The sequence below is a fragment of the Streptomyces sp. NRRL F-6676 genome, assembly GCF_000725625.1.
GTDB lineage: Bacteria > Actinomycetota > Actinomycetes > Streptomycetales > Streptomycetaceae > Streptomyces.
Map to the genome: position 1 here is coordinate 1 of NZ_JOHS01000011.1, position 57,671 is coordinate 57,671.

The window sequence follows — 57,671 nt, forward strand, 5'->3', positions numbered from 1 at the left end:
GGGGCGGGAGGTCGGGGGGAGGCCGGTCAGGGGGGCGGTGACGGGGGCGGGGCGCTGTTTGGTTCCGATGTCTTCCGGCACTAAGCAGCGTGTAAAGACTGCCGGAAGTCGGCAATGCGGCAGGCGTGCACGGTCGGCAGGATAAAGGCGGGGCAACCGCATCGGGCCAACTCGATGCCGGACACCGGCAGGTGACGGCACCGCGGTCCGCGCATGCCCTCTCCTCTCCCCCCACCCCGTCGAGGACGGACGCCGTGCACGCCGAGCAGTGAAGGACGTTACCGCTGATGAATGCCATGATCGTGGGCCTGGGAGCGCTCGTCGTGCTCTTCCTGCTCGCCGTACTCGTGCTCTCCCGGCTGTTCCGCAAGGTGGAGCAGGGCAAGGCGCTCATCGTCTCCAAGATGCGCAAGGTGGACGTGACCTTCACCGGGCAGGTCGTGCTGCCGGTGCTGCACCGGGCCGAGGTGATGGACATCTCGGTGAAGACCATCGAGATCACCCGGGCCGGCAAGGAGGGGCTGATCTGTCAGGACAACATCCGCGCGGACATCCGGATCTCGTTCTTCGTCAAGGTCAACAAGACCGTCGAGGACGTCGTGAAGGTCGCCCAGGCGGTCGGCACGGCGCGGGCCAGTGACCGTGACACGTTGCAGGAACTGTTCCACGCGAAGTTCTCCGAGGCGCTCAAGACCGTCGGCAAGCAGCTGGACTTCACCGACCTCTACACCAAGCGCGAGGAGCTGCGGTACCGGATCATCGAGGTCATCGGGGTGGACCTCAACGGCTACCACCTCGAGGACGCGGCGATCGACTACCTGGAGCAGACGCCGCTGACCCAGCTCGACCCGGCCAACGTCCTGGACGCACAGGGCATCCGGAAGATCACCGAGCTGACGGCCGTGGAGCACGTGCGCACCAACGAGGCGCAGCGCACGGAGGAGAAGGAGATCACCCGGCAGAACGTGGACGCCCGGGAGGCCGTCCTGGAGCTGGAGCGGCGCCAGGCCGACGCCGAGATCAAGCAGCGCCGGGAGATCGAGACCGTACGGGCGCGCGAGGAGGCCGAGACGGCGCGCGTGGTGGAGGAGGAGCGGCTGCGTGCGCAGGGGGCGTTCCTGCGCACGGAGGAGCAGCTCGGGGTGCAGCGGGAGAACCAGGCCCGCGAGGTGGCCGTCGCGGCGAAGAACCGGGAGCGGGTCCTCGCGATCGAGAGTGAGCGGATCGAGAAGGACCGGCTCCTCGAGGTCATCGCGCGGGAGCGGGAGACCGAGCTGACCCGGATCGCGGCCTCCAAGGAGGTCGAGGCGGAGAAGCGGGACATCGCCGAGGTGGTGCGCGAGCGGGTCGCCGTGGACCGTACGGTCGCCGAGCAGGAGGAGTCCATCAAGAAGCTCCGCGCGGTGGAGGAGGCGGAGCGGCAGCGGCAGGCCGTGATCATCGCCGCCGAGGCGGAGGCGCAGGAGAAGCTGGTCAAGGACATCAAGGCGGCGGAGGCGGCCGAGCAGGCCGCGACGCACCGCGCGGCCGAGGCACTGACCATGGCCGAGGCCCGGTTGCGGAGCGCCGACCTGGAGGCGCAGGCCAAGCTGAAGCTGGCCCAGGCGCTGCGGGCGGAGAGCGCGGCGGAGGGGCTGGCCGCGGTGGAGGTCCGCGACAAGGAGGCGGACGTCATCGGCAAGGCCGGCCGGGCGGAGGCCGAGGCGGCCGAGGCGCGGCTGCGGGCGGAGGCCGAGGGCACGCGGGCCAAGGCGCTCGCGGAGGCCGAGGGTGCCCGGGCCAAGGCGCTCGCCGAGGCGGACGGCGTCGGCGAGAAGCTGAAGGCCGAGGCGGCCGGGCTGACGGAGAAGGCGGCGGCGATGGCCGCGCTCGACGAGGCGTCCCGCGCGCACGAGGAGTACCGGCTGCGGCTGGCGGCCGAGAAGGACATCCGGCTGGCCGGGCTCGAGGTGCAGCGGCAGATCGCCGAGGCGCAGGCGACGGTGCTGGCCACGGGGCTGGAGAACGCGGACATCGACATCGTCGGGGGCGAGTCGGTCTTCTTCGACCGGCTGATGTCGTCCATCGCGCTCGGCAAGGGCGTGGACGGCTTCGTCGAGCACTCGCAGACGGCGCAGGCGCTGGCCAAGCCGTACCTGGACGGCACGTCGAGCCTCGCCGACGACCTCGGCCGGGTGCTCGGCTCGGTCTCCACGGCGGACGTGCAGAACCTGACCGTCTCCGCGCTGCTGATGAAGCTCATGCAGACCGGCGACGCGCAGGCCGGACAGGTCCGCAAGCTGCTCGACCGGGCGGGCGAACTGGGCCTCGCGGACACGCCGCTGACGTCCCTGAAGGCCGGGGCGCTGAACGGCGGCGCCGGCGCCTGACCGGGGGCCCCGCCCCCTCCCCTCTTCCGGAGCCGCCGCACAGGGGACGGCGGCTCCGGAACACACCTTCGCGCCCAGGCACGGACCTTCGCGCCCAGGCACGCACGGACCTTCGCGCCCACGCACGGACCTTCGCGCCCACGCAGGAAAGGACCCCCATGACGACCGGGGTGAACAGCACCACGCACGAACCGTCGGCCCCCGGCGTCCCGGGAGCCGACGCCGCCCCCGGCGCCTACGAACTCCTCCGCGACCGGCTCACCGGCCAGGCGGCCGAGCTGGCCCGCCGCGCCGAGGCGCTGAACGCGCGGCGCGTCGGGGAGTTCGGGGCCGCACGGCTCGAACTCACCGGTACCGAACGGCTGCGGAGCGCGGGCGCGTGCGTGGCGCAGGACGCCGTCGCCCTCGGGGAGGTGCTGCTGCTCGGGTACGAGACCGGCCCGGCCGGCAGCGCCGACGGGACGGCCGTCGGGGACGTGTTCGCACTGCACGGCCCCGACCTCGCCCGGCTGCCCGAGGACGCCGTACCGGGGCTGCTCGACGACCCCGCGTTCGTACGGGAGTTCGCGGCCCTGTACCGCTACTACCGCGAGGCGACCCTGCTGCGGCTGCGCCGGGTCGACGGCCGGCTGCTCGCCGTGTTCCGCACCGGCGAGAAGGCCGACGACATCCGCGTCCTGCGCTGGGCCATCGGCGACGACGGACGCGTCTCCTTCCTCGACGCGCGCGGCGACCGCGACCACGTCCTGCCGCCCGCCCACGACTTCACCTGGACGCCCACCACCCGCGAGGACCACGTCCTCGGCCGCCACCCGCACGTCTCCGTCGACGGCGAGGTGTACGTCGCCACCGTCGGCGGCACGCTCACCGTCAAGACGGAGAACGACACCGAGACCGCCGACGGCATCCACGGCGAACCGGTCGCCGAACCGCTCCAGGCGCTCGCCGACGCGGACATCGCGTACGCGCGCGTCGGCGCGCTGATCCTGCTGCGGGTGCGCCCCTACAAGGAGGACACCGACCGGTACCTGGTCTTCAACACCCTCACCAGGACCGTCGTCCGTCTCGACGGCATCGGGCGGGCCTGCCGCCGCCTCCCCGACGACCAGGGCATCGTCTTCCCCGGCGGCCACTGCCTGGCCACCGGCGTCCACCGCACGTACGAACTCGACACGGAGGGGCTGGAGTTCGAGCGCGAGGTGCGCGCACCCAACGGCGAGGACGTGCTGTACGCGTTCCGCGCGCCCGCCGGGGGCCGCACCCTGCTGCTGCCGTACAACACGATCCGCAAGGAGGTCGCGGCCCCGCTGTCCTGCCGCGGCTGGGCACTCGCCGACGACGGCACGCTCACCCTGCTGCGCGGCGGGGGCGACGAGCCCGCCCGCGTGCACCCCGTCCAGCGCTGGTCGTCCCCGTTCGTCTCCGACACCTACGAGGCCGCCCGCCCCGGCGGTACCGGATGGCTCGCCCGGATCGGCAACGCCGACCTCGTGCGCGGCATCGCCGCCTGCCTGTCCGTGGCCCGCGCCGCCACCGGGACCACGCCCACCGGCGAGGTCTACGCGGAACTGGCCGCCGCCTGCGTCCGCACCGCCGACGCCCACCACTGGCTGGCCGACCCGGAGGCCGGCGACCTCGCGGAGCCGCTGGCCGGGCTGCGCGCCACCGCCGAGCAGGTGCTCGCCGAGTTCGCCACCGTACGCACGCTCACCCGGCAGGCGGCCGACGCGCTCGACGAGGCCGACGCCCGCCTCGCCGCCGTCGTCCGCCGGCTGCGCGGCGAGGCACCGCGCGGCGCCGCCGACTGGGCGGCCGGACTGACCGAACTGCGCCGCGCGCAGGGACATCTGCTGACCCTGCGCGCGATGCGGTACGCGGACACCGCCCGCATCGACGACCTGGCCGTCGGCGCCGAGACCGACCTCGCCGCCTTCGCCCAGCGCGCCGTCACCCACCTCGCCCGCCCGGACGCCTTCGCCGGCACCCACGCGGACGTCGAACGGATCGCCGCCGACGCGGAGGAGATCGGCACCGCCGCCGAGGCCGCGCCGCTCGCCGCCCGCCTGGACGAACTGGCCGAGGGGCTGGGCGCGGTGACCGACGTCGTCGCCGGGCTCGACACCGGCGACGCCACCGTCCGCACCTCCGTCCTGGAGGCCGTCGCCGGGGCGCTCGGCGGCGTCAACCGGGCCCGCGCCGTCCTCGACGCCCAGCGCCGGGCCCTGCTGGAGCAGGAGGGCCGGGCCGGGTTCACCGCTGAGTTCGCGCTGCTCGGCCAGGCCGTCACCGGCGCGCTCGCGGTCGCCGACAGCCCCGAGGCGTGCGACGAACAGCTCGCCCGGCTGCTGGTCCAGGTGGAGAACCTGGAGTCACGGTTCGCCGAGTCCGACGACTTCCTCGACACGCTCGCCGGCAAGCGCGAGGAGATCCACGAGGCGCTCTCCGCCCGCAAGCAGTCCCTCGCCGACGCCCGCGCCCGCCGCGCCGAACGCCTCGCCGACTCCGCCACCCGCGTCCTTCGCACCGTCGCCCGCCGCGCCGCGAGCCTCGCCGACGCGGACGCCGTCACCACGTACTTCGCCTCCGACCCGATGCCCGCCAAGGTCCGCCGCACCGCCGCGGAGCTGCGCGAACTGGGCGACGCGGTCCGCGCGGAGGAGCTGGAGGGGCGCCTCGACGCCGCCCGCGAGGAGGCCGCCCGCGCCCTGCGCGACCGCACCGATCTGTACGCCGACGACGGCCGCACCCTGCGCCTGGGCGCCCACCGCTTCGCCGTCTCCACCCAGCCCCTCGACCTCACCCTCGTCCCGCACGGCGACGGCCTCGCCTTCGCCGTCACCGGCACCGACTACCGCGCCCCGGTCACCGACCCGGAGTTCGCGGCCACCCGTGCCCACTGGGACCGGCTCCTGCCGTCGGAGTCGCCCCAGGTCTACCGCGCCGAGCACCTCGCCGCCCGGCTCCTCGACGAACACGGCCCGTCCGCGCTGGCCGCCGCCGACGACCTCGCCGCGCTCGTACGGGAGGCGGCCGAGGCGGCGTACGACGAGGGGTACGAGCGGGGCGTCCACGACCACGACGCCACGGCGATCCTCGCCGCGCTGCTGCGGCTGCACGAGGGCGCGGGCCCGCTGCGCCACGAGCCCGCCGCCCGCGCCGCCGCCCAGCTGTTCTGGGCGCACGGCACGACGGAGGAGCAGCGGCAGGACTGGCGGCGCCGGGCGCAGTCCCTGGCCCGGGCACGCGAGACGTTCGGAATGGCGCCGGCGATCGCGGACGTGTGCGGGGAGCTGGCGCGGGCGATGGGGGGAAGCGTTGCGGGGGCGGCGTGGGCCGCTGGGGAGGGAACCGCCGTGGGGGCGGCGGACGCCGTTGAGGAGGGCGCCGCCGCCGCGTACCTCTTCGACGAACTGACCACCGGCCCCGACGGCTTCGTCCTCGGCGCCGGCACCCGCACCCTCCTCGACAAGTTCCACCGCACGGCCGGCGGCCCGGCGTACGCGGAGGACCTCGCCGCCGTCGAGGACCTGGCCGCCCGCCACCAGCTGGCCGAGGCATGGCTCACGGCGTACGCCACCGCCACCGGCACGGAACTGGCACCCGGCGACCTCGCCGAGGCGGTCGCCGCCGAGCTCTGCCCCGGCCTGCCCCGCTACCCGGGCGACGCCCCGCTGACGGAGACCGTGCACGGCCTGCTCGGCGCCCACCCGCGCATCACCGACCGCGCCCTCACCGTCCGCGTGGACGAACTCCTCGCCCGCACCCGCGCGTTCCGCGCCCACGACGTCCCCGCCCACCACGAGTACACCGCCCGCCGCGCCGCCCTGGTCGCCGCCGAGCGGACCCGGCTGCGCCTGGACGACCACCGTCCGCGCGTCCCGTCCGGCTTCGTCCGCAACCGGCTCATCGACGAGGTGTACCTCCCGCTGATCGGCGACAGCCTCGCCAAGCAGCTCGGCACCGCGGACGCGGCCCACCGCACCGGGTCCGGCGGACTGCTCCTGCTGGTCTCCCCGCCGGGCTACGGCAAGACGACGCTGATGGAGTACGTCGCCGACCGCCTCGGCCTGATGCTGGTGCGGATCAGCGGACCGGCCCTCGGGCACTCCGTGACCTCGCTCGACCCGGCCGAGGCCCCGAACGCCACCGCCCGCCAGGAGATCGAGAAGATCAACTTCGCGCTGGCGGCGGGCAACAACACGCTCCTGTACCTGGACGACATCCAGCACACCTCACCCGAGCTGTTGCAGAAGTTCATCCCGCTCTGCGACGCCACCCGCCGCGTGGACGGCGTACGGGACGGCGTCCCGCACACCTACGACCTGCGCGGGAAGCGGTTCGCGGTCTGCACGGCCGGCAACCCCTACACCGAGTCCGGCGGCCGCTTCCGGGTCCCCGACATGCTCGCCAACCGCGCCGACGTGTGGAACCTCGGCGACGTCCTCACCGGCAAGGAGCACGTCTTCGGCCTGAGCTTCGTGGAGAACGCGCTGACGGCCAACCCGTACCTCGCCCCGCTCGCCGGCCGCGACCGCGCCGACCTCGACCTGCTGCTCCGCCTCGCCGAGGGCGACCCGACCGCCCGCGTGGACCGGCTCGTCCACCCGTACGAACCGGCCGAGCTGGAACGGGTCCTCGCCACCCTGCGCCACCTGCTCACCGCCCGCGCGACGGTCCTCGCGGTGAACGCCGCGTACATCGCCTCCGCCGCCCAGACGGACGCCACCCGCACGGAACCACCGTTCCAGCTCCAGGGTTCCTACCGGAACATGCGCCGGATCGCCCAGCGGATCCAGCCCGTCATGAACGAGACGGAACTCTCGTCCCTCGTCGAGGACCACTACCGCGCCGAGGCCCAGACCCTCACCACGGGCACCGAGGCCAACCTGCTGAAACTCGCCGAACTGCGCGGCACGCTCACCCCCGACCGGGCCGCCCGCTGGACCGCCCTGAAGACGGCCCACGTCCGCGCCCTCGGCGACCTTGAGAACACCCCACTGACGCAGGCGGTGACCGCGCTGACGGTGCTCGCCGACCGGATCGCCGCCGTCGAGACGGCGATCACCAGGATCACGGCGTCCGACGACGCCCCGAAGCCGACCACCGCCCGACGGTGACCGTCGGGCGCAGGGTTTCCTCGGCGCGGTGGACCGCGGAACCGTGGGTACTCGCCGCGGCATGAGCAAGCGCGCGCTGTGGCAGGGGCTGGCGGCCGGCACGGCCGGGGTGCTGGTGATGACACTGGGCGAGAAGGCGGAGCAGCGGCTGACCGGCCGCCCCGACTCCTACGTGCCAGCCCGCACCCTGGAACGCCTGACCGGCATGCGGGAGAGCCCCGGCCGCCGGTCCCTGCCGGTGAACCTGGCCATGCACGTGGGGCAGGGCGCCCTCCTGGGTGTCCTCAGGTCGGTGATGTCGCACGCCGGACTGCGCGGCCCCCTGCCCTCGGCGCAGTTCGCCGTCGTCCGGCTCACCGCCGACCAGATCCTGGAGAACGCCACCGGTGTCGGCGCCCCGCCGGAGACCTGGCCGCGCCGCGAACTCGTCGTCGACCTGCTGCACAAGACGGTGTACGCCTTCGCCACCGGCGCCGTCGCCGACGCTGGCCGCCCGGTCGGGCCCCGGCCCGGGGCAACGTCACGCCGCCGCCCGCCCCGGCCGACACGCCGACGCGGGCCCCCTCCCCCGAAAACGATGACCACCGCCCGCCGCACCACCCGGCTCGGCTCGGGGAGGAGCGGGACCCGCAGGCCCCACCCCCGCCCGCACGAACCGTCGGCTCAGGGCCAAACCAAGCAGTAAGGCTGATGCCCCGCCTCATGCAACCGATGGCTGAAGTCCTGCCACTCGTGCAGCAGTTGGTAGACGTTGAACGCGTCGCGCGGGCCGCCGCGGTCGGGGACCGTGGACCAGATGAAGGCGGCGGCGCCGACCGCCTCCTCGCCTATGCCGCGCAGGGGGTCGACGACCGTCATGGGGAGCTTCACGACCGCGTAGTCGGGGTGCAGGACCACCAGTTCGAGCGGCGGGACCTTGTGCAGCGGGACGCCCTCGATGCCTGTGAGGACCATCGCCGCCATCGTCTCCGGTTTGATCTTGGTGAACATGCCGCCCATGCCCAGCTCGTCCCCGCCGAGCTCCTCGGGGCGCATCGAGATCGGGACGCGGGCCGCCGTGGCGCCGTCGGGTGCGCCGAAGTACTTGTACGTCACCCCCACCCGGCCACCATTCCCGCTTCCTGCGCCGAGTCGATCGCCCAGACGGTCGCCGAGTCGATCCGGCCTGTGGTCAGCCCTACGGTTCGCATGGTCCATGCCATCCATACGCGCCAGCCGCTCGATCCGCTCAGGTTCCGCCGGTGAAGCATCGAGATCCGGTGCCTGAGATGTCTGGGATGTCTGCGGTGGCTGCGGTGTCGCTCGTGCTTGTCGTGGTTCTGTCGTCTCCTCCGCGTCGCGCCGGTGCCTTCCCCGCCGGGCACGCCGAGGACCGAGGTCACCGGTCCCCTCGCCCAGTCCGCCACCGCGATGCATATCTCCACCCGACTGCTTTTCTAGGACTCGTGGTCCCCGCCGCGCAACCCGATCATCGTGTCAGTGACCTCCCCCGCGGCCGCTCGCCGAAACGTGCGGCGAAACACCAGTCCGCGGGATCCCCGACGCCTCTGACACCATGGCTCGTGTGAGCTATCCGTACGAAGCCCCAGTTTCGCAGACTCTTTTCGAGCGCGCCGAGGCCGTCACGCCGGGCGGCGTGAACTCTCCGGTCCGCGCCTTCGGTGCCGTGGGCGGTACGCCCCGGTTCATGGTGTCCGGCACCGGTCCGTACCTGACCGACGCCGACGGCAGGGAATACGTGGACCTCGTGTGCTCCTGGGGACCCATGATCCTCGGCCACGCCCGTCCCGAGGTGACCGCCGCCGTCCAGGAGGCCGTCGCCCGCGGCACCTCCTTCGGCACGCCCGGCGAGGGCGAGGTCGCGCTCGCCGAGGAGATGGTCGCCCGGGTCGCGCCCCTGGAGCAGGTCCGGCTGGTCTCCAGCGGTACCGAGGCCACCATGTCCGCCATCCGCCTCGCGCGCGGGTTCACCCGGCGCGCGAAGGTGGTGAAGTTCGCCGGGTGCTACCACGGGCACGTCGACGCGCTCCTCGCCGCGGCCGGCTCCGGCGTCGCCACCTTCGCCCTGCCCGACACCCCCGGCGTCACCGGCGCCCAGGCGGGCGACACGATCGTGCTGCCGTACAACGACCTCGACGCCGTCCGCGCCGCCTTCGCCGCGCACCCCGGCGAGATCGCCTGCGTGATCACCGAGGCCTCGCCCGGCAACATGGGCGTCGTCCCGCCGCTGCCCGGCTTCAACCAGGGGCTGCGGGACCTGTGCCGCGACAACGGCGCGCTGTACATCTCCGACGAGGTCATGACCGGCTTCCGCACCAGCCGCGCCGGCTGGTACGGCGTCGACGGCGTCGCCCCCGACCTGATGACCTTCGGCAAGGTGATGGGCGGCGGCTTCCCCGCCGCCGCGTTCGGCGGACGCGCCGACGTCATGGCGCACCTCGCCCCGGCCGGCCCCGTCTACCAGGCCGGCACCCTCTCCGGGAACCCGGTCGCCACCGCCGCCGGCCTCGCCCAGCTGCGGCTCCTCGACGACGCCGCGTACGCCACGGTCGACGCGGTCTCCGCGCGGCTGCGGGCGCTGGTGACGGAGGCGCTCACCAAGGAGGGCGTCGCGCACACCGTGCAGAACGCCTCCAACATGTTCTCCGTGTTCTTCACCGACCGTCCGGTGCGGAACTACGGGGACGCCCGCGCGCAGGAGTCGTACCGCTTCACCGCGTTCTTCCACTCGATGCTCGCCCAGGGCGTCCACCTTCCCCCTTCCTCCTTCGAGTCCTGGTTCGTGTCCACCGCGCACGACGACCGGGCCCTGGAGCGGATCGCCGACGCCCTTCCGGCGGCGGCCCGAGCAGCAGCGGAGGCCACGGCCGCATGAGCACCGCCAGGAACGACAGCAGGAACGACAGCAGGAACGACAGCAGGAACGACGACATCACCGTCGTGCACGTGATGCGGCACGGTGAGGTCGAGAACCCGGAGGGCGTCCTGTACGGGCGGCTCGCCGGGTACCACCTCTCCGAGCTGGGCCGGAAGATGGCCGAGCGGGTCGCCGAGCACCTCGCCACCCGCGACATCACCCATGTCGTCGCCTCCCCGCTGGAGCGGGCCCAGGAGACGGCGACCCCCATCGCCAAGGCGCACGGTCTCGACCTCGCCACGGACGAACGGCTGATCGAGGCGGAGAACGTCTTCCAGGGGAAGACCTTCGGCGTCGGCGACGGCGCGCTGCGGCGGCCGGCCAACTGGAAGCACGTCGTCAACCCGTTCAAGCCGTCCTGGGGCGAGCCGTACGTGGACCAGGTCGTGCGGATGATGGGGGCGCTGCACGCCGCGCGGGACGCGGCGCGGGGGCACGAGGCGGTGTGCGTCAGCCATCAGCTGCCGATCTGGATCCTGCGGTCGTACGTGGAGAAGCGGCGGTTGTGGCACGACCCGCGCAAGCGGCAGTGCACGCTCGCGTCGTTGACGACGTTCACGTTCCAGGGGGACGGGATCGTCTCGGTGGGGTACACCGAGCCGGCCCGGGATCTGGTGCCGGCGCATCTCTTGGCGGGAGCCAAGGGGAAGGGCGACACCAAGGCCTTCGGGGCGTGAGAGGGGGCGCCCCCTCGTCCCTGACCCCCCGTTGGGCTGAATGATCGTATTTTCGTAACAACCGGGGCATAACCCTCGCCCGAACGGAACCCCCGGCTCGCCCCCGCCCTCTACCTCTGTGTCAGCTGGGAGTCAGCTGAGCGGAAGCTGAGTGCAGCGAGAACAAGGGGCCGCCCCATGCGGAACATCAGCCGGCGAGGAATGATCGGGCTCGGTGCGGGCGCCGCCGCGGCGATGGGACTCGCCGCGTGCGGTGGCAGCAAGGACGACGACGCCGCCACCCACGCCGGCGGTTCCGGCAAGAAGGAGTCCAGCAGCCCCAAGCCCACCGCGCGCCCCATAGGCGACGGCTCCACGTCCGACACCGGGGCCCAGCCGCACCAGCCCGACAAGCCCGTGCCGCTGGAGCCCGGCCAGACCCCGCCGCAGTTCGTGATCTTCTCCTGGGACGGCGCCGGCGAGGTCGGCAACGGCCTCTTCCCGCGCTTCCTGAAGCTCGCCAAGGAGCACGACGCGCACATGACGTTCTTCCTCTCCGGGCTCTATCTGCTCCCGGAGTCGAAGAAGCGCATGTACCACGGGCCCAACAACGCCCCCGGCGCCTCCGACATCGGCTACCTCACCGACGAGCACATCAAGCTCACGCTGAAGTACATACGCCAGGCCTGGCTGGACGGCCACGAGATAGGCACCCACTTCAACGGCCACTTCTGCTCCGGCCACGGCACGGTCGCCAACTGGACGCCCAAGCAGTGGCGCAGCGAGATCGACCAGGCCAGGTCGTTCGTCAAGGAGTGGCGGACCAACACCGGCTGGACCGACCTGCCCTCGCTCCCGTTCGACTACGACAAGGAGCTCGTCGGCGGCCGCACCCCCTGTCTGCTCGGCCAGGACAACCTGCTGCCCACCGCGCGCGAGCTCGGCTGGCGCTACGACGCCTCCTCGCCCGGCGGCCGCCAGCGCTGGCCCGAGCAGAAGAACCGGGTGTGGGACCTGCCGTTGCAGGGCGTGCCGTTCCCGGGCCACAGCTTCGAGGTCCTCTCGATGGACTACAACATGCTGGCCAACCAGTCGGTCAACTCCACCAAGGCCCCGCCGTCGAACTACCCGGGCTGGCGCACCCAGGCCGCGAACGCCTACATCAACGGCTTCAAGCGGGCCTACGAGTCCAACCGGGCGCCCTTCTTCATCGGCAACCACTTCGAGGAGTGGAACGGCGGCATCTACATGGACGCCGTCGAGCAGGCGTTCAAGCACATCGCGCGGGAGAAGGAGAAGGGCGCCGACGTGCGCATGGTCTCCTTCCGCCAGTTCGTGGACTGGCTGGACGTGCAGCGCCCCGAGATCGTCGAGAAGCTCCAGTCGCTCGACGTCGGCCAGAAGCCGGCCGGCGGCTGGAAGGAGTTCCTCAAGGACGACACCGGGACGGGCAAGGGCACCGGCGCCGGCACGGGGACCGGGACCGGCACGGGGACCGGGACCGGCAAGGGATCCGAGGACGCCGCCTGACCCGCGCACCCTGCCTGAAATGCGGGTTTCCGTCCGCGAGGGGGGTGCGCAAGATCCCCGGAACGGACATGCGAAACTTTTCACATGAGTGCCGCCCGCCGCACCCCCCAGCGCCCGAACCGCACCGTGAGCCGCCGTCGCCGTACCGCCTTCCTCGGCGCCGGGGCGGCCGTCGCGGCACTCCTGCTGACCGCCTGCGGTTCGGGCGGCATCTCCGGGGGCTCCGGCAACACCAACTTCGTCGCCGGCAAGGACGGGATAGACACCGCGAAGAAGGGTGACCGGCAGACCGCGCCCGACCTGTCCGGCAAGACCATCGACGGCAAGCAGCTCGACGTCGCCGACTACCGGGGCAAGGTCGTCGTCCTCAACGTCTGGGGCTCCTGGTGCTCGCCCTGCCGGGCCGAGGCCGACAACTTCGCCAAGGTCGCCAAGGAGACCGCGAGCAAGGGCGTCCAGTTCGTCGGCATCAACACCCGCGACACCAGCACCACCCCCGCCGTCGAGTTCGAGAAGGCCCACGGGATCACCTACCCGAGCCTGTACGACCCCACCGGCCGGCTGCTGCTGCGCTTCAAGAAGGGCACGCTCAACCCGCAGGCCATCCCCTCCACGCTGATCCTCGACCGCGACGGCAAGGTCGCCGCGCGCACGCTCCAGCCGCTGAGCGAGGACAAGCTGCACGAGATGCTCGACCCGGTCGTGGCGGAGAACTGACGCCGTGCTCCTCGCCGCAGCCACCGACCCGAACATGACGGTCCGCAACGGAGCCCTGCTCCTCGCAGTGCCGGTCGCCGTGCTCGGCGGCCTCGTCTCCTTCTTCTCCCCGTGCGTCCTGCCGCTCGTCCCCGGCTACCTCTCCTACGTGACCGGCGTCACCGGCACCGACCTGGCCGAGGCCAGACGCGGCCGGATGGCCGGCGGGGCCGCGCTCTTCGTCGCCGGGTTCACCGTGGTGTTCGTCTCCGGCGGGGCGCTCTTCGGCTACTTCGGGCAGACGCTCCAGGAGTACAGCGGCACGCTCTCCAAGGTGCTCGGCGTGCTGATGATCGCGCTCGGCGTCTTCTTCATGGGCCTGATGCCCTGGCTCACCCAGCGCGAGTTCCGCTTCCACCGCCGTCCCGCCGCCGGCCTGATCGGCGCGCCGCTCCTCGGCGCGCTGTTCGGCATCGGCTGGACGCCGTGCATCGGCCCGACCCTCGCCTCCGTGCTCGCCCTCTCCTCCAACGAGGCGAGCGCGGGCCGCGGGGCCATACTGACCGTCGCCTACTGCCTCGGTCTGGGCGTACCGTTCGTGCTCGCCGCCGTCGCCTTCCGCAAGGCGCTCGGCGCCTTCGGCTGGGTCAAGCAGCACTACGTGTGGGTCATGCGGATCGGCGGCACCATGATGATCGTCACGGGGGTACTGCTGCTCACCGGCGCCTGGGACCACCTGGTGCAGGAGATGCAGACCTGGTCCAACGGCTTCACTGTGGGGATCTGATCGATGAGCAAGTCCACGACCACCGAGACGACCACCGACCCGGCACCCGGGCCGGCGAACGTGGTGGGAGACGACCAGGACCTCGGCGCCGCCGGTTCCCAGCTCTCCACCGCCCCCACCGACACCGTCGTCCCCGGCTCCTTCGGCGGGGTCCGCGGCCCCGGCGCCAAGGGGTGGCTCACCTGGACCCTGCGCGAGATCACCGGCTGGGCCCGCTGGTTCTGGCGGCAGCTGACCTCCATGCGGGTCGCGCTGATCCTGCTGTTCCTGCTCTCGCTGGGCGCCATCCCCGGCTCGCTGATCCCGCAGTCGGGCACCGACGCGCTCAAGGTCGAGGACTTCAAGGCCGCCCACAAGACCCTCGGCCCCGTCTACGACAAGCTGGGACTGTTCCACGTCTACAGCTCGGTGTGGTTCTCCGCGATCTACATCCTGCTGTTCGTCTCCCTCATCGGCTGCATCATCCCGCGCACCTGGCAGTTCGTCGGCCAGCTCCGCAGCCGCCCGCCGGGCGCCCCCCGCCGGCTGACCCGGCTGCCCGCGTACGCGACCTGGCGCACCGACGCCGACCCCGAGGAGGTCCGCGCCGTCGCGCTCAAGGCGCTGCGCCGGCGCCGCTTCCGCGCGCATGTCGCCGGGGACGCGGTCGCCGCCGAGAAGGGGTACGTGCGCGAGCTGGGCAACCTGATCTTCCACATCGCCCTGATCGTGCTGCTGGTCTCCTTCGCCTGGGGCCAGCTGTACAAGTCCGACGGCGAGAAGCTGGTCATCGAGGGCGACGGCTTCGCCAACACGCCCACCCAGTACGACGACATCAAGTCCGGCAGCCTCTTCACCGCCGACGACCTGGTGCCGTTCAGCTTCGACCTGAAGAGCTTCACCGGCACCTACGAGCGCACCGGCCCCAACAAGGGCACCCCGCGCACGTACGAGGCGGCGATCACCTACCGCCAGGGTGCCGGCGGCGCGCAGAAGAGGACGACCGTCAAGGTCAACCACCCGCTGCACATCGGCGACTCCAAGGTCTACCTGGTCAGCCACGGCTACGCCCCGGTCGTCACCGTGCGCGACGCCAAGGGCAAGGTCGTCTTCCACCAGGCCGTGCCGCTGCTGCCGATCGACTCCAACGTCACCTCGCAGGGCGCCATCAAGGTGCTCGACGGCTACACCAACGCCAAGGGGAAGAACGAGCAGCTCGGTTTCGCCGCGTTCTTCGTGCCGACGTTCGCGGGCGAGGGCAAGGGCACGATGTTCTCCCAGTTCCCGGCGCTGGACTACCCGGTGCTCGCGCTGTCGGCGTTCCACGGCAGCCTCGGCTCCGACTCCGGCATCCCGCAGAACGTGTACCAGCTGGACACCTCGCACGCGAAGCAGTTCAAGAACGCCAAGGGCGACATCCTCAAGTCCCGGCTGCTGCCGGGGGAGACGATGAAGCTGCCGGGCGGCAACGGCTCGATCACCTTCGAGAAGGACATCAAGGAGTGGGCCGGCTTCCAGATCGTCCAGGAGCCGGGCAGCATCTGGGCGCTGACCGGGGCCGTCGCCGCGATCCTGGGCCTTGCCGCCTCGCTGTTCATCTCGCGCCGCCGGGTGTGGGTGCGGGCCGTGCGGGGCGCCGACGGCGTCACGGTCGTCGAGATGGCGGGCCTGGGCCGCAGTGAGTCCGCGAAGCTCCCGCAGGAACTGGGCGAGCTGGCCGCCCGCGTCCACGAACGGGCCCCGACGCGGGCCGACGGGCCGGGCGCCGCTGATCCGGCCACCGAGCCGGACGCGGACCCCGTCGCCGAACCAGCGGACCCGGTTACCGAACCCGCGGACCCCGTCGCCGAACCAGCGGACCCGGTTGCCGAACCAGCGGACCCCGATTCCGAACCGGTCGCCGACGCGGCCACCGAGCCGATCCCCGAACCTCCCGTATCCGCCGCCGAAGGGGCAGAGAAGCAGTGATGAGCCTCGCCGCCGCCACCAACGAACACCTCGCGAGCGTGAGCAACACGCTCATCTACTCCTCGATGGCCGTCTACACCCTGGCCTTCTTCGCCTACATCGCCGAATGGCTGTTCGGCAGCCGCAGCAAGGTGGCCCGCACGGCCGACGCGCTGACCGCCGAGGGGGCGGGCGCGAAGCGCGCGCAGGCCCCCGCGGTCACCGTCAAGACGGCCGGGGGCACCGCCGTCCTGGACCGCCCCGAGGTCGTCGTCCGCGCCGCGACCGGCTCCCGTGACGTGCCGGACGGACCCGGCGCCCACGGCGGGGACGAGCAGGGCGACATGTACGGCAGGATCGCCGTCTCGCTCACCGTGCTCTCGTTCCTCATCGAGTTCACCGGCGTCCTCACGCGCGCGCTCTCGGTGCGACGGGCGCCGTGGGGCAACATGTACGAGTTCAACATCACGTTCTCCACGGTGGCGGTGGGCGTCTTCCTCGTCCTGCTCGCGCTGCGCAAGAACGTCCGCTGGCTCGGCCTGCCGCTGATCACGACGGTCCTGCTGGACCTGGGCCTCGCGGTCACCGTGCTCTACACGGCGAGCGACCAGCTCGTGCCCGCGCTGCACTCGTACTGGCTCTACATCCACGTCTCCACCGCGATCTTCTGCGGCGCGGTGTTCTACGTGGGGGCCGTCGGCACGATCCTGTACCTCTTCAAGGACTCCTACGAGAACAAGCTGGCCAACGGCGGCAAGCCGGGCCGTTTCGCCACGTCCGTCCTGGAACGCCTCCCGGCCTCGGCCTCGCTGGACAAGTTCGCGTACCGGATCAACGCGGCGGTCTTCCCGCTGTGGACGTTCACGATCATCGCGGGCGCGATCTGGGCGGGCGACGCGTGGGGCCGCTACTGGAACTGGGACCCCAAGGAGACCTGGTCCTTCATCACCTGGGTCGCCTACGCCTGCTACCTCCACGCCCGCGCCACCGCCGGCTGGAAGGGCCGCAAGGCCGCCTACATCGCCCTCATCGCCTTCGCCTGCTGGCTGTTCAACTACTACGGCGTCAACATCTTCGTCACCGGCAAGCACTCGTACGCGGGCGTGTGAGAGGGGCGCGGGGAACCGTGCGGGCGGCCACGACCCGCCCGCACGCGCCACCCGCCCCCGCTCAGCCCTCCGCGTCCCGCCGCTTCCCGTCCTCCCCGAGCGACCTCAGGAACTCGGGGTTGTCGTCGGGCGCCACCCAGCGCCCGGCACCGGCGGCCCCGGCCGGCCGCCGCACCTTCCCCGCGATCAACCACGCCACCGGCCCCACCAGCACCTCCCCGAACAGCAGGATCACGATCACCCACACCACCTTCGGCAGCCCCCGCACCTCCTCCTCCGGAGTGTTCAGGCAGTCCACGAAGGCGAAGATCCACAAGGCCAGCACCAGCAGGAAGGGCAGATACCTGAGCATGGTCGCGCGTTCCCCCAGGAACCGTAGGACGGTGACGGTGACGGAACCGGATCGGCCCCGATGAGGGGACCGGGTCGGCCCCGGTGACGGGCCTAGGTTAGCCCGTGACGGATACTGGTTCGCATGGCTTACGACGATCTTCGCTCCCTGCTCCGGGCGCTGGAACGCGAGGGCGACCTCAAGCGCATCAAGGCCGAGGTCGACCCGTACCTGGAGGTCGGGGAGATCGTCGACCGGGTGCAGAAGTCCGGCGGCCCCGCCCTCCTCTTCGAGAACGTCAAGGGCAGCGCGATGCCCTTGGCGATGAACGTCTTCGGCACCGACCGCCGCCTGCTCAAGGCCCTCGGCCTGAAGTCGTACAACGACATTTCGGACCGGATCGGCGGCCTGCTCAAGCCCGAACTGCCGCACGGCTTCGTCGGCGTCCGCGAGGCGTTCGGCAAGCTCGGCGCGATGGCCCACGTCCCGCCGAAGAAGGTCAAGGGCGACAGCGCCCCCGTCCAGGAGGTCGTCCTGCGCGGTGACGACGTCGACCTGAACACGCTGCCCGCGCTGTTCACCTGGCCCCAGGACGGCGGCTCCTTCTTCAACCTGGGGCTCACCCACACCAAGGACCCCGAGTCCGGCATCCGCAACCTGGGCCTCTACCGCCTCCAGCGCCACGACAAGCGCACCATCGGCATGCACTGGCAGATCCACAAGGACAGCCGCAACCACTACCAGGTCGCCGCCCGCCGCGGCGAACGGCTGCCCGTCGCCATCGCCTTCGGCTGCCCGCCCGCCGTGACCTACGCCGCCACCGCCCCGCTCCCCGGCGACATCGACGAGTACCTGTTCGCCGGGTTCGTGCAGGGCAAGCGGATCGAGATGGTCGACTGCAAGACCGTCCCGCTCCAGGTCCCGGCGCAGGCGGAGGTGGTCCTGGAGGGCTGGCTGGAGCCCGGCGAGATGCTCCCCGAGGGTCCCTTCGGCGACCACACCGGCTTCTACACCCCGCAGGAGCCGTTCCCCGCGCTCACGATCGACTGCGTGACGATGCGCAGGCGCCCGCTGCTCCAGTCGATCGTCGTGGGGCGGCCCCCGACGGAGGACGGCCCGCTCGGCCGGGCGACGGAGCGGTTCTTCCTCCCCCTGCTCAAGATCATCGTGCCGGACATCGTGGACTACCACCTCCCCGAGGCCGGCGGCTTCCACAACTGCGCGATCGTCTCGATCGACAAGAAGTACCCCAAGCACGCCCAGAAGGTCATGCACGCCGTGTGGGGCGCCCACATGATGTCGCTGACCAAGCTGATCGTGGTCGTCGACGCCGACTGCGACGTCCACGACCTGCACGAGGTCGCCTGGCGCGCCCTCGGCAACACCGACTACGCCCGCGACCTCAGCGTCGTCGAAGGCCCCGTCGACCATCTCGACCACGCCTCCTACCAGCAGTTCTGGGGCGGCAAGGCGGGCGTCGACGCCACGCGCAAGTGGCCCGAGGAGGGGTACACGCGCGACGGGGGCTGGCCCGAGATGGTCCTGTCGGACCCCGAGACGGCGGCGAAGGTCGACCGCCGGTGGAAGGAGTACGGACTGTGACCAGCGCCTCCGCGGCCCTGCCCCAGCAGCCGGGACGCACCAGAGCATTCCTGCGTCTGGTGATGATCGAACATTCCGTGTTCGCACTGCCCTTCGCCTACATCGCCTCCCTCACCGCGATGTACGAACGGGACGAGAACATCCACTGGGGCCGGCTGCTGCTCGTCACCGTCGCCATGGTCGGGCTGCGGACGTTCGCCATGGCCGCGAACCGGATCATCGACCGCGAGATCGACGCCCGCAATCCGCGCACCGCCCACCGCGAACTCGTCACCGGCGCGATGTCGGTGAAGCACGCCTGGACCGGCGCGCTCGTCGCCCTCGTCGTCTTCCTCGGCGCCGCCGCCCTGCTCAACCCCCTCTGCCTGGCGCTCGCCCCCGTCGCCGTCATCCCGATGGTGGTCTATCCCTACGGCAAGCGGTTCACCAACTTCCCGCAGGCCATCCTGGGTCTCGCCCAGGCGATGGGCCCGATCGGCGGCTGGCTGGCGATCAGCGGCTCCTGGTCCTGGGACGCGGTCATTCTCGGCCTGGCCGTCGGCATCTGGATCGGCGGCTTCGACCTGATCTACGCCTGCCAGGACGTGGAGACCGACCGCGAGGTCGGCGTGCGGTCCGTGCCCGCCCGCTTCGGCATCCCCGCCGCCATCTGGGGCGCCCGCGCCTGTCACACCGTCACCACCGGCCTCTTCATCTGGTTCGCCCTCGCCACCGACGCCGGCGCCTTCTTCTGGCTCGGCCTGGTGATCGTCGCCGGCGCGTTCGTCTACGAACACACCCTCGTCCGCCCCCACGACCTGACCCGACTGAACCGGGCGTTCTTCAGCGTCAACGGCTTCATCGGCATCGCCCTTTTCGTGTGCGCGCTGCTCGACCTGCTGGTGCGCGGGCTCACGGTGTAGAGCCTCGGCGCGCAGACGCGGACGGAGGCGCCGGTGAGGAGCCAGAAGAGCCGGTAGAGCCAGAAGTAGGGCGGAAACGGGAGACCGGCTCGGGCCGATCCCGGGCACCGTGCGGGTCGCCGGTAGGCTCGGCACCATGAAGCCAGGACAGACGCAGCGCGTGCCTTGGATCGTGGGGGTGTCCGGGGCCTCCGGCACTCCGTACGCCGCCGCGGTGCTGCGTGCGCTGCTCGCCGCCGGTGAGAGCGTCGACCTGGTGGTCAGCCGCGCCTCTCGGCTCACCCTGCTGGACGAGACCGGCATCGGCTTCCGGGACGCGCACTGGCAGGAGGATCTGCGGGCCTGGCTGGCCCGCGGGGCCGACGGCAAGCCGGACACGTTCGCCGCCGAGACCGCCGACCTGAGCGCCGTACGGCATTGGGCGGCCGGTGACCTGGCGGCGGGCCCGTCCTCGGGGTCGTACCCCGTCAGGGGCATGCTGATCGTGCCCGCGTCGACGGCGTGCGTGGCCGGGGTCGCGCTCGGGCTCTCCAAGGACCTGCTCCAGCGCGCGGCGAGCGTCACGCTCAAGGAGGGGCGCCGCCTGGTCGTCGCCGTCCGCGAGACCCCGCTGAACGGCCAGACCCTGCGGCACCTGGTGGCCCTGGACGACGCCGGGGCGACGGTCCTGCCCGCCTCGCCCGCCTTCTACGCCGGGGCGACGCACATCCAGGACCTGGTGGACTTCGTCGCCGGCCGGGTCCTGGACGCGGCAGGGGTCCCGCACACCCTTTACCGCCGCTGGGCGGGCGACCTCGGCGGCGGCCGTACGACGACGCAACACCCCCACAACCACAACTAGCGGAAGGCCAGCGATCGCATGGACGCGGTGGACAGGCAGCTCATCCAGGCCCTGCGGGAGAACGGCCGGGCCTCCTACGCGGAGCTGGGCCGCCTCGTCGGTCTGTCGGGACCCAGTGTCACCGACCGCATCAACCGCCTGGAGGCGGCCGGCGTGATCACCGGGTATCGCGCCACCGTGGACTCCGCCTCGCTCGGGCTCGGCGTCACCGCCCTGATCGGCATCTCGCTCTCCGACGCCGTCGACCACGAGGACGTGGCGATGCGGCTGAAGGACCTGCACGAGATCGAGGACTGCTGGTTCATCGCGGGCGACGACTCCTTCATGATCAAGGTGCGGGCCTCCGACGTGGACGGCCTGGAGAAGACCATCAGGCGGCTGTCCGGCACCAAGGGCGTCTCCCGGACCCGTACCACGATCGTGCTCTCCACGAAGTGGGAGAACAGGGTGGGCGAGCTGCCCGAAGAGGTGCTCTGAGGTCCGCGGCGGGGCCCCGCCGACGCGGGGCCGGGTCCGCGGCGGAGGACCGCGTGCGCGGGCGTACGGTTGTCTGAGTCTGCACGGAGAGATGAGGTATCGCATGGACGCCGGGCTCAAGCGCGAGCTGGAGGACAAGGTCAGGTCCGGTGAGCGGCTGACCCGCGAGGACGGCATCGCGCTGTACGAGTCGGACGACCTGGCCTGGCTCGGCGGGCTCGCCCACGAGGTGCGGACGCGGAAGAACGGCGACGTCGTCCACTTCAACGTCAACCGTCACCTCAACATGACCAACGTGTGCACGGCGTCCTGCGCCTACTGCTCCTTCCAGCGCAAGCCGGGCGAGAAGGACGCGTACACGATGCGCATCGAGGAGGCGGTCAAGCTCGCCAAGGCGATGGAGGGCGAGAACCTCACCGAACTGCACATCGTCAACGGCCTGCACCCCAACCTGCCGTGGCGCTACTACCCGCGCTCGCTGCGGGAGCTGAAGGCCGCGCTGCCGGACGTCTCCCTGAAGGCGTTCACCGCCACCGAGATCCACCACTTCGAGACGATCTCCGGGATGTCCGCCTCCGACATCCTGGACGAGCTGATCGACGCGGGCCTGGAGTCCCTCACCGGCGGCGGCGCGGAGATCTTCGACTGGGAGGTGCGACAGCACATCGTCGACCACCGCACCCACTGGGAGGACTGGTCGCGCATCCACCGGCTGGCGCACGAGAAGGGCCTCAAGACCCCGTGCACCATGCTGTACGGCCACATCGAGGAGCCCCGCCACCGTGTCGACCACGTGCTGCGGCTGCGCGAACTACAGGACGAGACCGGCGGCTTCCAGGTCTTCATCCCGCTGCGCTACCAGCACGACTTCGTGGACATGAAGGACGGCAAGGTCAGGAACCGCCTCCAGGCGCGCACCCAGATGGCGACCGGCGCGGAGGCGCTGAAGACCTTCGCGGTCTCCCGTCTCCTCTTCGACAACGTCCCGCACGTCAAGGTCTTCTGGGTGATGCACGGCGTGCGGACGGCGCAGCTCGCCCTCCAGCACGGCGCGGACGACATGGACGGCTCGGTCGTCGAGTACAAGATCACGCATGACGCCGACGACTACGGCACGCCGAACAAGCTCACCCGCGAGGACCTGCTCGACCTGATCCGCGACGCCGGTTTCCGCCCCGTGGAGCGCAACACGCGCTACGAGATCATCCGCGAGTACGACGGCGCCGACCCGGCCCGCCGCGACGAGCCCCAGCCGATGCGGGTGTGAGGCGGCGGTGTCCCTGACCTTCGCACTCGACCCGGCCGTCACGCCCGAACTGCGCAACGGCCTGCTCACCCTGTGGACGGACGTGTCCAACGCGGGCGGCTCGGTCGGTTTCGTGCCGCCGGTGGAGCCCGAGGACATACGGCCGGCGCTGTTGCGCCACTTCGTCGCCATGGCCGAGGGCCACACCCGGCTCCTGGTCGGCCGCGACGAGGCGGGCGAGATCGTCGCGGCGGCCTTCGTCGCGGCCAACACCCACCGGCTGATGCGGCACTGGGTGTGGCTCTACACGGTGATGGTCCACCCCCGCCACCAGGGCCGCGGCTACGGGCGCGAGCTGCTCGCCGCCGCCGAGGAGGCCGTCCGCGGGATGCCGGGCATCGACGCGATACGGCTCACCTGCCGGGGCGGCAACGGTCTCGAACGGTTCTACGAGTCCTGCGGCTACAAGGAGGTCGGCCGGGTGCCCGGCGCGATCCGGGTGGCCCCGGGGGACGACCGCGACGACATCACGATGCTGCTCCCGCTCGGCTGACCGGGAGCGCGGCCCGCCGGGCCCCCCTGCAAGATCGGGGGGCGCGCGTGCTTCACTGGAGGGTGGGGACGACGCCTTTGGTGACGTTCGCGCCGGATTGTTCGCGCCGGATTGTTCGGGACCTGTTCGGACGGAAGAGTGGATTGAGATGCTCCGCTACACGCTGATGCGCCTTGGGATCTTCGCGGGCTGCCTCGTGGTCGTCTGGGGCCTCGTCTACTCGGGCATCGTCCCGCGCGGACTCGGCGACTCCAACGGCATGTGGATCGTTCTGCTCGCCCTGGTGATCTCCGCGCCGATCAGCTTCGTGGTGCTGCGGGGCGAACGGGACCGGGCCTCCGAGAACGTCGTGCGCCGGGTGGACCGGATGAAGGCCAACCTGGACGCCAACCGCAGCCAGGAGGACGACGTGGACGAGGCGGTACGGTCCCGGACCGGGACCGGCCGGGCCCAGGAGCAGACCTCCTGAACCCCCGCCCGGGTCCGCACCCGGGCACGTGTGCGGGTTCTGCAACTACCCTGTGGCCATGGGCGAAGCGAGAAGCAAGCGGATGCCGCGGGCCGTGCGCGAACGGCAGATGCTCGACGCGGCCGTCCGCACCTTCGGCCGGCGCGGCTACCGCAGCGCCTCCATGGACGAGATCGCCGAACTCGCCGGTGTCTCCAAGCCCTTGGTCTATCTCTACCTGAACTCCAAGGAAGACCTCTTCACCGCCTGCATCCGCCGGGAGGCGGCGGCGCTCACCGCCGCCGTGCGCGCCGGCGTGGACCCGTCGCTCCCCGCCGACCGGCAGCTCTGGAAAGGGCTGCTGGCGTTCTTCACGCACACCGCGGAGAACCCGGACGGCTGGGCCGTACTGCACCTCCAGGCCCGTACGACGGGCGAGCCGTTCGCGGCGGAGGTGGGCGCGATGCGCGAGGAGATCGTCGCCTTCGTCACCCAGCTCGTCGCGGACGCCTCCCGGGCCGGCCGCCGCGACCGGGAACTGCCCCGGCAGGAGGCCGCCGCGCTCGCCGAAGCGCTGGTCGGCGCCGCCGAGTCGCTCGCGGCCTGGGCCAACACCACCCCCGGCGTCCCGGCCCGGCAGGCCGCGGGCACGCTCATGAACTTCGCCTGGGCGGGGCTCGGCGGGCTGATGGAGGGACGCCCGTGGATCCCGCCGGAGCGGACGCAGGTGCCCGTGGGGGCGGGCTAGGGCCTGTCGTTCGGATCCGGGCGCAGGGGACTGACGGTGCGATCTCGGCGCCGACCCCGGGTCCGGACCGGCACGCCGGACCGGCACGCCGGACCGGCACGCCGGGGCGGCGGCCGGTGGGGCGACCGATATCCGGTTGATCGAGGCGGCGGGGCCGTGCCAGCGTCCTGACGTGACTGTTGCCGCTCCAGGCCGGACGGCACCCTCCCGCACCGGAAACGAGTGATCGTCCATGTCCCGTCGCCGCGCCCATGTCGCCATGGTCGGTGTTCCTCTCGTCAGTCATGTCCTGCCCAGCCTGGCGCTCATCCGTGAGCTGGTGGACCGCGGGCACCGGGTCACCTACGCCAACGATCCGTTCGTGGCCGACCGGATCGAGGCCGCCGGCGCGGAGCTGGTGCCCTGCACCTCCACGCTGCCCGTCGCGGACAACGACTGGCCCGCCGATCCCATCGCCGCGGCGAGCCTCTTCCTCGACGACGCCGTCCAGGCACTGCCGCAACTGCGCGCCGCCTACGACGACGACCCGGCCGACCTGTACCTCTACGACATCGGCGCCTATGCCGCGCGCGCCCTCGCCGAAGCGCAGGGCCGTCCCCTCATGCAGCTGTCCCCGACGTTCGTCGGCTGGGACGGCTATCAGGAGGAGGTCGCGGCGCATTTCTGGAAGCTGCCGGGCGCCGACGCGTACCGGGACAGGTTCGCGCGGTGGCTCGCCGGCTGCGGCGCGACCACCACGGACATGGAGACGTTCTCCGGACCGCCCGCCCGGGCCCTCGCCCTGATCCCGCGCGCGATGCAGCCGCACGCCGATCGGGTCGACACCGACACGGTGACCTTCGTCGGTCCCTGTTTCGACAGCCGGGCGGACCCGGACGGCTGGACCCGCCCGGCGGCCGCGGACCAGGTGCTGCTGATCTCGCTCGGCTCGGCGTACACGCGCCGGCCCGCGTTCTACCGCGAGTGCGTCGCGGCCTTCGGCGACCTGCCCGGCTGGCACGTCGTGCTCCAGATCGGCAAGTACACCGACCCCGCGGAACTCGGCACCGTCCCGCCCAACGTCGAAGTGCACTCCTGGGTCCCGCAGCGCGCGATCCTGGAACAGGCCGACGCCTTCGTCACCCATGCCGGCATGGGCGGCTGCGGCGAAGGGCTCCTCGCCGGCGTTCCTATGATCGCCGTGCCGCAGGGAGCCGAGCAGTTCATGAACGCCGACCGGCTCGTGGAACTCGGCGTCGCCCGCCGCGTGGACACCGCCGACGCCACCGCCGAGACCCTTCGCACGGCGCTGCACGACCTGGTCACGGACCCGGAACGCGTGGAGCGGTCCACGCGGTTGCGGGACGCCGCCAGGGCCGAGGGCGGCACCCCGCGCGCCGCCGACCTCGTCGAGGACATGCTGGCCGCCGCCGAGGGCCCCGCGCGCTGAGCTCTGCCGCCTTCCTGGCCCCTGTTGGCCCTCGCCGCGGTCGGGCGGGTCAGCCGTTCGTCCTCGGTGCCGGATGGGTCGACGGTTCGACCGTGCCCGTGACGTGCAGCCGTTCGCCGGTGCGGAGTTGGAAGCGGCCACTGCCGTCGGTCGCGTGGACGACGGTGTCCGGGAGCAGCACCGGCGCCCTGAACTCCGCCCGTACGCGCAACGGTTCGCCGACGGGCTGTTCGGCCAGACAGCGGGCGGCCGTCCACATGCCGTGTGCGAGGGGGCGCGGGAAGCCGAACAGGCGGGCGGTGAGCGGGTGCAGATGGATCGGGTTGCGGTCGCCCGAGACCGCCGCGTACCGCCGTCCGACGTCCGCGCCGAGCCGCCACTCGGCGGTGGCGGGGAGGAGGGGCGGGGGAGCGGGGCGCGCGGGGGTCCCCGCGCCGGCGGGCGTGCGGTGGCGGGCCAGATAGGTGCTGCGCGACTCCCAGACGGGGCGGCCGTCGGCCCGCGCCTCGGTCACCACGGTGGCCTCCGTGCCGCGCCGGTGCGGCGTCAGGCCCTCGACGTGCACGGCCAGTTCGTACGCCGTCTCGGTGTCCAGCCGGCGCCGCTGGACGATCTCGAGCGAGGTGTGCACCAGGCCGAGCAGCGGCAGCGGGAAGCGACGGCCGCTCAGGAGCCGCATGGCCAGGGGGAAGGCGAGCACGTGCGGGTACGTCACCGGCAGCGCGTCGGCGCCGGTGGCGAACCCGCAGATCCGCTCGTACGCGGCGAGCCGGGCGAGATCGATCCGCACCCCGGGCACCACGAGCCGGGTCCGGGACGGCACGGCGTCCGGCCGGGGCCGCTTGAACGGCGAGAGCAGCGCCCCCCGGAGGTAGGAGGGGAGGAGGGCGGGGGCGGAGGAGAGGGCGACGGTCGTGGGAGTGGGAGTGGGAGTGGGAGTGGGCGTGGCTGCGGCTGCGGCTGCGGTGGTGGGGGTGGGTGCGGGCTCGGTGGGTCCGGTGGGGGGTGCGGCGGCTGCGGCGCGGGTGGGGTCTGTGTGGCCGGTGGTCTGCACGGGATCTCCGGGAGCGGTGAGACGGGCCGAGGGGGGTGGTGGGGCGCGGCGGGGCGACATTGCTTACTCCGGAGTCAGGTTACCGGCGGTAAAGTCGAGGGGAAACGGCGCGGGGAGGGGAAGGGGGGCGCGTGGGACGAGGCGCACTCCCCGTGGGTCAACGCACACACCCCCGGTGCCGTACGCCCCCCGAAACACCACAAGGTCCACACCGAGGCGCAATACGATCGCCGCGCGACACCGGTAACGCCCGGTGACGCCTCTGTGCCCGGCCGCGGCACCTCTCGCGGGTGAACGCACGGGCCCCCGCGGTCCGTACCCGCACACGTAAGAGGTGTTTCGTCGCCGAACGCCCAGGAGCCGCTCGTGTCCACCCCGCACCCCGCCCCGCCCGTGTCCGCCGCCGCCCGCTCCGGCCCGTACGCCGGCGCGTACGCCGTCCCGCCCGTGCCGGGCCTCGACCGCGCCCGGGCCGGCGCCCCCGTACTGGTGGAGCCGGAGCTCAAGCGGCTGGACGGCGTCGTCCGGGAGGCGGCGGTGCCGCCGCTGGCCGCCCCGGTCACGCACGGCTCGCTGGCCGACATCCCGTTCGACAACGCCTCCGCCGCCCCGGAAGAAACCGTTCTGCGCCGCCGTACCGACGCCTCCGGCGGCTGGACGGACGTGCCGGCGGCGCGGTTCGCCGCCGAGGTGCTGGCGCTGGCGAAGGGGCTGCTCGCCGAGGGGCTCGCCCCCGGCGACCGGATCGCCGTCATGGCGCGCACGACGTACGAGTGGACCCTGCTGGACTTCGCCGCCTGGGCGGCGGGCCTGGTCACCGTCCCGGTCTACCCCACCTCCTCGCCCTTCCAGGCGCGCTGGATCCTCCAGGACTCCGGCGCGGTCGCCCTGGCCACCGAGACGACCGCGATGGCCGCCGCCCTCGGCCCTGAGCGCGACCGGCTCCCCGACCTGCACCACCTCTGGGTCTTCGACAAGGGCCATCTGGACCGGCTCGCGGAGCTGGGCCGTGCCGTGCCCGACCAGGAGGTCGCCGTCCGGCGCGGCGTCCTCGGCCCGGACTCGCTGGCCACCCTCGTCTACACCTCCGGCACCACCGGCCGGCCCAGGGGCTGCGCCCTGACCCACGGCAACTTCCTCGCGGAGGTCGACAACGCGGTGGAGCTGCTGCACCCGGTCTTCCGGGCGCAGCACAGCGAGGAGCCGTCGGTGCTGCTGTTCCTGCCGCTGTCGCACATCTTCGGCCGGATGGTCGCCGTCGCCTGTCTGCGCGCCCGCGTCACCCTCGGGCACGCGCCCAGCCTGCGCACCGACGACCTGCTGGCGGACCTGGCGGGCTTCCGGCCGACCTGTCTGCTGGCCATCCCGTACATGTTGGAGAAGGTGTTCCACTCGGCCCGCGCGAAGGCCGAGTCGGGCGGCCGGGCCGCCTCGTTCGACCGGGCCGCCTCGGTGGCCGAACGCTACGGGGAGGCGGCGGAGGCCCGGCAGCACGGCACCGGGGGCGGCCCCGGCCGGGCGCTGCGGGCGGCCCGCGCGCTCTACGACCCCCTGGTCTACCGCCGCATCCGCACCGCGATGGGCGGCAGGGTGCGGTACATCATCTGCGGCGGCTCACCGCTGGGCCGCCGGCTCGCCGCGTTCTACGCCGGCGCCGGCATCCAGATCTTCGAGGGGTACGGCCTGACGGAGACGACCGGTGCGGCCACGGTGACGCCCCCGCTGCGGCCCCGGCTCGGCACGGTGGGCTGGCCGCTGCCGGGCACGCGGGTGCGGATCGCGGCCGACGGCGAGATCCTGCTCGCCGGGGGCCATGTGTTCCGCGGCTACTGGGACCCGCACGCGGGCGGTGTCGTGCCGGGCACCGTCGAGGGCTGGCTGCCGACCGGGGACCTCGGCGCCCTCGACGACGAGGGCCATCTGACGATCACCGGCCGCAAGAAGGAGATCCTGATCACCGCGGGCGGCAAGAACGTCGCCCCGGCACCGCTGGAGAACTGGCTCCGCTCGCATCCGCTGATCTCCCAGTGCATGCTGCTCGGCGACCGCCGCCCGTTCGTCGCCGCGCTGATCACCCTCGACCCGGACGGCATCACCCACTGGCGCCGGATGAACGGCAAGCACGGAGTCCCCCCGGAACTCCTCCTGGACGACCCCGACCTGCACGCGGTCCTCCAGCGCGCCGTCGACGAGGCCAACCGTCTGGTCTCCCGCCCCGAGTCCATCCGCCGTTTCCGCGTCCTCCCCGGCGACTTCACGGAGTCGGCGGGCCATCTGACCCCGTCGATGAAACTCCGCCGCACGGAGATCTCCCGGGACTTCGCGGCGGAGATCGAGGAGCTGTACGCGCTGTAGCGGACTCGATCCGGCTCGCGGGAGGCCGGCCGCGCGCCCCCGCGGACGTCAGCGGCGGCGGTGGAGCAGGCGCCCCGCGCAGACCGTGGCCTGGCACTCGCCCTCCGCCGTGCGGACGGTCAGGTCGGCCCGGTGGCCCGGGGTGAGGGGGAGCGGGGGGCGCGCGGCGGGGAGGACCGTCACGCCGCTGCGGGCGGCGGCCGCGCGGAGGCCGGGGGTGGGGGTGTGCGCGGCCGTCACCGCCACCGCGCCCCGCTTCAGCACCTCGTGGACCTGTTCGCGCGGGCTCGGGGCGTCCGGGAGCGGGCCCTCGTGCGTCAGCCCCGGGCCCAGCGTGCCGGACCAGCGGCGCACGCGGGCCGCCGGATACCGCGCCGTCAGTTCCGCGAGCGTGCCGACCGCGGCGATCCGGTCGCCCTCGACGGCGACCGCGCCGTCCGCGACCGGCTCCGCCTCCCACGTGACGCGCAGCGCGTCCGCCGCGTGGATCGTCAGCACGGGAACACGCCCTTCCCCAGGGTCAGTTGGACGCCAGCAGCTTCAGCTCGGGGTGGGCCGTGCCGCCCGCGATCGCCGTGGAGGAGATGTGCGAGACGACGCGCTCGTCGACCGGGTCGTTGGCCGGGTCGTCGTGCACCACGAGGTGCTCGTACGTCGTGGCGCGCTGCGCCGGGACGCGGCCCGCCTTGCGGATCAGGTCGATGATCTCCAGGCGGTTGGAGCGGTGCTTGGCGCCGGCCGAGGAGACGACGTTCTCCTCCAGCATGATCGAGCCGAGGTCGTCCGCGCCGTAGTGCAGCGAGAGCTGGCCGACCTCCTTGCCGGTGGTCAGCCAGGAGCCCTGGATGTGCCGGACGTTGTCCAGGAAGAGGCGGGCGATGGCGATCATCCGCAGATACTCGAAGAGCGTGGCCTGGGTGCGGCCCTTCAGGTGGTTGTTCTCGGGCTGGTAGGTGTACGGAATGAACGCGCGGAAGCCGCCCGTGCGGTCCTGCACGTCACGGATCATGCGCAGGTGTTCGATGCGCTCGGCGTTGGTCTCGCCGGTGCCCATCAGCATCGTCGAGGTGGACTCCACGCCCAGCCGGTGCGCGGTCTCCATGATCTCCAGCCAGCGCTCGCCGGACTCCTTCAGCGGGGCGATCGCCTTGCGCGGCCGCTCCGGGAGCAGCTCGGCGCCGGCGCCCGCGAAGGAGTCGAGGCCGGCGGCGTGGATGCGGGTGATCGCCTCCTCCACCGTCACCCCCGAGATGCGGGCCATGTGCTCGACCTCGCTCGCCCCCAGGCTGTGGATGACGAGCTGGGGGAACTCCTTCTTGATGGCCGCGAAGTGCTTCTCGTAGTACTCCACGCCGTAGTCCGGGTGGTGACCGCCCTGGAACATGATCTGCGTGCCGCCCAGTTCGACGGTCTCCGCGCAGCGGCGCAGGATGTCGTCGAGGTCGCGCGTCCAGCCCTTGTCGGTGTCCTTCGGGGCGGCGTAGAAGGCACAGAACTTGCACGCCGTCACACAGACGTTGGTGTAGTTGATGTTCCGCTCGATGATGTACGTCGCGATGTGCTCGATACCGGCGTACTTGAGGCGGCGGGCGGAGTCGGCGGCGGCGCCGAGCGCGTGCAGGGGGGCGTCGCGGTAGAGGGCGAGGGCCTCTTCGGGGGTGATGCGTCCACCCGTGGCGGCGCGGTCGAGGACGGGCTGAAGGTCGGCCTTCTCGGTCACCGGGGGTGTCCCTTTCGTCCAGGGGTGGGGCGGACCGGTCAAGCGTACGCCAGCGGGTTCGCCCGGGGATTTCCGGGCGCCCTAGGCCGCGTACGCCCCCATGAGCAGGCCCGCGTAGGCGCCCGCGATCAGGAACGGGCCGAACGGGATGGCCGTACGGCGGGTGGCTCCGCGGGTGAGGACGAGGACGAGGCCGTAGAGACCGGCGAGGAGGAAGCCGGTGAAGGTGCCGAGCACCACCGTGCCCCAGCCGTACCAGCCGAGGACGGCGCCGAGGCCGGGGGCGAGTTTGACGTCCCCGAAGCCCATGCCGTCGGGGTTGACCAGGAAGAGCAGGAAGTAGCCGGCGCCCAGGACGAGCGCGGCGAGCAGCGCGGTGCGCCAGCGGCCCGCGTGCTCGGGCAGCACGGCCGCCCCGCCCAGCAGGGCGAGCGCGAGGACGGCGAGCGGCAGGGTGAGCACGTCGGGGAGGCGCTGCACCCGGAAGTCGACGATCGTCAGCAGCACCCCGGCGGGGGCGAGCAGCAGCCACACGGCGAGTTCGGGCCGGGTCCCGGCGGCGAGCGCGAGCGCCGCGCACACCAGGGCGGTCACGGCGCACACGAGGGCGCCTCCGGGGCCGTACGCCCCGCCCTGCGGGCAGCGCGCGCGGCCGAGCCAGCCGCCGATGCGGTGCCCCTCGGGGCACCGGTCCCGCCACGGCTCGCCGGCCGCCACCGACAGCCGGTACGCGAGCCGGGGCACCAGGGCGCCCGCGCCCGCCCCCCACAGACCGGCAACACCCACGACCGCCCACCCCACGGCATCCACGCCCCCACAGTAGAGCGCGGGGCGGACGCCGGGGGAGCGGTGCCGGACGGGCGCTCAGTCCAGCAGTTCGATCTTCACGTCCGCCGGGAAGCCCGTCGTCGGGCCGACCCGGCGCGCGAACTCCGTGACCGCCTCCAGCTGCGGGCCGCCGAACCGGAAGTCCAGCGTCGTGAAGTACCGTTCCAGCACCTCGGCGTCGAACGCCTCCCAGCGGGCCGCCTGCTCGGCGACCTTGCCGACCTCCTCCAGAGAGAGGTTGCGCGAGGCGAGGAACGCCTGGTGCACCTGGCGGGTGAGCTCCGGCTCGCGCTCCAGGTACTCCCTGCGGGCCGCCCACACCGCGAAGACGAACGGCAGCCCCGTCCACTCCTTCCACAGCGCGCCCAGATCGTGCACGGCCAGGCCGTACTTCGGCCCGTCGTGCAGATTGGCGCGCAGCGCCGCGTCGCCGATGAGGACGGCGGCGTCGGCCTCCCGCATCATCAGGGCGAGGTCGGGCGGGCAGGTGTAGTACTCGGGCCGGACCCCGAACCGCTCGGCGAGCAGCAGCTGCGCCAGCCGCACGGAGGTGCGTGAGGTGGAGCCGAGGGCGACACGGGCGCCGTCCAGCTGCTCCAGCGGCACCTGGGAGACGATCACGCAGGACATCACGGGGCCGTCGCAGCCCACGGCGATGTCGGGGAACGCGACGAGGTCGTCGGCGTTCTTCAGGTACTCGACGAGGGTGACGGGGCCGACGTCGAGCTCGCCCGCGACCAGCCGCTCGCTGAGCTTCTCGGGGGTGTCCTTGGTCAGCTCGAGGTCGAGGAGCGTCCCGGTTCTCGCGAGCCCCCAGTAGAGGGGCAGGCAGTTCAGGAACTGGATGTGGCCGACGCGCGGCCGGATGCGAGAATTGTCCACATCGCGAGACTAGACCCCGTCCACGGGGGCGCGGCCCCTGGGGGTAGGGGGCCGTTCCGGTCAATCGGCCTCCGGGCTCTTCAAACATCCGGGTGACGTGATCTTGCTCCCTGTTGCATCCCGGTGCCTGCGTGCTAGGCTCGCAGCAAGTTGCAGTTTGGTTTCCCTTGCAGTACAGAGCCTGCGGAGCATGTGACCGCGGGCTCTCGTCGTTTTCAGACGTATGCAGTTGTGCGGCATTTAGTTTTCACAATCGCAGGGTTCTGGAGCAGGGCGACCCTTTGGGCCCAAGGAGGGCTTATGGCTACCGGAACCGTGAAGTGGTTCAACGCCGAAAAGGGCTTTGGTTTCATCGCCCAGGAAGGCGGCGGCCCGGACGTCTTCGTCCACTACTCCGCGATCAACGCGAACGGCTTCCGTTCGCTTGAGGAGAACCAGCAGGTGAGCTTCGACGTCACGCAGGGTCCGAAGGGCCCGCAGGCGGAGAACGTCACCCCCATGTAGGTTCCTCGGCCCGATCCGGACCCGACGAGCAGTACCCAAGGAGCCCCCGCACCGTCAGGCGCGGGGGCTCCTGCCTTTCCGGCCCCGACCGGCCGCCGGACGCGGGCGCGCCCTCACCCCGAGAACGCCTCCGCGAAGTCGCCCCGCCCCTGCTTCACCCCGCTACAGTCCGTCGCCGCGTTTCCGGCGGACGCGGAGCCGTCCTCGCACCTCTGGTCCCGGAACGTCGACCACATCGACACCCAGGCCACCTCCTTCCCTTCCGCGAACGTCCGCACCTGCTTCGCGTCCGCGAGCGTGAACGTCTCCCCGTCCACGTCGTTCACGCCGAGCATCGACGTGAGCGCCAGTCCCCGCCATGCCGCCTTCGACGACAGGCCGAACACCTTCTCCAGTTGATCGTGCGCGGCCCGGGCCGAGGTGATCGCGTAGTCGCCCATGTCCCCGGTGTAGGAACTCCCGTAATTCATCGTCATGATGTTGACCGTGGAGACCTGAACCCCGTGGTCATTGGCGGACTCCAGCAACGCCACTCCGTCCGTCTCCAATCCCGACGGCATCACGGGCAACGTGAACGACACCGACAGACCGGCGCGCTCCTTCTGAAGCAGTGCGATCGCCTCGGAGCGCAGTGCGACCGAGTCCGAGTCGGCCAGTTCGTCGCCCTCGATGTCGAAGTCCGCGAGGGTGGTGCCCGCCGCGTCCAGCGCGGCCCCGTACGCCTTCGCGAGCGCGGAGGCGCTGTCGCAGGTGGCCGCCAGCTCCTTCCCTGAGGACCCGCCGAAGGAGACCCGCACCGCGGCCCCCGACTCCTTGAGCGCCTCGATGCGGGACTTCACCGCCGTGTTGTCGAGGGCGTACTCGCCGTTCCACTTCGGGGCGCAGTCGTCGCCGTCGGAGATCACGAAGGCGAGGTTGTACGCCGAGGGCGACCCGGCCGTGTCCATGTCCACGGCGGTGGTGGCGCTCACATACGGCGCGTAGGACGTCGGGGACCCGCCCGACGAGCCGTCCGCGTCCCCGGCGCCCGCCGAGGGGGCCGCGTCCGAGCCGCCGCCCGCGGACGAGGAGGAGTCCCCGTCGCCGGCGGAGCACCCGGCGCAGGCCAGCGCCACCAGGCAGACGAGCCCGGCGGCCGGCCTCAGGAAACTCCTCATCGCACACGCACCCGCTTTCGTGATGTCCGCCCCCGTCTCAGGACGGTGATTTCCGTCTCGTCGCCGGGAAACGGAAGGGCATTCCGACCGTCCCGGGCATCGCGAAGAGTAAATGAAGCACACGCCGCTGTGCCGCCGATGACAGAAACGGTTCGCTTCACCCAGGGAACGGACAGGTTCGGCGGTTTTTCCTGGCCGGCTCACAACTCATCCAGAGTTTGGGTCACATAAACGTCTTCTACCGTCTGGGGAATGCAATCCGAGTCCGCCATCGAAAGCCGTGCCGCCGCGCCCGCCGCGCGCGGTCGCCGCCGCAAACGCGGCAACGGGTCCGGCGAGGGGCCCGTGTTCGTCGACACCTCCGGGCGCAGGGCGAGACTGCTGCGCCGGCTCGGCCTGCTCCTCGGCGCCGTCTGCCTCGGCTACGCGGTGGTGCTCGGCATGGCCTTCATGGGCTGGGGCCTGTCCATGAACCCGTCCTCGCTGCTGCCCTTCGGCGACGGCGGCCGGGCGGGCTCCGCGCCCGGCGGCAACGGCCCGCGGGGCGGCCTCGCGCCCACCGGCGCCCCCGGCACCGGAGCCCCGCCCGCGGGGGCGCCGAGTGGTGCGCCGTCCCCCTCCGCGTCCGCCACCGCCCACTGACCGGAGAACCCCGACACCCATGACCACGACGACTTCCCGCGGCCGCCGGCGCGCCCCCTCCCGCATCGAACGCGCGGCCGGCCGCGCGGCGGCCCTGCAACGGCCGCGCGTGATCCTCGCCCTGCTGCTCCTGCTCGGCCTCACCAGCGTGATGCTGCTCGACGGCTATCTGCGCGCCGAGGTCGGGGGCGACGAGCGCGTACGGGACGACGCCGCCTACGACAAGGTGCCCGAGAAGGTCCTCGACGGCGGCCCGATCCTGACCTTCCGCGACGGCAAGCCCGTCAGCCGGTCGATACCGGAGAAGACCATCGTCCTCACCTTCGACGACGGCCCGACCCCCACGTACACGCCGCAGGTGCTGAAGGTCCTGGAGAAGTACGACGTCCCGGCCACGTTCTTCCTCGTGGGCTCGATGGTCTCCCGCTATCCCGGCGTCGTGAAGACGATGGTGGAGCAGGGCAACGAGGTCGGCATCCACACCTTCACCCACGTCGACCTGTCGTACCAGAGCCAGTCGCGCATCCGGCGCGAGATGCAGCAGACCCAGCTGGCGCTCGCGGGCGCGGCCGGGGTGACGACGACCCTGTTCCGGGCGCCGTACTCCTCCGAGCCGGACGCGATCGACAACTACAGCTATCCCGTCTACAAGGAGCTCGGCGCCGAGGGCTACACCAGCGTCTTCGTGGACACCGACAGCGACGACTGGAAGAAGCCGGGCGTCGCGAAGATCGTGCGGTGGGCCACGCCGAAGAAGAACAAGGGCGCGGTGGTCCTGATGCACGACGCCGGCGGCGACCGCAGCCAGACGGTGAAGGCGCTCGGCGCGTACATCCAGAAGATGCGGAAGAAGGGCTACACCTTCACCACCGTCAGCGGCGCCATGGCCGCGAACGCGGCGGCGGAGCGGGCGGAGGCCAACGGCGGCTCCGGGGCCGGCTCCGGGTCCGGCTCCGACTCCGGGTCCGGCGCCGAGAACGGCTCCGGCACCGGTTCCGCCAACGGTTCCGGTCCGGCCGTCGCGGGAGGACAGCAGTCCGGTGGGGAGCAGTCCGGTGGGGAGCAGTCCGGTGGGGAGCAGCCCGGTGGGGAGCAGCCGGGTACCGAGGGCGGCGGCGGCACCGCGACGGCCGCCGTCGAGCAGAGCGCCCAGCACAAGGCGACCGGCATGACCCTCTACGAGGGCAAGGCGCTGGTCTACGCGGTCGCGGTCGCCGAGTGGACCGTGCCGGTCCTCGCGGGCGGCCTCACCGTCGTCGGCGTCGCGGTGATGGGCCGCTTCGGGATGATGCTGATCCTCGCCCGGCGCCACTACAGACAGCGCAACAAACGCCGGTTCGGCTGGGGGCCGACGGTCACCGGACCGGTGAGTGTGATCGTCCCGGCGTACAACGAGAAGGAGTGCATCGCCAACACGCTGCACTCGCTGGCGCGGAGCACCCATCCGATCGAGATCGTCGTCGTCGACGACGGCTCCACGGACGGCACCGCGGACATCGTCGAGTCCCTCGGGATGCCCAACGTCCGCGTCATCCGCCAGGAGAACGCGGGCAAACCGGCCGCGCTCAACAACGGTGTGTGGAACGCGCGTCACGACATCGTCGTGATGATGGACGGCGACACCGTGTTCGAACCGGACGCCGTGCACCAGCTCGTCCAGCCGTTCGCCGACCCGGAGGTCGGCGCGGTCGCGGGCAACGCCAAGGTCGGCAACCGCGACACCGTGATCGGGGCCTGGCAGCACATCGAGTACGTGATGGGCTTCAACCTCGACCGCCGGATGTACGACCTGCTGCGCTGCATGCCCACCATCCCGGGCGCGATCGGCGCGTTCCGGCGGGACGCGGTGATCGGGGTCGGCGGCATGAGCCACGACACGCTCGCCGAGGACACCGACATCACCATCGCGCTGCACCGCGGCGGCTGGCGGGTCGTCTACCAGGAGCACGCCCGCGCCTGGACCGAGGCGCCCGGCTCGCTGGGGCAGCTCTGGTCGCAGCGCTACCGCTGGTCGTACGGGACCATGCAGGCGCTGTGGAAGCACCGCAAGTCGCTCACGGACAAGGGGCCTTCGGGGCGGTTCGGCCGGGTCGGGATGCCGCTGGTGGTGCTGTTCCAGATCGTCACGCCGGTCTTCGCGCCGCTGATCGACGTGTTCACCGTGTACGCGATGATCTTCGTCGACTTCAAGGCGTCCCTGCTGGCGTGGCTGGCGGTGCTCGGCGTCCAACTGGTCTGCGCGGCGTACGCGTTCCGGCTGGACAAGGAGAAGTACCGGTACCTGCTGATGCTGCCGCTCCAGCAACTGGCGTACCGGCAGATGATGTACCTGGTGCTGATCCACTCCTGCGTCACCGCGCTCACCGGCGGCCGGCTGCGCTGGCAGAAGCTCAAGCGCACCGGCGAGGTCGGCACCCCGGCGGGGGCGGGCCGATGAGCTGGGGGGAGCAGCAGCAGGGGGGTTACGGGTACGGGCAGGGGCACGGCGGGCAACCGGGGCCCGACCCGTACGGGTACGGCCCGTACGGGTATGAGCCCTTGGACCCGCAACAGCCCTCGGACCCGCATCAGCCTTCGGGCCCGTACCAGCCCTCGGACCCGCACCAGCCCTCGGACCCGCACCAGCCGTCGTACGCGCCGCAGGCCTCGTACGCGCCCTTCGCGGCGGCCCCGGAGACGGCCGCCGCGCCCGTCGCCGACACGGCCGAGTTCGAGGCGCCGCCGGCGGTGGCCGAGCCGGTGGCCGATCCCCTGGCCGATCCCGTGGCCCCGGTCGCTCCCGACCCCCCGTCGCCCCCCGGGCGGGACCGCTATTTCGACTCCCTCCGCGCGGCCGCGCTCATCCGCGTCGTCACGTATCACACCTTCGGGTGGGCCTGGTGCGGCATGGTCTTTCCCTCCATGGGCATCATGTTCGCCCTGGCCGGCACCCTGATGGCCAAGTCGCTTCAGCGCCCGGCGCTCACGGTGATCCGCGGCCGCGTCCGCCGGCTGCTGCCGCCCTTCTGGTTCTGGGGCGTCTTCGTCGTGCTGGCCATGCTGATCCACGGCTGGATGCCCGGCCGGCAGATCGTCTACTGGGTGGTCCCGCTCGGCGACCCGCCGGGCAACGCGTGGGGCGAGCAGGCCTGGGAGATCCTCTGGTACCTGCGCACGTATCTGTGGTTCGTGCTGCTCTCCCCGGTCCTGCTGCGCCTCTTCCGCCGGGCGCCGCTGCCGGTGCTGTTCCTGTCCCTCGTGCCGGTCGTCGTGTTCCAGTTCGCGTGGGACCCGGGCGACGACCGCTTCGGCACCGCCCTGTGGGACCTGGCGACGTACCTCTTCTGCTGGATCCTGGGCTTCGCGCACCGCGACGGCGTCCTGGAGCGGCTGAGACCGGCGGCCGTCGCGCTGTGCTCGCTCGCGGCGGTCGGCTACGGCGGCTGGTACGCGTTCGCGCACCAGGCCGCCGCGGGCGGCACGTACGACCTGGACGAGATCCCGCTCGCGCAGGCGTTCTGGTCGGCCGGGTACGTGCTGCTGCTGATGTGGGCGAAGGCGCGGTTCCGCGTCGACTTCGCCTGGCTCACCCGGTACCGGCGGCTGGACCGGACCGTGACCGTCTTCAACGCGCGCGCGGTCACGGTCTACCTCTGGCACGAGATCGCGCTGATCCTCGCGGTGCCGCTGATCGACCAGTTCTGGAACGTCCCCGCGTTCGAGAAGTACCTGCCACTGGAGAGCCAGTGGTTCATGTTCGGCATCGGCTGGCTCCTGCTCGCCGCGTTCGTGCTGGTGTGCGGGTGGGTGGAGGACGTGGCGGCGAAGAAACGGCCGCGACTGCTGCCCGGGTGAAAGGGCCGGGCCCGGTGCGGCCCCGGGGCGCGTCCGGGCCCGGCCGGCCCGTGCTGCCACAATGGCCGGGTGACCCGCGCATCCCTGAACAAGCAGCCGCACGAAGTCGCGTCGATGTTCGACGACGTGGCGGAGCGGTACGACCTCACCAACGACGTCCTCTCGCTCGGCCAGGACCGGGTGTGGCGCAAGGCGGTGGCCCGGGCGGTCGACGCGCGCCCCGCGCAGAAGGTGCTGGACCTCGCGGCCGGTACGGCGACGTCGTCGCTGCCGTTCGCGCGGACCGGCGCGTACGTCGTCCCCTGCGACTTCTCGACCGGCATGCTGCGGGTCGGCAAGCAGCGGCACGCCTGGCTGCCGTTCACGGCCGGGGACGCGACGAGGCTGCCGTTCAAGGACGACACGTTCGACGCGGTGACGATCTCCTTCGGGCTGCGCAACGTGCAGGACACGGACACCGCGCTGCGCGAGATGCACCGGGTGACGAAGCCGGGCGGCCGGGTCGTGATCTGCGAGTTCTCGCACCCGACGTGGGCGCCGTTCCGCACGGTCTACACCGAGTACCTGATGCGGGCGCTGCCGCCGGTGGCGCGGTCGGTGTCGTCCAACCCGGACGCGTACGTCTACCTCGCCGAGTCCATCCGCGCCTGGCCCGACCAGGCCGCGCTCGCCGCCCGCCTGGCCGGGGCCGGCTGGTCGAAGGTGGCCTGGCGGAACCTGACGGGCGGCGTGGTGGCCCTGCACCGGGGCTTCAAGGCGAAGTGAGGCCCCGGGGGGCCCGGCACGCGCTCAGCGAGGAACGCTCAGCGGATGAACAGGGACTCTCCCGGCTCGTCCAGCTCCCGCCGCATCCCGCCCGGCGGCGGGACCGGCCGCCGCGGCTCCCGTACGCCACCGCCGCCCTCGCCCTCGCCGAACTCGAACCAGACGGTGACCACGGCGCCGCGCGGGACCTCGGTGCCGGGCGGCGGGTACTGGCGGACGACGTAGTCGACGACGGTCGTCATGGCGAAGTCGGGCCGGTCCGGAGCGGAGAGCAGCACGCCGTGCTCGGCGGCGCTCTCCCGGGCGTCCACGGCCATCAGCCCCACGAGACGCGGAACCCGCACGTCGGGTGTTCCGGGTGTTATACGCACAGCTGTCACCCCCAGCGGTACCCCCAGGGTAAGCGCGCGAGGGTCCCGGCCGGAAGCGCCGGGCACCGTTCCGTGACAGACGGTCACGCAGGGTGACCGCCGCTCCCCGCGCCCCTCGACCGTTTCGGCCAACACCCCTGAATAGACTGCCCCTGTCCACCGCCGAGCCCCGGCATCCCACCCTCGAGCCTCGGGGAGACCCACGTGACCGAGCCCCAGCCCCTCACCGAACACACCGCCGATGTGATCGTCGTCGGGGCCGGACCCGCCGGTTCCACCACCGCCTACTACCTCGCCAAGGCCGGCCTCGACGTCCTGCTCCTCGAGAAGACCGCCTTCCCTCGCGAGAAGGTCTGCGGCGACGGCCTCACCCCCCGCGCCACCAAGCAGCTCGTCGCCATGGGCATCGACATCTCCGAGGAGGCCGGCTGGCTCCGCAACCGGGGCCTGCGCATCATCGGCGGCGGCGTCCGCCTCGAACTCGACTGGCCCGACCTCGCCAGCTACCCGGACTACGGACTCGTCCGCAAGCGCGACGACTTCGACGAGCAGCTCGCCCGCCAGGCCCAGAAGGCCGGCGCCCGCCTGTACGAGCGCTGCAACGTGGGCGCCCCGATCACCGACGACCGCACCGGCCGCATCACCGGCGTGCACGCCAAGCTCGGCGAGGAGAAGAAGGAGGTCACCTTCCACGCCCCCCTCGTCGTGGCCGCCGACGGCAACTCCACCCGGCTCTCCCTGGCGATGGGCCTGCACCGCCGCGAGGACCGTCCGATGGGCGTCGCCGTGCGCACGTACTTCACCTCGCCCCGCCACGACGACGACTACCTGGAGTCCTGGCTGGAGCTGTGGGACCGCCGCGGCCCCCAGGACCGCCTGCTGCCCGGCTACGGCTGGATCTTCGGCATGGGCGACGGCACGAGCAACGTCGGCCTCGGCGTCCTCAACACCTCCGCCGCCTTCAAGGAGCTCGACTGGCGCGAGATCCTCAAGGCCTGGTGCGCCTCGATGCCGGAGGACTGGGGCTACACCCCGGACAACATGACGGGCCCGATCCGCGGCGCCGCCCTCCCCATGGCCTTCAACCGCCAGCCGCACTACACCAAGGGGCTCCTCCTCGTCGGCGACGCGGGCGGCCTGGTCAACCCGTTCAACGGCGAGGGCATCGCGTACGCCATGGAGTCGGGGCAGATCGCCGCCGACGTCATCGTCCAGGCGCACGCCCGGGCGACCCCCGCCCAGCGCGAGATCGCGCTGCGCCGCTACCCGCAGGTCCTGAAGGACACCTACGGGGGCTACTACAACCTGGGCCGTGCCTTCGTAAAGCTGATCGGCAACCCGAAGGTCATGCAGATCGCCACGCAGCGCGGGCTGACCCACCCGGTGCTGATGAAGTTCACCCTCAAGCTCCTCGCCAACCTCACGGACCCCACGGGCGGCGACGCGATGGACCGCATCATCAACGGCCTGTCGAAGGTGGCCCCGAAGGCGTAGGGCCTGCCAGAGGCATCCAGAGCACAGGAAGCCCTCCGGAACCCCGCAGAGGGGCTCCGGAGGGCTTCTGGGCGCCCTGACAGGGGCGCGGGGAACCGCGCGAAACGGAGCGAAGCTCCGTAGGGGGGTCCGGGGGCGCAGCCCCCGGGGAGGGAATGGGAAGGGGTGGCGGGGGCGAGCCCCCCGGGCACAACGGAAGCCACCACCCCCGGGGGAAGGGGCGGTGGCTTCCGTCCGTCAGGACATCAGGGCGTCAGGACATCAGGACGTCAAGACGCCGCACACGCTCAGAGCACCCGCACCGCACCGCTCGGCGGGTCGTAGGAAAGCGGCCGCTCGACAACGCCGGTGGACGAGTTCTGCGCGCCGACGAACATGCCGTCGCCGACGTAGACCCCGACGTGGTACGCGCTGCCCGCGCCACCCCAGTACAGGATGTCGCCAGGCTGGAGATTGCTCAGCGAGACCTGGGTGCCGGCCGTCGACTGGTCCTGCGAGACGCGCGGCAGGCTGATGCCCACCTGCTTGAAGGCGGTCTGCACCAGACCGGAGCAGTCGTACGCCGACGGACCGGTGGCACCGGAGACGTACGCCTTGCCGACCTGCGCCTTGACGAAGGCGACGACCGCCGCCGCCGACCCGGTGGCCGTGGACGAGGACGTGCTGGTGGCCGTCGAGGCGGTCGTGGCGAGGGTGGTGCGGTCCGAGGAGCGAGAGGCGGACTCGGCGGTCTTGCGCGCGGCCTCCGCCTTGCGGTTGGCCTCCGCCTTCGCCCTCGCCTTCTTCTTGGCGTCGGCGAGGTCGTCCTTGGCCTCCTTCGCGGCCTTGGCGGCGGCGTCGTCGCGCTCGGCCCGCAGCTGGTAGTTGGCCGCCGCCTGCTGGGTGGCGTCCGCGGACTGCGCGATCTGTTCGGCGAGATCGGCCGTGAGCGTGGGCAGCTCCAGTGTCTGCGTCACCGGCTCGGCCGCGCTGGCCTGGGCCGAGGCACCGGCCACTGCCAGGGTGCTGAGCACACCACCGGCGACTCCGGCCCGCACCGCGACCGTGGACGCGTTGCGGCGGGGTTTCCGGTGGCTTCGTATGTGAGCGGTGTGGGACATGGGTCTAAGCGGTACCAGGGGCTCCTCCATACCTTCAAGAAACGTGTGCTCCGCCACAGTTGTTCAATCGAGACCTTAATTTCCTCCGGCGCGGCCCTCATTGACGCCGTAACGGGCATAGCGGGCGCAGTCGATCAAGCTCGTGATCATGGACTTTCGCTGTTACGCCCGAATTGCCCCGCACCTACCATCGGTTGGGACAGTTGGCCAAGCCCGGTTCTTGGGCGCCCGCCGCGGGTGTGGCGCAGGTCACAGGGTGAGTGGCCGTCAGAAGGAATGCGGCGCCGCGCGCCGGTGGAGCGTCCGCCGGCCCCGCCCTCGGTGCCGGCCGCGCCCGCCCCCGGCGCCCGGCCGCTCGTGAATGCGGGCACATGTCCGCATCCGTCACCAATGCGACCCCCCGCTCACGCCCACGCGTGAACAGGCCCCTCTATCAAGCGATCTGGCGTCGCGCCAATTTGCCTTGGACGGCGGCTGCTTGATAGAGGGGCTACCGCTGTGACCTGCGCCGACGAGCGGAAATGTCACCTCTTGGTGATCGTCCGGATGCTTCGCGTACGAAGATCACCGCTCATCCGACTTGATGATCCTTCGCCGGGTGGTGGAGATCACAAAGTACATGCTGACCCCCGTGTCGCAGATCACAGACCCCCGGGCATAGGATGCGGGGCAGTTGGGCTTGTGACCTGCTTCACATGAACGCGATCTTCGTCGGAACGGGTGGGGAGAGCGGGACGGGAAAAGGGGCCGCGAGCTCGGCGAACCGCCAGCAGTCAGTGCCGACTGAGAGGAGCGAGGAGCGGTGAACGCGTATGCGCCCATCCTCGTACTGGGAGCCCTCGGGGCAGGCTTTGCGATCTTCTCCGTGGTCATGGCCACGCTGATCGGTCCGAAGCGGTACAACCGCGCCAAGCTCGAGGCCTACGAGTGCGGGATCGAGCCGACCCCCACGCCGGCCGGCGGCGGGCGCTTCCCCATCAAGTACTACCTGACGGCGATGCTCTTCATCGTCTTCGACATCGAGATCGTCTTCCTCTATCCCTGGGCCGTCACCTTCGACTCCCTGGGGATTTTCGGGCTCGTGGAGATGCTGCTCTTCGTGCTCACCGTCTTCGTCGCGTACGCGTACGTATGGCGGCGCGGCGGCCTGGAATGGGACTGAGGGGCCAAAGGACATGGGACTCGAAGAAAAGCTGCCGAGCGGCTTCCTGCTGACCACCGTCGAGCAGGCCGCGGGCTGGGTGCGCAAGTCGTCGGTCTTCCCGGCGACCTTCGGACTGGCCTGCTGCGCCATCGAGATGATGACCACCGGGGCCGGCCGCTACGACCTGGCGCGGTTCGGCATGGAGGTCTTCCGCGGCTCGCCGCGCCAGGCGGACCTGATGATCGTCGCGGGCCGGGTCAGCCAGAAGATGGCGCCCGTGCTGCGGCAGGTCTACGACCAGATGCCCAACCCGAAGTGGGTGATCTCCATGGGCGTCTGCGCCTCCTCGGGCGGCATGTTCAACAACTACGCGATCGTCCAGGGCGTCGACCACGTCGTCCCCGTCGACATCTATCTGCCCGGCTGCCCGCCGCGCCCGGAGATGCTGATGGACGCGATCCTCAAGCTCCACCAGAAGATCCAGCACACCAAGCTCGGCGTGAACGCCGAGGAGGCGGCCCGCGAGGCGGAGGAGGCGGCGCTCAAGGCCCTGCCCACGATCGAGATGAAGGGGCTGCTGCGATGAGCGACGCGAAGAGCACGCCGGGTGACGGGAAGAACGCGTCGCCCGGTGACGCGAAGGCCGCCGGCGCCGCGGACGCGCCCAATCCCGAGAAGGAGCTGTCGGCCGAGAACCTCCCCGGCCGGCGTGGCCAGGGCGGCGAGGAGATCCGCGTCCAGCGCGGCATGTTCGGCGCCAACAACGGCGGCGACACCTCCGGTTACGGCGGGCTGGTCCGCTCCGTCCGGCTCCCCGGGGCCTCGAACCGCCCCTACGGCGGCTGGTTCGACGAGGTCGCCGACGAGCTGGAGGGCGCCCTGGAGGAACAGGGTCTCGTCCCCGGCAACGTCATCGACCGCACGGTCGTCGACCGGGATGAGCTGACCTTCCACATCGAGCGCGAGTTCCTGCCCGCCGTCGCGAAGACCCTGCGCGACGACCCGGCGCTCCGCTTCGAGCTGTGCACCGGCGTGAGCGCCGTGCACTACCCCGGCGACAAGGGCCGCGAGCTGCACGCCGTCTACCACCTGCGCTCGCTCACCCACAACCGGCTGATCCGGCTGGAGGTCAGCGCCCCCGACGCCGACCCGCACATCCCCTCGCTGGTCCCCGTCTACCCGACCAACGACTGGCACGAGCGCGAGGCGTACGACTTCTTCGGCATCGTCTTCGACGGCCACCCCGCGCTGACGCGGATCATGATGCCGGACGACTGGCAGGGCCATCCGCAGCGCAAGGACTATCCCCTCGGCGGCATCCCCGTCGAGTACAAGGGCGCCCAGATCCCGGCTCCGGACCAGCGGAGGTCGTACTCGTGAGCACTCCCAACCCGTCACCCGGCCACCACCCCTCATCGAGTCCCTCCGGGACCGCCTCCTCGATGGCATCAGCACGTGAGACCACCGAAGGCACCGTCTACACGGTGACCGGCGGCGACTGGGACGAGATCGCCCAGAGCGCCGTGAAGTCCGACGACGAGCGCATCATCGTCAACATGGGCCCCCAGCACCCGTCCACGCACGGCGTGCTCCGGCTCATCCTGGAGATCGACGGCGAGACCGTCACCGAGGCCCGCTGCGGCATCGGCTACCTCCACACCGGCATCGAGAAGAACCTCGAATACCGGACGTGGACCCAGGGCACCACGTTCGTGACGCGCATGGACTACCTGACGCCCTTCTTCAACGAGGCCGCCTACTGCCTCGCCGTGGAGAAGCTGCTCGGCATCGAGGACCAGATCCCCGACCGCGCCACGATCATCCGCGTGCTCCTGATGGAGCTCAACCGGCTCTCCTCGCACCTGGTGTGCATCGCCACCGGCGGCATGGAACTGGGCGCGACCACGATCATGATCTACGGATTCCGTGATCGTGAACTCATTCTCGACATCTACGAGCTCATCACGGGCCTGCGCATGAACCACGCGTTCATCCGCCCCGGCGGACTCGCCCAGGACCTGCCCCCCGGCGCGGTGGACCAGATCCGCGAGTTCGTGAAGAAGATGCACAAGAACCTCCCGGAGTACGACAAGCTCGCCACCGGGAACCCCATCTTCAAGGCCCGCATGCAGGACGTCGGCTACCTCGACCTCACCGGCTGCATGGCGCTCGGCGCCACCGGCCCGATCCTGCGCTCCACCGGCCTGCCGCACGACCTGCGCAAGTCGCAGCCCTACTGCGGCTACGAGACGTACGACTTCGACGTCCCCACCGCCGACACCTGCGACTCCTACGGCCGGTTCCTGATCCGCCTGGAGGAGATGCGCCAGTCGCTCCGGATCGTCGAGCAGTGCCTGGACCGGCTGGAGCCCGGCCCGGTCATGGTCGCCGACAAGAAGATCGCCTGGCCCGCCCAGCTCGCCCTGGGACCGGACGGCCTGGGCAACTCCCTGGATCACATCAAGAACATCATGGGCACCTCCATGGAGGCCCTGATCCACCACTTCAAGCTGGTGACCGAGGGCTTCCGCGTCCCGCCGGGACAGGCGTACGCGGCCGTCGAGTCCCCCAAGGGCGAACTCGGCGTGCACGTCGTGTCCGACGGCGGCACCCGCCCCTACCGGGTCCACTTCCGCGACCCGTCCTTCACCAACCTTCAGGCCATGGCGGCGATGTGCGAGGGCGGCCAGGTCGCCGACGTCATCGTCGCCGTCGCGTCCATCGACCCCGTGATGGGAGGCGTCGACCGGTGACCACCACCCCCTCGAAGGGCGTTGGCCTGGGCATGCCCGAGCTGCCCGCGCCCCCCTACCCGGACGACGTCCGCGCCCGGCTGGAACGGGACGCGCGCGAGATCGTCGCCCGCTACCCGGACTCCCGGTCCGCGCTCCTGCCGATGCTGCACCTGGTGCAGTCGGAGGAGGGATACGTCACGCGCACCGGCATGCGGTTCTGCGCCGACATGCTGGACCTCACCACCGCCGAGGTCACCGCCGTCGCCACCTTCTACACGATGTACCGGCGCCGGCCGAGCGGCGACTACCAGGTCGGCGTCTGCACCAACACCCTGTGCGCGGTCATGGGCGGCGACGCGATCTACTCCGCGCTCCAGGAGCACCTCGGCGTCGGCAACGGCGAGACCACCGACGACGGCAAGGTCACCCTGGAGCACATCGAGTGCAACGCGGCCTGCGACTTCGCCCCGGTCGTGATGGTCAACTGGGAGTTCTTCGACAACCAGACCGTGCAGAGCGCCAAGCGCCTCGTCGACGAGCTGCGCGAGGGGGCCGAGGTCTCCCCGACCCGCGGCGCCCCCCTGTGCACCTTCAAGGAGACCGCCCGGATCCTGGCGGGCTTCCCCGACGAGCGCGAGGGCGCCGTCGCGGCCTCCGGCGGCGCCGGACACGCCTCGCTGACCGGACTGCGCCTGGCCAAGGGGGAGACGGCCCCCGCGCGCGTGGTGCACCCGCGCGACGGCGGACCGCACGAGACACCGGGGGACCAGCCCCCGGACCGGGCGCCCGGGAACGCGGCACCGCACGACCCGTCGCCGAGCGAGCACCTCAGTTCGCACGACGCGCCCGAGGCCACATCGGCATCCGACCCGGCCCACCCGGCGGGCCCCGTCGCCGAGGAGGGGGAGTGATGACCTTGGCAGCCGAGGACGGCGGCACCACCCGCCCGCACGCGTTCGAGGACGGCGAGGGGACGAGCCCCGAGAAGCTGCTCGCACCCGTGCTGTCGGCCTTCTGGGACGAGGACGAGTCCTGGACGCTGGACACGTACCGCAGGCACGAGGGATACGAGGGGCTCCGCAAGGCGCTCGCCATGCCGCCGGACGACCTCATCGCGTACGTCAAGGAATCCGGACTGCGCGGCCGCGGCGGCGCGGGCTTCCCCACCGGGATGAAGTGGCAGTTCATCCCCCAGGGAGACGGCAAGCCGCACTATCTAGTTGTCAACGCCGACGAATCGGAGCCCGGGACCTGCAAGGACATCCCGCTCCTGTTCGCCAACCCGCACAGCCTCATCGAGGGCATCGTCATCGCGTGCTACGCCATCAGGTCGTCGCACGCCTTCATCTATCTGCGGGGCGAAGTCGTCCCCGTACTGCGGCGGTTGCACGAGGCCGTCCGTGAGGCCTACGCCGCCGGCTACCTCGGCAAGGACATCCTGGGCAGCGGACTCGACCTCGAACTCACCGTGCACGCGGGCGCGGGCGCGTACATCTGCGGTGAGGAGACCGCACTGCTCGACTCGCTCGAAGGCCGCCGCGGCCAACCGCGGCTGCGTCCCCCCTTCCCTGCCGTCGCGGGCCTCTACGCGTGCCCGACTGTGGTGAATAACGTCGAGTCGATCGCGTCGGTTCCCGCCATCCTGAAAAACGGCAAGGACTGGTTCAGGTCGATGGGCAGCGAGAAGTCCCCCGGCTTCACGCTCTACTCGCTCAGCGGCCATGTCGCGAGCCCCGGCCAGTACGAGGCCCCGCTCGGCATCACCCTGCGCCAGCTCCTCGACATGAGCGGCGGGATCCGCCCGGGCCACCGGCTGAAGTTCTGGACGCCGGGCGGCTCCTCGACGCCGATGTTCACCGAGGAACACCTCGACGTGCCCCTCGACTACGAGGGCGTGGGCGCCGCCGGCTCCATGCTCGGCACCAAGGCCCTTCAGTGCTTCGACGAGACGACCTGCGTCGTGCGCGCCGTCACCCGCTGGACCGAGTTCTACGCCCACGAGTCCTGCGGCAAGTGCACGCCCTGCCGCGAGGGGACCTACTGGCTCGTGCAGTTGCTGCGCGACATCGAGGCCGGCAAGGGCGTCATGTCCGACCTCGACAAGCTGAACGACATCGCCGACAACATCAACGGCAAGGCCTTCTGCGCCCTCGGCGACGGCGCCGCCTCCCCGATCTTCTCCTCCCTGAAGTACTTCCGCGCGGAGTACGAGGAGCACATCACGGGCCGCGGCTGCCCCTTCGACCCCGCCAGGTCGACGGCCTGGGCGGACCAGCACACGGAGGTGCACGCATGACCGTGACCACTGGCACCCCCTCGGGCGGGGGAGAGGCCGCGGTGCCGCCGGAGGACCTCGTCACGCTGACGATCGACGGCGCCGAGCTCAGCGTGCCCAAGGGCACCCTGGTCATCCGTGCCGCCGAACAGCTCGGCATCGAGATCCCCCGGTTCTGCGACCACCCCCTGCTCGACCCCGCCGGTGCCTGCCGCCAGTGCATCGTCGAGGTCGAGGGCCAGCGCAAGCCGATGGCCTCCTGCACCATCACGTGCACCGACGGCATGGTCGTCAAGACCCACCTCACCTCCCCGGTCGCCGAGAAGGCCCAGAAGGGGGTGATGGAGCTCCTGCTCATCAACCACCCGCTGGACTGCCCGGTCTGCGACAAGGGCGGCGAGTGCCCGTTGCAGAACCAGGCCATGTCGCACGGCCAGGCCGACTCCCGCTTCGACGGGAAGAAGCGCACCTACGAGAAGCCGGTCCCGATCTCCACCCAGGTGCTGCTCGACCGCGAGCGGTGCGTGCTGTGCGCGCGCTGCACCCGCTTCTCGAACCAGATCGCCGGCGACCCGATGATCGAACTGATCGAGCGGGGCGCGCTCCAGCAGGTCGGCACCGGCGAGGACGACCCGTTCGAGTCGTACTTCTCCGGCAACACCATCCAGATCTGCCCGGTCGGCGCGCTGACCTCGGCGGCGTACCGGTTCCGCTCCCGCCCCTTCGACCTGGTGTCCTCGCCGAGCGTGTGCGAACACTGCTCCGGCGGCTGCGCCACCCGCACCGACCACCGGCGCGGCAAGGTCATGCGGCGCCTGGCCGCCAACGACCCCGAGGTCAACGAGGAGTGGATGTGCGACAAGGGACGCTTCGCGTTCCGCTACGCACAGCAGCCCGACCGGCTGACCACGCCCCTGGTGCGCAATGCCGACGGCGTCCTGGAGCCCGCCTCCTGGCCCGAGGCGCTCGACGTCGCCGCGCGGGGGCTGCGGGCCGCCCGGGGCAGCGCCGGTGTGCTGACCGGCGGCCGGCTCACCGTGGAGGACGCCTACGCGTACAGCAAGTTCGCGCGCGTGGCCCTGGACACCAACGACATCGACTTCCGCGCGCGCGTGCACAGCGCCGAGGAGGCCGACTTCCTGGCCGCCCGGATCGCCGGGCACGGTCACAGCCTCGACGGCAACGGCGTCACGTACACCGCCCTGGAGAAGGCGCCCGCCGTCCTCCTGGTCGGGTTCGAGGCAGAGGAGGAGGCGCCCGGCGTCTTCCTGCGGCTGCGCAAGGCCTGGCGGGGGCACGGCCAGCGGGTCTTCGCCCTCGCCACCCACGCCACGCGGGGTCTGGAGAAGGCGGGCGGCACGCTGCTGCCGGCCGCGCCGGGCACCGAGACCGAGTGGCTGGACGCGCTGGCCGGCGGCGTCGGCCTGGAGGGCGACGGCGTCACGGCCGCCGAGGCGCTGCGCGGCGAGGGCGCCGTCATCGTCGTCGGCGAGCGGCTGGCCGCCGTGTCCGGCGGGCTCACCGCCGCCGTACGGGCCGCCTCCGCGACCGGCGCCCGGCTGGTGTGGATCCCGCGCCGGGCCGGGGAGCGGGGCGCCATCGAGGCGGGCGCGCTGCCCACGCTGCTGCCCGGCGGCCGTCCGGCCACCGACCCCCGCGCGCGCGAGGAGGTCGCCGCCGTCTGGGGCGTCGCCGCCCTCCCGCACCGCTACGGCCGGGACACCGGACAGATCGTGGAGGCCGCCGCCGCGGGCGAACTGCGCGCCCTGGTGGTCGCGGGCGTCGAGGTCGACGACCTGCCCGATCCGGCGCGCGCGCGTGCCGCACTCGACGAGGTCGGCTTCCTGGTCTCCCTGGAGCTGCGGCCCAGCGAGGTCACCGCGCGCGCGGACGTCGTCCTGCCGGTCGCCGCGGTCGTCGAGAAGGCGGGCACCTTCCTCAACTGGGAGGGCAGGGCACGCTCCTTCGAGGCCGCGCTCAAGCCCGACCAGATGACCCGCCGCCTGGCCCCCGCCGACGCGCGGGTGCTGCACATGCTCGCCGACGCCATGGACGTCCACCTCGGCCTGCCGGACCTGCGCACCGCCCGCGCCGAACTGGACCGGCTCGGCGCCTGGGACGGTGCCCGGGCCACCGACCCGGTCGAGGTGTCGGTCCCGCTGCCGCGCCCGGCCGCCGGTGAGGCGGTCCTCGCCGGCCACCGGCTGCTGCTCGACCGGGGCCGTCTCCAGGACGGCGACGAGGCCCTGGCCGGCACCCGGCACGCCGCCCACGCGCGCGTGTCGCCCGCCACGGCCGCCGAGGCGGGCATCAAGGAGGGCGACCTGCTCGCCGTCACCGGCCCGGCCGGGACCACGGAACTGCCGCTGGAGGTCACCGAGATGCCCGACCGGGTGGTCTGGCTCCCGCTGAACTCCGCCGGCGGGGGCGTCGCCTCGGACACCGGGGCGCTGCCCGGCGCACTCGTCCGCATCGGCCCGGCCACCCCCGCAGCCGACGCCCCGAAGGAAGCCCCGAAGGAGGTGGAGGCGTGACCGGGTACTTCGCCGCCGACGACCTGTCGATGTTCGGCACCGACCCGTGGTGGCTGGTCGTCGTCAAGGCGGTCTTCTGTTTCGCCTTCCTGATGGTGACCGTGCTGTTCTCGATCGTCTGGGAGCGCAAGGTCGTCGCCTGGATGCAGCTGCGCATCGGCCCCAACCGGCACGGCCCCTGGGGCATGCTCCAGTCGCTCGCCGACGGCATCAAGCTGATGCTCAAGGAGGACCTCGTCGTCAAGCGCGCGGACAAGGTGGTGTACGTCCTCGCGCCGATCGTGGCGGCCATCCCCGCGTTCATGGCGATCGCGGTGATCCCCTTCGGACCGGCCGGCAACGAGGTCTCGATCTTCGGCCACCGCACCGCGATGCAGCTCACCGACCTGCCGATCGCGATGCTCTACATCCTCGCGGTCGCCTCGGTCGGCATCTACGGCATCGTCCTGGCCGGCTGGAGCTCCGGGTCGACGTACCCGCTCCTCGGCGGTCTGCGCTCGGCCGCGCAGATGATCTCCTACGAGATCGCCATGGGCGCCGCCTTCGCCTCGGTCTTCCTGTACTCGGGCTCGATGTCGACGTCCACGATCGTCGAACAGCAGCAGGACCGCTGGTACATCCTGCTGCTGCCGGTCTCCTTCATCCTCTACATCGTCACCATGGTGGGCGAGACCAACCGCGCCCCCTTCGACATGCCGGAGTCCGAGGGCGACCTGGTCGGCGGCTTCAACACCGAGTACTCGTCCATCAAGTTCGCGATGTTCATGCTCGCCGAGTACGTCAACATGGTGACCGTCTCGGCCGTGTCCACCACGCTCTTCCTGGGCGGCTGGCGGGCCCCCTGGCCGATCAGCACCTTCTGGGAGGGCGCGAACCACGGCTGGTGGCCGATGCTGTGGTTCGTCGTCAAGGTCCAGCTGCTGCTGTTCTTCTTCATCTGGCTGCGCGGCACGCTGCCCCGCGTCCGCTACGACCAGCTGATGAAGCTCGGCTGGAAGGTCCTCATCCCGGTCTCCGTGGTCTGGCTGATGCTTGTCGCCACCGTGCGGGCGCTGCGGAACGAGAACTACGGCTTCACCGACATCGCCCTGTACGTCGCCGGCGGCGTCCTCGCGCTGCTGCTGCTCTCCTTCCTGTTCGACATGTTCCGCGACAAGGGCAAGGGCAAGGAGGGCCAGGAGCCCGCCGTCGAACAGACGGCGTTCGACCCGATGGCGGGCGGGTTCCCCGTGCCGCCGCTGCCCGGACAGTCGCTGCCGCCGGTGCCCAGGCGCCGCCCGGGCCGGGAGCGGGAGCTGATTGTCAGTGGCGGGTCCGATACTGCGAGTGACGATTCCCGAGCGACGCGTGACGGAAAGGAGGCGTCCGATGGCTGACGAGCGCAAGGACACCGATCCCGGTTTCCTCAACCCGGTGGCCGGCTTCGGCGTGACCTTCAAGGCCATGTTCAAGAAGCGGCTGACCGAGCAGTACCCGGAGCAGCAGAAGACCACCGCCCCGCGGTTCCACGGCCGGCACCAGCTCAACCGCCATCCGGACGGGCTGGAGAAGTGCGTGGGCTGCGAACTGTGCGCCTGGGCCTGCCCCGCCGACGCCATCTATGTGGAGGGCGCCGACAACACGGACGAGGAGCGCTACTCGCCGGGCGAGCGGTACGGCCGCGTCTACCAGATCAACTACGCCCGCTGCATCCTGTGCGGCCTGTGCATCGAGGCGTGCCCCACGCGCGCGCTGACGATGACCAACGAGTTCGAGCTGGCCGACTCCAGCCGCGCCAACCTCATCTACACCAAGGAGCAGCTGCTCGCCGGTCTCGAGGAGGGCATGGTCGACACGCCCCACTCGATCTTCCCCGGCACCGACGAGCAGGACTACTACCGCGGTCTGGTGACGCGTGCGGCGCCCGGCACGGAGCGTCAGGTGGCCGTCTCCAAGGGGGAGACGCCGCAGGAGGCCGCCTCCACCTCCGGCCCGGACGAGCCGGCCTCGGAGAAGGTGATCGGCCGATGACCCCGCTCGCCACCCTGGCCGCCCCCCTCGACGGCGGCACCGCGCTCGCGGCGTACTCCACGTCCACGGGCGAGGCCGTCCAGTTCTGGATCCTCGGCACCGTCGCGGTGATCGGCGCCCTGTGCACCGTCTTCATGCGCCGGGCCGTGCACAGCGCGCTCTCGCTGGCCGGCACCATGATCATCCTGGCGGTGTTCTACCTCGCCAACGGTGCCTACTTCCTGGGCGTCGTGCAGATCGTCGTCTACACCGGCGCGATCATGATGCTGTTCCTGTTCGTGGTGATGCTGGTCGGCGTCACGGCGGCGGACTCCCTCAAGGAGACCGTCAAGGGCCAGCGCTGGCTGGCCCTGTTGTGCGGCGTGGGCTTCGGCGTCCTGCTCCTCGGCGGCATCGGCAACGCCTCGCTCACCGAGTTCGACGGCCTGGGCGAGGCCAACGCCGGCGGCAACGTACAGGGCCTGGCCGCCCTGATCTTCACCAAGTACGTCTTCGCCTTCGAGATCACCGGCGCCCTGCTCATCACGGCCGCCGTCGGCGCCATGGTGCTCACCCACCGGGAGCGCACCGAACGGGCCCGCACCCAGCGCGAGCTGTCCGAGCAGCGGGTGCGCGAGGGCAAGCACCTGCCGCCGCTGCCCGCCCCCGGCGTGTACGCCCGGCACAACGCGGTGGACATCGCCGGTCTGCTGCCCGACGGCACCCCCTCCGAGCTGACCGTCAACCGGACGCTGCGCGAGCGCGGCCAGGTCCGTGACGTGTCGCACGAGGCGCTCGGTGACCTGAAGGCCCTGGAACAGCGCTCCGAGGAACGCCTGGAGCGCACGAGGAGCGGGGAGGGCACACAGTGAATCCCGTCAACTACCTGTATCTCGCCGCCCTGTTGTTCACGATCGGTGCCACCGGCGTGCTGATCAGGCGCAACGCGATCGTGCTCTTCATGTGCATCGAGCTGATGCTCAACGCCTGCAACCTGGCGTTCGTCACCTTCTCCCGGATGCACGGCAATCTCGACGGCCAGATCATCGCCTTCTTCACGATGGTCGTCGCCGCCGCCGAGGTCGTGGTCGGCCTCGCGATCATCGTGTCGCTGTTCCGTTCCCGCCACTCGGCCTCGGTCGACGACGCCAGCCTGATGAAGCTGTAAGGGGTCGGAAGAATCGTGGAGAACCTGATTGCGCTGCTGATCGCGGCGCCCCTGCTCGGAGCGGCCGTCCTGCTGTGCGGCGGCCGCCGCCTGGACGCCGTCGGCCACTGGATCGGCACGGTGCTGGCCGCCGCCTCGTTCGTGATCGGCGTGCTCCTCTTCGCCGACATGCTCGGCAAGGCGGCCGACCACCGCGCCGTCACCCAGCACCTGTTCAGCTGGATCCCGGTGGCCGGCTTCCAGGCCGACGTCACCTTCCGGCTCGACCAGCTCTCGATGACGTTCGTCCTGCTGATCACCGGAGTCGGCTCGCTGATCCACCTGTACTCGGTCGGGTACATGGAGCACGACGAGCGCAGGCGCCGCTTCTTCGGCTATCTGAACCTGTTCCTCGCGGCGATGCTGCTGCTGGTCCTCGCCGACAACTACCTGCTGCTGTACGTCGGCTGGGAGGGCGTGGGCCTCGCCTCCTACCTCCTGATCGGCTTCTGGCAGCACAAGCCCAGCGCGGCCACCGCGGCGAAGAAGGCCTTCCTGGTCAACCGCGTCGGCGACATGGGGCTGTCCATCGCCATCATGCTGATGTTCACCACCTTCGGGACCTTTGCCTTCACCCCGGTCCTGAACGGCGTGGACGGAGCCTCCCAGGGCAAGCTCACCGCGATCGCGCTGATGCTGCTGCTCGCCGCCTGCGGCAAGTCCGCCCAGGTGCCGCTCCAGTCCTGGCTCGGCGACGCCATGGAAGGCCCCACCCCGGTCTCCGCGCTCATCCACGCGGCGACGATGGTGACCGCCGGTGTCTACCTGATCGTCCGCTCCGGGGCGCTCTTCAACGCCGCTCCCGACGCGCAGCTCGTCGTCACGATCGTCGGCGCGGTCACGCTCCTCTTCGGTGCGATCGTCGGTTGCGCGAAGGACGACATCAAGAAGGCGCTGGCCGGCTCGACGATGTCGCAGATCGGCTACATGGTGCTCGCCGCGGGCCTCGGCCCCATCGGCTACGCCTTCGCGATCATGCACCTGGTGACGCACGGCTTCTTCAAGGCCGGACTCTTCCTCGGCGCCGGCAGCGTCATGCACGGCATGAACGACGAGGTCAACATGCGGCGCTACGGCGGCCTGCGGAAGTACATGCCGGTCACCTTCGTCACCTTCGGCCTCGGCTACCTCGCCATCATCGGCTTCCCGGGTCTGTCCGGCTTCTTCTCCAAGGACAAGATCATCGAGGCGGCGTTCGCCAAGGGCGGCACCGAGGGCTGGATCCTCGGCGGCGCGGCCCTGCTGGGCGCGGCCCTCACCGCGTACTACATGACGCGCGTGATGCTGATGACGTTCTTCGGCGAGGAGCGCTGGCGCGAGCGGCCCACCGCCTCCCCGGCCGAGCCCGACGTGGAACCGGCCGCCGAGGAGCGCGGCGAGCACGCGGAGCCGCACCCGCACGAGTCGCCCTCGGTGATGACGATCCCCATGATCGTGCTGGCCTTCGGCTCGGTCTTCGCGGGCGCCTTCTTCGGCATCGGGAACCGGTTCCTGCACTGGCTGGAGCCCGTCACCGGGCACGAGGAGGGCAACTCCCCGGTCAGCGCGGCGACGGTCACCGCGGCCACGCTGGTGCTGCTGGTCGTCGGCGCCGGCCTCGCCTGGCTGCAATACGGGCGCCGGCCGGTGCCGGCCACCGCCCCGCGCGGTTCGCTGCTCACCCGGGCCGCCCGGCGCGACCTGCTCCAGGACGACTTCAACCACGTCGTCCTGGTCCGCGGCGGCGAGCACCTCACGCGCTCGCTGGTCTACGTCGACCACACCCTGGTCGACGGCGTCGTCAACGGCTCGGCCGCCTCGGTCGGCGGTCTGTCCGGACGGCTGCGGCGGTTGCAGAACGGCTACGCGCGCTCGTACGCGGTCTCCATGTTCGGCGGTGCGGCGGTGCTCATCGCCTTGACCCTGCTGATGAGGGCGGTCTGATAGCGATGTCCTTTCCCCTGCTGACAGTGACGGCGGCGCTCCCCGCGGTGGGAGCGGTCGCCACGGCCGCCGTGCCGGCCGCGCGGCGCACCGCGGCCAAATGGCTGGCGCTGGCCGTCTCGCTGGCCACCCTCGGCCTGGCCATCGCCATCCTGGTCCGCTTCGACCCCGACGGCGACCGGTACCAGCTCACCGAGTCGCACGCCTGGATCAGCGACTTCGGCGTCCGCTACGAACTGGGCGTCGACGGCATCGGAGTGGCGCTTCTCGCGCTGACCGCGCTGCTGATCCCGTTCATCGTCCTGGCGGGCTGGCACGACGCCGACCCCCTGGAGACCGGCAGCAGCCGCTGGCGACCCACCCAGGGCTTCTTCGCGCTGATCCTGGCGGTCGAGGCGATGGTGATCCTCTCCTTCGAGGCCACCGACGTCTTCCTCTTCTACATCTTCTTCGAAGCCATGCTGATCCCCCTCTACTTCCTCATCGGAGGCTTCGGGGACCGCGCCCACCAGGGCGGCGAGGAGACGGCGTCCACCCAGCGGTCGTACGCCGCGGTGAAGTTCCTGCTCTACAACCTGGCCGGCGGACTGATCATGCTGGCCGCGGTGATCGGCCTCTACACGGTCACCGGGAACTTCTCCCTCCAGGAGATCGCCGAGGCGCGGGCGAACGGCTCGCTGGACATGGCGACGAGCACCGAACGCTGGCTGTTCCTCGGCTTCTTCTTCGCCTTCGCGGTGAAGGCGCCGCTGTGGCCGCTGCACACCTGGCTGCCCAACGCCATGGGGGAGTCCACCGCCCCGGTCGCGGTGCTCATCACGGCCGTCGTGGACAAGGTGGGCACCTTCGCGATGCTGCGGTTCTGCCTCCAGCTGTTCCCGGAGGCGTCGAAGTGGGCCACCCCGGTGATCATGGTCCTGGCGGTGATCAGCATCATCTACGGGGCGCTGCTCGCCGTGGGCCAGCGCGACATCAAGCGTCTGATCGCCTACGCGTCGATCTCCCACTTCGGCTTCATCATCATGGGCATCTTCGCGATGACCAGCCAGGGCCAGTCCGGCGCGACGCTCTACATGGTCAACCACGGCATCTCGACCGCCGCGCTGCTGCTGGTGGCCGGCTTCCTGATCTCGCGCCGCGGCTCGCGGCTGATCGCGGACTACGGCGGGGTGCAGAAGGTCGCGCCGGTCCTGGCCGGCACGTTCCTGATCGGCGGTCTGGCCACGCTGTCGCTGCCGGGGCTCGCCCCGTTCGTCAGTGAGTTCCTGGTCCTGGTCGGCACCTTCACCCGGCACCCGGTCATCGGGATCGTCGCCACCTTCGGCATCGTCCTCGCCGCGCTCTACACCCTCGTCCTCTACCAGCGGACGATGACGGGCCCGGTGAAGGCGGAGGTCGCCACGATGCCGGACCTGAAGGTGCGCGAGCTGGTGGTCGTGGCCCCGCTGATCGCCCTGCTGCTCTTCCTGGGCGT

At 71.5% G+C, this 57,671-nt stretch carries 49 protein-coding genes (1 of these 49 running past the window's edge); 39 read left to right on the forward strand and 10 right to left on the reverse strand.

Annotated elements, in window-relative coordinates; all coding sequences use genetic code 11:
• The first annotated feature begins 296 nt into the window (after positions 1 to 296).
• The 3 genes from IO29_RS10800 (at position 297) to IO29_RS10810 (ending at position 8,171) form a co-directional block, all read left to right on the forward strand.
• A complete protein-coding gene (locus IO29_RS10800; RefSeq protein ID WP_106969763.1) occupies positions 297 to 2,369 on the forward strand; it encodes a flotillin family protein in 2,073 nt (690 codons plus the stop codon).
• Positions 2,370 to 2,527: 158 nt separating this feature from the next.
• Positions 2,528 to 7,486, forward strand: a complete 4,959-nt coding sequence (locus IO29_RS10805) for a DNA repair ATPase (protein ID WP_033225088.1) — start codon at positions 2,528 to 2,530, stop codon at positions 7,484 to 7,486.
• A 61-nt stretch (positions 7,487 to 7,547) separates the two neighbouring features.
• A complete protein-coding gene (locus IO29_RS10810; RefSeq protein ID WP_234307507.1) occupies positions 7,548 to 8,171 on the forward strand; it encodes a hypothetical protein in 624 nt (207 codons plus the stop codon).
• On the opposite strand, the gene IO29_RS38875 is transcribed toward IO29_RS10810, so the two are convergent.
• Positions 8,150 to 8,902, reverse strand: a complete 753-nt coding sequence (locus tag IO29_RS38875) for a hypothetical protein (RefSeq protein WP_199806853.1) — start codon at positions 8,900 to 8,902, stop codon at positions 8,150 to 8,152. The two genes, IO29_RS10810 and IO29_RS38875, sit on opposite strands and share 22 nt — an antisense overlap.
• A gap of 139 nt (positions 8,903 to 9,041) precedes the next feature.
• Between IO29_RS38875 and hemL the strand changes: the two genes are divergently transcribed.
• From hemL to ccsB, 7 genes are all read left to right on the forward strand, one after another.
• Positions 9,042 to 10,361, forward strand: a complete 1,320-nt coding sequence (gene hemL / locus IO29_RS10820) for a glutamate-1-semialdehyde 2,1-aminomutase (RefSeq protein ID WP_030379722.1) — start codon at positions 9,042 to 9,044, stop codon at positions 10,359 to 10,361.
• Positions 10,358 to 11,080: a histidine phosphatase family protein gene (locus IO29_RS10825; RefSeq protein WP_030379723.1), complete on the forward strand. Its 723-nt coding sequence runs from the start codon at positions 10,358 to 10,360 to the stop codon at positions 11,078 to 11,080. The genes hemL and IO29_RS10825 overlap by 4 nt, the downstream gene beginning before the upstream one ends.
• 177 nt (positions 11,081 to 11,257) lie before the next feature.
• The gene (locus IO29_RS10830; RefSeq protein ID WP_030379724.1) at positions 11,258 to 12,589 is read left to right on the forward strand and encodes a polysaccharide deacetylase family protein; all 1,332 of its coding nucleotides are present in this window, start codon (positions 11,258 to 11,260) and stop codon (positions 12,587 to 12,589) included.
• A gap of 84 nt (positions 12,590 to 12,673) precedes the next feature.
• Positions 12,674 to 13,306 carry a TlpA family protein disulfide reductase gene (locus IO29_RS10835; RefSeq protein ID WP_030379725.1) on the forward strand — a complete coding sequence of 211 codons (633 nt, stop codon included), beginning with the start codon at positions 12,674 to 12,676 and terminating at the stop codon, positions 13,304 to 13,306.
• A gap of 4 nt (positions 13,307 to 13,310) precedes the next feature.
• Positions 13,311 to 14,072, forward strand: coding sequence for a cytochrome c biogenesis CcdA family protein (locus IO29_RS10840; protein WP_030379726.1), 762 nt, complete (start codon positions 13,311 to 13,313; stop codon positions 14,070 to 14,072).
• Between the two features lie 3 nt (positions 14,073 to 14,075).
• Positions 14,076 to 16,019, forward strand: a complete 1,944-nt coding sequence (locus tag IO29_RS10845; RefSeq protein ID WP_030379727.1) for a cytochrome c biogenesis protein ResB — start codon at positions 14,076 to 14,078, stop codon at positions 16,017 to 16,019.
• A complete protein-coding gene (ccsB, locus tag IO29_RS10850; protein ID WP_030379728.1) occupies positions 16,019 to 17,107 on the forward strand; it encodes a c-type cytochrome biogenesis protein CcsB in 1,089 nt (362 codons plus the stop codon). The genes IO29_RS10845 and ccsB overlap by 1 nt, the downstream gene beginning before the upstream one ends.
• Before the next feature lie 61 nt (positions 17,108 to 17,168).
• On the opposite strand, the gene IO29_RS10855 is transcribed toward ccsB, so the two are convergent.
• A complete protein-coding gene (locus tag IO29_RS10855) occupies positions 17,169 to 17,459 on the reverse strand; it encodes a PLD nuclease N-terminal domain-containing protein (protein ID WP_030379729.1) in 291 nt (96 codons plus the stop codon).
• Positions 17,460 to 17,582: 123 nt separating this feature from the next.
• Between IO29_RS10855 and IO29_RS10860 the strand changes: the two genes are divergently transcribed.
• The 9 genes from IO29_RS10860 to IO29_RS10900 all read left to right on the forward strand — a co-directional run bounded on the left by IO29_RS10860 (position 17,583) and on the right by IO29_RS10900 (position 25,684).
• A complete protein-coding gene (locus tag IO29_RS10860; RefSeq protein ID WP_030379730.1) occupies positions 17,583 to 19,040 on the forward strand; it encodes a menaquinone biosynthesis decarboxylase in 1,458 nt (485 codons plus the stop codon).
• Positions 19,037 to 19,942, forward strand: a complete 906-nt coding sequence (gene mqnP / locus IO29_RS10865; RefSeq protein WP_030379731.1) for a menaquinone biosynthesis prenyltransferase MqnP — start codon at positions 19,037 to 19,039, stop codon at positions 19,940 to 19,942. Before IO29_RS10860 ends, mqnP begins: the two co-directional genes overlap by 4 nt.
• 160 nt (positions 19,943 to 20,102) lie before the next feature.
• Positions 20,103 to 20,783 (forward strand): UbiX family flavin prenyltransferase, encoded by a 681-nt coding sequence (locus IO29_RS10870; protein WP_106969760.1) that lies wholly within the window; start codon positions 20,103 to 20,105, stop codon positions 20,781 to 20,783.
• Positions 20,784 to 20,801: 18 nt separating this feature from the next.
• Entirely contained in the window at positions 20,802 to 21,260 is a 459-nt protein-coding gene (locus IO29_RS10875) for an Lrp/AsnC family transcriptional regulator (RefSeq protein WP_030379733.1), read from the forward strand.
• Positions 21,261 to 21,363: 103 nt separating this feature from the next.
• Complete coding sequence (gene mqnE, locus IO29_RS10880) at positions 21,364 to 22,527, forward strand: aminofutalosine synthase MqnE (protein ID WP_030379734.1); 1,164 nt, start codon at positions 21,364 to 21,366, stop codon at positions 22,525 to 22,527.
• Between the two features lie 7 nt (positions 22,528 to 22,534).
• A complete protein-coding gene (locus IO29_RS10885) occupies positions 22,535 to 23,059 on the forward strand; it encodes a GNAT family N-acetyltransferase (RefSeq protein WP_030379735.1) in 525 nt (174 codons plus the stop codon).
• A 148-nt stretch (positions 23,060 to 23,207) separates the two neighbouring features.
• On the forward strand, positions 23,208 to 23,528 hold the full coding sequence (locus IO29_RS10890) for a DUF4229 domain-containing protein (protein WP_030379736.1): 321 nt from the start codon (positions 23,208 to 23,210) through the stop codon (positions 23,526 to 23,528).
• A gap of 58 nt (positions 23,529 to 23,586) precedes the next feature.
• Positions 23,587 to 24,255: a TetR/AcrR family transcriptional regulator gene (locus IO29_RS10895; protein ID WP_033225091.1), complete on the forward strand. Its 669-nt coding sequence runs from the start codon at positions 23,587 to 23,589 to the stop codon at positions 24,253 to 24,255.
• Positions 24,256 to 24,487: 232 nt separating this feature from the next.
• Positions 24,488 to 25,684 (forward strand): macrolide family glycosyltransferase, encoded by a 1,197-nt coding sequence (locus IO29_RS10900; protein ID WP_030379738.1) that lies wholly within the window; start codon positions 24,488 to 24,490, stop codon positions 25,682 to 25,684.
• 49 nt (positions 25,685 to 25,733) lie between these two features.
• On the opposite strand, the gene IO29_RS10905 is transcribed toward IO29_RS10900, so the two are convergent.
• The gene (locus tag IO29_RS10905) at positions 25,734 to 26,543 is read right to left on the reverse strand and encodes a MaoC family dehydratase (protein ID WP_051707479.1); all 810 of its coding nucleotides are present in this window, start codon (positions 26,541 to 26,543) and stop codon (positions 25,734 to 25,736) included.
• Positions 26,544 to 27,185: 642 nt separating this feature from the next.
• Between IO29_RS10905 and IO29_RS10910 the strand changes: the two genes are divergently transcribed.
• The gene (locus IO29_RS10910) at positions 27,186 to 29,093 is read left to right on the forward strand and encodes an AMP-dependent synthetase/ligase (RefSeq protein WP_030379740.1); all 1,908 of its coding nucleotides are present in this window, start codon (positions 27,186 to 27,188) and stop codon (positions 29,091 to 29,093) included.
• 48 nt (positions 29,094 to 29,141) lie between these two features.
• Here IO29_RS10910 and IO29_RS10915 read toward each other — a convergent pair whose 3' ends face one another.
• The 4 genes from IO29_RS10915 to IO29_RS10930 form a co-directional block, all read right to left on the reverse strand.
• Positions 29,142 to 29,591 (reverse strand): imidazolonepropionase-like domain-containing protein, encoded by a 450-nt coding sequence (locus IO29_RS10915; protein WP_030379741.1) that lies wholly within the window; start codon positions 29,589 to 29,591, stop codon positions 29,142 to 29,144.
• A gap of 22 nt (positions 29,592 to 29,613) precedes the next feature.
• On the reverse strand, positions 29,614 to 30,813 hold the full coding sequence (gene mqnC, locus IO29_RS10920; RefSeq protein ID WP_030379742.1) for a cyclic dehypoxanthinyl futalosine synthase: 1,200 nt from the start codon (positions 30,811 to 30,813) through the stop codon (positions 29,614 to 29,616).
• A gap of 81 nt (positions 30,814 to 30,894) precedes the next feature.
• Complete coding sequence (locus IO29_RS10925) at positions 30,895 to 31,623, reverse strand: prepilin peptidase (protein ID WP_030379743.1); 729 nt, start codon at positions 31,621 to 31,623, stop codon at positions 30,895 to 30,897.
• A 54-nt stretch (positions 31,624 to 31,677) separates the two neighbouring features.
• Complete coding sequence (locus IO29_RS10930; RefSeq protein WP_030379744.1) at positions 31,678 to 32,523, reverse strand: menaquinone biosynthetic enzyme MqnA/MqnD family protein; 846 nt, start codon at positions 32,521 to 32,523, stop codon at positions 31,678 to 31,680.
• A gap of 300 nt (positions 32,524 to 32,823) precedes the next feature.
• On the opposite strand from IO29_RS10930, the gene IO29_RS10935 reads away from it, so the two are divergent.
• Positions 32,824 to 33,027, forward strand: coding sequence for a cold-shock protein (locus IO29_RS10935; protein WP_030379745.1), 204 nt, complete (start codon positions 32,824 to 32,826; stop codon positions 33,025 to 33,027).
• 113 nt (positions 33,028 to 33,140) lie between these two features.
• Here the strand turns inward: IO29_RS10935 and IO29_RS10940 are convergent, their stop codons facing one another.
• Positions 33,141 to 34,184 carry a chitinase gene (locus IO29_RS10940; protein WP_030379746.1) on the reverse strand — a complete coding sequence of 348 codons (1,044 nt, stop codon included), beginning with the start codon at positions 34,182 to 34,184 and terminating at the stop codon, positions 33,141 to 33,143.
• A gap of 252 nt (positions 34,185 to 34,436) precedes the next feature.
• On the opposite strand from IO29_RS10940, the gene IO29_RS10945 reads away from it, so the two are divergent.
• The 4 genes from IO29_RS10945 (at position 34,437) to IO29_RS10960 (ending at position 39,425) form a co-directional block, all read left to right on the forward strand.
• Positions 34,437 to 34,826 carry a hypothetical protein gene (locus tag IO29_RS10945; RefSeq protein WP_030379747.1) on the forward strand — a complete coding sequence of 130 codons (390 nt, stop codon included), beginning with the start codon at positions 34,437 to 34,439 and terminating at the stop codon, positions 34,824 to 34,826.
• A gap of 19 nt (positions 34,827 to 34,845) precedes the next feature.
• Positions 34,846 to 37,263 carry a bifunctional polysaccharide deacetylase/glycosyltransferase family 2 protein gene (locus IO29_RS36490; RefSeq protein ID WP_030379748.1) on the forward strand — a complete coding sequence of 806 codons (2,418 nt, stop codon included), beginning with the start codon at positions 34,846 to 34,848 and terminating at the stop codon, positions 37,261 to 37,263.
• Positions 37,260 to 38,660, forward strand: coding sequence for an acyltransferase family protein (locus IO29_RS10955; RefSeq protein WP_030379749.1), 1,401 nt, complete (start codon positions 37,260 to 37,262; stop codon positions 38,658 to 38,660). Before IO29_RS36490 ends, IO29_RS10955 begins: the two co-directional genes overlap by 4 nt.
• 69 nt (positions 38,661 to 38,729) lie before the next feature.
• The gene (locus IO29_RS10960) at positions 38,730 to 39,425 is read left to right on the forward strand and encodes a demethylmenaquinone methyltransferase (RefSeq protein WP_030379750.1); all 696 of its coding nucleotides are present in this window, start codon (positions 38,730 to 38,732) and stop codon (positions 39,423 to 39,425) included.
• A gap of 38 nt (positions 39,426 to 39,463) precedes the next feature.
• Here IO29_RS10960 and IO29_RS10965 read toward each other — a convergent pair whose 3' ends face one another.
• Positions 39,464 to 39,796, reverse strand: a complete 333-nt coding sequence (locus IO29_RS10965; RefSeq protein WP_030379751.1) for a PASTA domain-containing protein — start codon at positions 39,794 to 39,796, stop codon at positions 39,464 to 39,466.
• A gap of 204 nt (positions 39,797 to 40,000) precedes the next feature.
• Here IO29_RS10965 and IO29_RS10970 point away from each other — a divergent pair, with 204 nt between their 5' ends.
• On the forward strand, positions 40,001 to 41,290 hold the full coding sequence (locus tag IO29_RS10970) for a geranylgeranyl reductase family protein (RefSeq protein ID WP_030379752.1): 1,290 nt from the start codon (positions 40,001 to 40,003) through the stop codon (positions 41,288 to 41,290).
• Between the two features lie 287 nt (positions 41,291 to 41,577).
• Here the strand turns inward: IO29_RS10970 and IO29_RS10975 are convergent, their stop codons facing one another.
• Positions 41,578 to 42,390 (reverse strand): C40 family peptidase, encoded by an 813-nt coding sequence (locus tag IO29_RS10975; RefSeq protein WP_030379753.1) that lies wholly within the window; start codon positions 42,388 to 42,390, stop codon positions 41,578 to 41,580.
• A gap of 802 nt (positions 42,391 to 43,192) precedes the next feature.
• Here IO29_RS10975 and IO29_RS10980 point away from each other — a divergent pair.
• The 13 genes from IO29_RS10980 to IO29_RS11040 all read left to right on the forward strand — a co-directional run.
• Positions 43,193 to 43,552, forward strand: a complete 360-nt coding sequence (locus IO29_RS10980; protein WP_030379754.1) for an NADH-quinone oxidoreductase subunit A — start codon at positions 43,193 to 43,195, stop codon at positions 43,550 to 43,552.
• Positions 43,553 to 43,565: 13 nt separating this feature from the next.
• The gene (locus IO29_RS10985) at positions 43,566 to 44,120 is read left to right on the forward strand and encodes a NuoB/complex I 20 kDa subunit family protein (RefSeq protein ID WP_030379755.1); all 555 of its coding nucleotides are present in this window, start codon (positions 43,566 to 43,568) and stop codon (positions 44,118 to 44,120) included.
• Complete coding sequence (locus tag IO29_RS10990; RefSeq protein WP_030379756.1) at positions 44,117 to 44,914, forward strand: NADH-quinone oxidoreductase subunit C; 798 nt, start codon at positions 44,117 to 44,119, stop codon at positions 44,912 to 44,914. The genes IO29_RS10985 and IO29_RS10990 overlap by 4 nt, the downstream gene beginning before the upstream one ends.
• Before the next feature lie 62 nt (positions 44,915 to 44,976).
• Complete coding sequence (locus IO29_RS10995) at positions 44,977 to 46,287, forward strand: NADH-quinone oxidoreductase subunit D (protein ID WP_030379757.1); 1,311 nt, start codon at positions 44,977 to 44,979, stop codon at positions 46,285 to 46,287.
• A gap of 32 nt (positions 46,288 to 46,319) precedes the next feature.
• Positions 46,320 to 47,180 (forward strand): NADH-quinone oxidoreductase subunit NuoE, encoded by an 861-nt coding sequence (gene nuoE / locus IO29_RS11000; RefSeq protein WP_051707481.1) that lies wholly within the window; start codon positions 46,320 to 46,322, stop codon positions 47,178 to 47,180.
• Positions 47,177 to 48,565 carry an NADH-quinone oxidoreductase subunit NuoF gene (gene nuoF / locus IO29_RS11005; RefSeq protein WP_420705359.1) on the forward strand — a complete coding sequence of 463 codons (1,389 nt, stop codon included), beginning with the start codon at positions 47,177 to 47,179 and terminating at the stop codon, positions 48,563 to 48,565. The genes nuoE and nuoF overlap by 4 nt, the downstream gene beginning before the upstream one ends.
• Positions 48,562 to 51,078, forward strand: a complete 2,517-nt coding sequence (locus IO29_RS11010) for an NADH-quinone oxidoreductase subunit G (RefSeq protein WP_030379760.1) — start codon at positions 48,562 to 48,564, stop codon at positions 51,076 to 51,078. Before nuoF ends, IO29_RS11010 begins: the two co-directional genes overlap by 4 nt.
• Positions 51,075 to 52,454 (forward strand): NADH-quinone oxidoreductase subunit NuoH, encoded by a 1,380-nt coding sequence (gene nuoH, locus IO29_RS11015; protein ID WP_030379761.1) that lies wholly within the window; start codon positions 51,075 to 51,077, stop codon positions 52,452 to 52,454. Before IO29_RS11010 ends, nuoH begins: the two co-directional genes overlap by 4 nt.
• Positions 52,447 to 53,088, forward strand: a complete 642-nt coding sequence (nuoI, locus tag IO29_RS11020; protein ID WP_030379762.1) for an NADH-quinone oxidoreductase subunit NuoI — start codon at positions 52,447 to 52,449, stop codon at positions 53,086 to 53,088. Before nuoH ends, nuoI begins: the two co-directional genes overlap by 8 nt.
• Complete coding sequence (locus IO29_RS11025) at positions 53,085 to 53,939, forward strand: NADH-quinone oxidoreductase subunit J (RefSeq protein ID WP_051707476.1); 855 nt, start codon at positions 53,085 to 53,087, stop codon at positions 53,937 to 53,939. Before nuoI ends, IO29_RS11025 begins: the two co-directional genes overlap by 4 nt.
• Positions 53,936 to 54,235, forward strand: coding sequence for an NADH-quinone oxidoreductase subunit NuoK (gene nuoK / locus IO29_RS11030; protein WP_006138880.1), 300 nt, complete (start codon positions 53,936 to 53,938; stop codon positions 54,233 to 54,235). Before IO29_RS11025 ends, nuoK begins: the two co-directional genes overlap by 4 nt.
• Positions 54,236 to 54,250: 15 nt before the next feature.
• Positions 54,251 to 56,197: an NADH-quinone oxidoreductase subunit L gene (gene nuoL, locus IO29_RS11035; protein WP_030379764.1), complete on the forward strand. Its 1,947-nt coding sequence runs from the start codon at positions 54,251 to 54,253 to the stop codon at positions 56,195 to 56,197.
• A 5-nt stretch (positions 56,198 to 56,202) separates the two neighbouring features.
• On the forward strand, positions 56,203 to 57,671 hold the 5' portion of the coding sequence (locus IO29_RS11040) for an NADH-quinone oxidoreductase subunit M (RefSeq protein WP_030379765.1). 103 nt of this gene lie beyond the right edge of the window; the window shows 1,469 of its 1,572 coding nt (coding positions 1-1,469); the start codon lies at positions 56,203 to 56,205; its stop codon lies off the right edge, out of view.

Excerpts from the sequence above, each read along its gene's own strand:
- IO29_RS10955 (WP_030379749.1), top strand. The coding sequence starts at position 37,260 with ATGAGCTGGGGGGAGCAGCAGCAGGGGGGTTACGGGTACGGGCAGGGG.
- IO29_RS10855 (WP_030379729.1), bottom strand. The coding sequence starts at position 17,459 with ATGCTCAGGTATCTGCCCTTCCTGCTGGTGCTGGCCTTGTGGATCTTC.
- IO29_RS10830 (WP_030379724.1), top strand. The coding sequence starts at position 11,258 with ATGCGGAACATCAGCCGGCGAGGAATGATCGGGCTCGGTGCGGGCGCC.
- IO29_RS38875 (WP_199806853.1), bottom strand. The coding sequence starts at position 8,902 with ATGCATCGCGGTGGCGGACTGGGCGAGGGGACCGGTGACCTCGGTCCT.
- IO29_RS10975 (WP_030379753.1), bottom strand. The coding sequence starts at position 42,390 with ATGTCCCACACCGCTCACATACGAAGCCACCGGAAACCCCGCCGCAAC.
- IO29_RS10875 (WP_030379733.1), top strand. The coding sequence starts at position 20,802 with ATGGACGCGGTGGACAGGCAGCTCATCCAGGCCCTGCGGGAGAACGGC.
- IO29_RS10825 (WP_030379723.1), top strand. The coding sequence starts at position 10,358 with ATGAGCACCGCCAGGAACGACAGCAGGAACGACAGCAGGAACGACAGC.
- mqnE (WP_030379734.1), top strand. The coding sequence starts at position 21,364 with ATGGACGCCGGGCTCAAGCGCGAGCTGGAGGACAAGGTCAGGTCCGGT.
- IO29_RS10945 (WP_030379747.1), top strand. The coding sequence starts at position 34,437 with ATGCAATCCGAGTCCGCCATCGAAAGCCGTGCCGCCGCGCCCGCCGCG.
- ccsB (WP_030379728.1), top strand. The coding sequence starts at position 16,019 with ATGAGCCTCGCCGCCGCCACCAACGAACACCTCGCGAGCGTGAGCAAC.
- IO29_RS10890 (WP_030379736.1), top strand. The coding sequence starts at position 23,208 with ATGCTCCGCTACACGCTGATGCGCCTTGGGATCTTCGCGGGCTGCCTC.
- IO29_RS10810 (WP_234307507.1), top strand. The coding sequence starts at position 7,548 with ATGAGCAAGCGCGCGCTGTGGCAGGGGCTGGCGGCCGGCACGGCCGGG.
- IO29_RS11010 (WP_030379760.1), top strand. The coding sequence starts at position 48,562 with ATGACCGTGACCACTGGCACCCCCTCGGGCGGGGGAGAGGCCGCGGTG.
- IO29_RS36490 (WP_030379748.1), top strand. The coding sequence starts at position 34,846 with ATGACCACGACGACTTCCCGCGGCCGCCGGCGCGCCCCCTCCCGCATC.
- IO29_RS11025 (WP_051707476.1), top strand. The coding sequence starts at position 53,085 with ATGACCCCGCTCGCCACCCTGGCCGCCCCCCTCGACGGCGGCACCGCG.
- IO29_RS10845 (WP_030379727.1), top strand. The coding sequence starts at position 14,076 with ATGAGCAAGTCCACGACCACCGAGACGACCACCGACCCGGCACCCGGG.
- IO29_RS10835 (WP_030379725.1), top strand. The coding sequence starts at position 12,674 with ATGAGTGCCGCCCGCCGCACCCCCCAGCGCCCGAACCGCACCGTGAGC.
- IO29_RS10995 (WP_030379757.1), top strand. The coding sequence starts at position 44,977 with ATGGCATCAGCACGTGAGACCACCGAAGGCACCGTCTACACGGTGACC.
- IO29_RS10935 (WP_030379745.1), top strand. The coding sequence starts at position 32,824 with ATGGCTACCGGAACCGTGAAGTGGTTCAACGCCGAAAAGGGCTTTGGT.
- IO29_RS10805 (WP_033225088.1), top strand. The coding sequence starts at position 2,528 with ATGACGACCGGGGTGAACAGCACCACGCACGAACCGTCGGCCCCCGGC.
- IO29_RS10895 (WP_033225091.1), top strand. The coding sequence starts at position 23,587 with ATGGGCGAAGCGAGAAGCAAGCGGATGCCGCGGGCCGTGCGCGAACGG.
- IO29_RS10860 (WP_030379730.1), top strand. The coding sequence starts at position 17,583 with ATGGCTTACGACGATCTTCGCTCCCTGCTCCGGGCGCTGGAACGCGAG.
- IO29_RS10990 (WP_030379756.1), top strand. The coding sequence starts at position 44,117 with ATGAGCGACGCGAAGAGCACGCCGGGTGACGGGAAGAACGCGTCGCCC.
- IO29_RS10800 (WP_106969763.1), top strand. The coding sequence starts at position 297 with ATGATCGTGGGCCTGGGAGCGCTCGTCGTGCTCTTCCTGCTCGCCGTA.
- IO29_RS10940 (WP_030379746.1), bottom strand. The coding sequence starts at position 34,184 with ATGAGGAGTTTCCTGAGGCCGGCCGCCGGGCTCGTCTGCCTGGTGGCG.
- nuoI (WP_030379762.1), top strand. The coding sequence starts at position 52,447 with ATGGCTGACGAGCGCAAGGACACCGATCCCGGTTTCCTCAACCCGGTG.
- IO29_RS10900 (WP_030379738.1), top strand. The coding sequence starts at position 24,488 with ATGTCCCGTCGCCGCGCCCATGTCGCCATGGTCGGTGTTCCTCTCGTC.
- IO29_RS10985 (WP_030379755.1), top strand. The coding sequence starts at position 43,566 with ATGGGACTCGAAGAAAAGCTGCCGAGCGGCTTCCTGCTGACCACCGTC.
- hemL (WP_030379722.1), top strand. The coding sequence starts at position 9,042 with ATGGCTCGTGTGAGCTATCCGTACGAAGCCCCAGTTTCGCAGACTCTT.
- nuoE (WP_051707481.1), top strand. The coding sequence starts at position 46,320 with ATGCCCGAGCTGCCCGCGCCCCCCTACCCGGACGACGTCCGCGCCCGG.